General features: G+C 49.2%; 65 protein-coding genes and 1 tRNA gene (2 of these 66 only partly in view). 18 read left to right on the plus strand and 48 right to left on the minus strand.

Features of this window, described 5'->3' with window-relative positions:
* Positions 1-1,543 carry the 3' portion of an alpha-galactosidase gene (locus NQ495_RS00455; protein ID WP_009134964.1) on the plus strand. 620 nt of this gene lie to the left of the window's left edge, so only the last 1,543 of its 2,163 coding nucleotides appear in the window; the start codon falls outside the window, past its left edge; the stop codon is at positions 1,541-1,543.
* 228 nt (positions 1,544-1,771) lie between these two features.
* Here NQ495_RS00455 and NQ495_RS00460 read toward each other — a convergent pair whose 3' ends face one another.
* The 5 genes from NQ495_RS00460 to NQ495_RS00480 form a co-directional block, all read right to left on the minus strand.
* Positions 1,772-2,749, minus strand: a complete 978-nt coding sequence (locus NQ495_RS00460) for a D-alanine--D-alanine ligase (protein WP_009134963.1) — start codon at positions 2,747-2,749, stop codon at positions 1,772-1,774.
* Between the two features lie 96 nt (positions 2,750-2,845).
* Entirely contained in the window at positions 2,846-3,094 is a 249-nt protein-coding gene (locus NQ495_RS00465) for a tetratricopeptide repeat protein (RefSeq protein WP_009134962.1), read from the minus strand.
* Positions 3,081-3,704: a nicotinate (nicotinamide) nucleotide adenylyltransferase gene (gene nadD / locus NQ495_RS00470; protein ID WP_009134961.1), complete on the minus strand. Its 624-nt coding sequence runs from the start codon at positions 3,702-3,704 to the stop codon at positions 3,081-3,083. The genes NQ495_RS00465 and nadD overlap by 14 nt, the downstream gene beginning before the upstream one ends.
* 92 nt (positions 3,705-3,796) lie before the next feature.
* On the minus strand, positions 3,797-4,375 hold the full coding sequence (gene gmk / locus NQ495_RS00475) for a guanylate kinase (RefSeq protein WP_009134960.1): 579 nt from the start codon (positions 4,373-4,375) through the stop codon (positions 3,797-3,799).
* A gap of 112 nt (positions 4,376-4,487) precedes the next feature.
* Positions 4,488-5,372, minus strand: a complete 885-nt coding sequence (locus NQ495_RS00480; protein WP_009134959.1) for a YicC/YloC family endoribonuclease — start codon at positions 5,370-5,372, stop codon at positions 4,488-4,490.
* Between the two features lie 171 nt (positions 5,373-5,543).
* On the opposite strand from NQ495_RS00480, the gene serC reads away from it, so the two are divergent.
* From serC to NQ495_RS00515, 7 genes are all read left to right on the plus strand, one after another.
* Positions 5,544-6,617 carry a 3-phosphoserine/phosphohydroxythreonine transaminase gene (gene serC / locus NQ495_RS00485; protein WP_009134958.1) on the plus strand — a complete coding sequence of 358 codons (1,074 nt, stop codon included), beginning with the start codon at positions 5,544-5,546 and terminating at the stop codon, positions 6,615-6,617.
* 81 nt (positions 6,618-6,698) lie between these two features.
* Positions 6,699-7,619, plus strand: a complete 921-nt coding sequence (locus NQ495_RS00490; RefSeq protein WP_040294779.1) for a 3-phosphoglycerate dehydrogenase — start codon at positions 6,699-6,701, stop codon at positions 7,617-7,619.
* A 38-nt stretch (positions 7,620-7,657) separates the two neighbouring features.
* A complete protein-coding gene (locus tag NQ495_RS00495; RefSeq protein WP_009134956.1) occupies positions 7,658-8,899 on the plus strand; it encodes a DUF1015 domain-containing protein in 1,242 nt (413 codons plus the stop codon).
* A 323-nt stretch (positions 8,900-9,222) separates the two neighbouring features.
* The gene (locus NQ495_RS00500) at positions 9,223-9,453 is read left to right on the plus strand and encodes a 4Fe-4S dicluster domain-containing protein (protein WP_009134955.1); all 231 of its coding nucleotides are present in this window, start codon (positions 9,223-9,225) and stop codon (positions 9,451-9,453) included.
* A gap of 41 nt (positions 9,454-9,494) precedes the next feature.
* Positions 9,495-10,583 carry a 3-methyl-2-oxobutanoate dehydrogenase subunit VorB gene (locus NQ495_RS00505; RefSeq protein WP_009134954.1) on the plus strand — a complete coding sequence of 363 codons (1,089 nt, stop codon included), beginning with the start codon at positions 9,495-9,497 and terminating at the stop codon, positions 10,581-10,583.
* A gap of 3 nt (positions 10,584-10,586) precedes the next feature.
* Positions 10,587-11,348, plus strand: a complete 762-nt coding sequence (locus NQ495_RS00510; RefSeq protein ID WP_009134953.1) for a thiamine pyrophosphate-dependent enzyme — start codon at positions 10,587-10,589, stop codon at positions 11,346-11,348.
* 12 nt (positions 11,349-11,360) lie between these two features.
* Positions 11,361-11,909: a 2-oxoacid:acceptor oxidoreductase family protein gene (locus tag NQ495_RS00515; protein ID WP_009134952.1), complete on the plus strand. Its 549-nt coding sequence runs from the start codon at positions 11,361-11,363 to the stop codon at positions 11,907-11,909.
* Between the two features lie 110 nt (positions 11,910-12,019).
* Here the strand turns inward: NQ495_RS00515 and NQ495_RS00520 are convergent, their stop codons facing one another.
* The 6 genes from NQ495_RS00520 to NQ495_RS00545 form a co-directional block, all read right to left on the minus strand.
* Positions 12,020-12,679 (minus strand): trimeric intracellular cation channel family protein, encoded by a 660-nt coding sequence (locus NQ495_RS00520; protein ID WP_009134951.1) that lies wholly within the window; start codon positions 12,677-12,679, stop codon positions 12,020-12,022.
* A 135-nt stretch (positions 12,680-12,814) separates the two neighbouring features.
* Positions 12,815-13,777, minus strand: a complete 963-nt coding sequence (gene fmt, locus NQ495_RS00525; RefSeq protein ID WP_040294625.1) for a methionyl-tRNA formyltransferase — start codon at positions 13,775-13,777, stop codon at positions 12,815-12,817.
* A gap of 168 nt (positions 13,778-13,945) precedes the next feature.
* Positions 13,946-14,326, minus strand: coding sequence for a VOC family protein (locus NQ495_RS00530; RefSeq protein ID WP_009134949.1), 381 nt, complete (start codon positions 14,324-14,326; stop codon positions 13,946-13,948).
* Positions 14,327-14,337: 11 nt separating this feature from the next.
* Complete coding sequence (locus NQ495_RS00535; protein ID WP_009134948.1) at positions 14,338-15,561, minus strand: bifunctional 3,4-dihydroxy-2-butanone-4-phosphate synthase/GTP cyclohydrolase II; 1,224 nt, start codon at positions 15,559-15,561, stop codon at positions 14,338-14,340.
* Complete coding sequence (locus tag NQ495_RS00540) at positions 15,536-17,014, minus strand: LptF/LptG family permease (protein WP_009134947.1); 1,479 nt, start codon at positions 17,012-17,014, stop codon at positions 15,536-15,538. The genes NQ495_RS00535 and NQ495_RS00540 overlap by 26 nt, the downstream gene beginning before the upstream one ends.
* Complete coding sequence (locus tag NQ495_RS00545; protein ID WP_009134946.1) at positions 17,011-17,844, minus strand: metal ABC transporter permease; 834 nt, start codon at positions 17,842-17,844, stop codon at positions 17,011-17,013. The genes NQ495_RS00540 and NQ495_RS00545 overlap by 4 nt, the downstream gene beginning before the upstream one ends.
* Before the next feature lie 92 nt (positions 17,845-17,936).
* Between NQ495_RS00545 and mtaB the strand changes: the two genes are divergently transcribed.
* From mtaB to NQ495_RS00585, 8 genes are all read left to right on the plus strand, one after another.
* Complete coding sequence (mtaB, locus tag NQ495_RS00550; protein ID WP_040294778.1) at positions 17,937-19,241, plus strand: tRNA (N(6)-L-threonylcarbamoyladenosine(37)-C(2))-methylthiotransferase MtaB; 1,305 nt, start codon at positions 17,937-17,939, stop codon at positions 19,239-19,241.
* Positions 19,242-19,303: 62 nt separating this feature from the next.
* The gene (locus NQ495_RS00555; protein WP_009134944.1) at positions 19,304-20,062 is read left to right on the plus strand and encodes an MCP four helix bundle domain-containing protein; all 759 of its coding nucleotides are present in this window, start codon (positions 19,304-19,306) and stop codon (positions 20,060-20,062) included.
* A gap of 14 nt (positions 20,063-20,076) precedes the next feature.
* On the plus strand, positions 20,077-21,525 hold the full coding sequence (locus tag NQ495_RS00560) for a TrkH family potassium uptake protein (protein ID WP_009134943.1): 1,449 nt from the start codon (positions 20,077-20,079) through the stop codon (positions 21,523-21,525).
* An 8-nt stretch (positions 21,526-21,533) separates the two neighbouring features.
* Positions 21,534-23,108, plus strand: coding sequence for a hypothetical protein (locus tag NQ495_RS00565; protein ID WP_009134942.1), 1,575 nt, complete (start codon positions 21,534-21,536; stop codon positions 23,106-23,108).
* 60 nt (positions 23,109-23,168) lie between these two features.
* Positions 23,169-23,663: an NfeD family protein gene (locus NQ495_RS00570; RefSeq protein WP_009134941.1), complete on the plus strand. Its 495-nt coding sequence runs from the start codon at positions 23,169-23,171 to the stop codon at positions 23,661-23,663.
* Positions 23,664-23,675: 12 nt separating this feature from the next.
* Positions 23,676-24,647, plus strand: a complete 972-nt coding sequence (floA, locus tag NQ495_RS00575) for a flotillin-like protein FloA (protein ID WP_009134940.1) — start codon at positions 23,676-23,678, stop codon at positions 24,645-24,647.
* Positions 24,648-24,676: 29 nt separating this feature from the next.
* Entirely contained in the window at positions 24,677-26,287 is a 1,611-nt protein-coding gene (locus NQ495_RS00580; RefSeq protein ID WP_009134939.1) for a beta-N-acetylhexosaminidase, read from the plus strand.
* A gap of 154 nt (positions 26,288-26,441) precedes the next feature.
* Positions 26,442-26,527, plus strand: a tRNA-Leu gene (locus NQ495_RS00585).
* Between the two features lie 109 nt (positions 26,528-26,636).
* On the opposite strand, the gene NQ495_RS00590 is transcribed toward NQ495_RS00585, so the two are convergent.
* Entirely contained in the window at positions 26,637-27,107 is a 471-nt protein-coding gene (locus tag NQ495_RS00590; RefSeq protein ID WP_009134938.1) for a DUF6808 domain-containing protein, read from the minus strand.
* A 177-nt stretch (positions 27,108-27,284) separates the two neighbouring features.
* Between NQ495_RS00590 and NQ495_RS00595 the strand changes: the two genes are divergently transcribed.
* Positions 27,285-27,890: a hypothetical protein gene (locus tag NQ495_RS00595; RefSeq protein WP_009134937.1), complete on the plus strand. Its 606-nt coding sequence runs from the start codon at positions 27,285-27,287 to the stop codon at positions 27,888-27,890.
* Between the two features lie 61 nt (positions 27,891-27,951).
* Here the strand turns inward: NQ495_RS00595 and NQ495_RS00600 are convergent, their stop codons facing one another.
* The 16 genes from NQ495_RS00600 to NQ495_RS00675 all read right to left on the minus strand — a co-directional run bounded on the left by NQ495_RS00600 (position 27,952) and on the right by NQ495_RS00675 (position 42,707).
* On the minus strand, positions 27,952-28,368 hold the full coding sequence (locus tag NQ495_RS00600; RefSeq protein ID WP_009134936.1) for a hypothetical protein: 417 nt from the start codon (positions 28,366-28,368) through the stop codon (positions 27,952-27,954).
* Complete coding sequence (locus NQ495_RS00605) at positions 28,361-28,726, minus strand: hypothetical protein (protein WP_009134935.1); 366 nt, start codon at positions 28,724-28,726, stop codon at positions 28,361-28,363. The genes NQ495_RS00600 and NQ495_RS00605 overlap by 8 nt, the downstream gene beginning before the upstream one ends.
* A 53-nt stretch (positions 28,727-28,779) precedes the next feature.
* On the minus strand, positions 28,780-29,196 hold the full coding sequence (locus NQ495_RS00610) for a hypothetical protein (RefSeq protein WP_009134934.1): 417 nt from the start codon (positions 29,194-29,196) through the stop codon (positions 28,780-28,782).
* Positions 29,193-29,411 (minus strand): hypothetical protein, encoded by a 219-nt coding sequence (locus NQ495_RS00615; protein ID WP_009134933.1) that lies wholly within the window; start codon positions 29,409-29,411, stop codon positions 29,193-29,195. Before NQ495_RS00615 ends, NQ495_RS00610 begins: the two co-directional genes overlap by 4 nt.
* Positions 29,412-29,429: 18 nt before the next feature.
* Positions 29,430-29,756, minus strand: a complete 327-nt coding sequence (locus NQ495_RS00620; RefSeq protein WP_009134932.1) for a hypothetical protein — start codon at positions 29,754-29,756, stop codon at positions 29,430-29,432.
* 30 nt (positions 29,757-29,786) lie between these two features.
* A complete protein-coding gene (locus tag NQ495_RS00625; protein WP_009134931.1) occupies positions 29,787-30,974 on the minus strand; it encodes a hypothetical protein in 1,188 nt (395 codons plus the stop codon).
* 4 nt (positions 30,975-30,978) lie between these two features.
* Entirely contained in the window at positions 30,979-35,619 is a 4,641-nt protein-coding gene (locus NQ495_RS00630; RefSeq protein ID WP_009134930.1) for a pyocin knob domain-containing protein, read from the minus strand.
* A 2-nt stretch (positions 35,620-35,621) separates the two neighbouring features.
* A complete protein-coding gene (locus tag NQ495_RS00635; protein ID WP_009134929.1) occupies positions 35,622-37,628 on the minus strand; it encodes a hypothetical protein in 2,007 nt (668 codons plus the stop codon).
* Between the two features lie 316 nt (positions 37,629-37,944).
* On the minus strand, positions 37,945-38,253 hold the full coding sequence (locus NQ495_RS00640; RefSeq protein ID WP_259801577.1) for a hypothetical protein: 309 nt from the start codon (positions 38,251-38,253) through the stop codon (positions 37,945-37,947).
* A gap of 89 nt (positions 38,254-38,342) precedes the next feature.
* On the minus strand, positions 38,343-38,792 hold the full coding sequence (locus NQ495_RS00645) for a phage tail protein (protein ID WP_009134926.1): 450 nt from the start codon (positions 38,790-38,792) through the stop codon (positions 38,343-38,345).
* A 3-nt stretch (positions 38,793-38,795) separates the two neighbouring features.
* Positions 38,796-39,173: a hypothetical protein gene (locus NQ495_RS00650; protein WP_009134925.1), complete on the minus strand. Its 378-nt coding sequence runs from the start codon at positions 39,171-39,173 to the stop codon at positions 38,796-38,798.
* Positions 39,170-39,769 carry a hypothetical protein gene (locus tag NQ495_RS00655; protein ID WP_040294622.1) on the minus strand — a complete coding sequence of 200 codons (600 nt, stop codon included), beginning with the start codon at positions 39,767-39,769 and terminating at the stop codon, positions 39,170-39,172. Before NQ495_RS00655 ends, NQ495_RS00650 begins: the two co-directional genes overlap by 4 nt.
* Before the next feature lie 384 nt (positions 39,770-40,153).
* Positions 40,154-40,624, minus strand: coding sequence for a head-tail connector protein (locus NQ495_RS00660; protein WP_009134923.1), 471 nt, complete (start codon positions 40,622-40,624; stop codon positions 40,154-40,156).
* Positions 40,625-40,628: 4 nt separating this feature from the next.
* A complete protein-coding gene (locus NQ495_RS00665) occupies positions 40,629-40,841 on the minus strand; it encodes a hypothetical protein (protein WP_040294620.1) in 213 nt (70 codons plus the stop codon).
* Positions 40,842-40,843: 2 nt separating this feature from the next.
* Positions 40,844-42,130 (minus strand): phage major capsid protein, encoded by a 1,287-nt coding sequence (locus NQ495_RS00670; protein ID WP_009134922.1) that lies wholly within the window; start codon positions 42,128-42,130, stop codon positions 40,844-40,846.
* Between the two features lies 1 nt (position 42,131).
* Complete coding sequence (locus tag NQ495_RS00675; protein WP_009134921.1) at positions 42,132-42,707, minus strand: HK97 family phage prohead protease; 576 nt, start codon at positions 42,705-42,707, stop codon at positions 42,132-42,134.
* Between the two features lie 232 nt (positions 42,708-42,939).
* Here NQ495_RS00675 and NQ495_RS00680 point away from each other — a divergent pair, with 232 nt between their 5' ends.
* Complete coding sequence (locus NQ495_RS00680; RefSeq protein ID WP_009134920.1) at positions 42,940-43,161, plus strand: hypothetical protein; 222 nt, start codon at positions 42,940-42,942, stop codon at positions 43,159-43,161.
* On the opposite strand, the gene NQ495_RS00685 is transcribed toward NQ495_RS00680, so the two are convergent.
* The 20 genes from NQ495_RS00685 to NQ495_RS00775 form a co-directional block, all read right to left on the minus strand.
* Positions 43,158-43,304, minus strand: a complete 147-nt coding sequence (locus NQ495_RS00685; protein WP_009134919.1) for a hypothetical protein — start codon at positions 43,302-43,304, stop codon at positions 43,158-43,160. The genes NQ495_RS00680 and NQ495_RS00685 overlap by 4 nt on opposite strands.
* 384 nt (positions 43,305-43,688) lie before the next feature.
* Positions 43,689-43,892: a hypothetical protein gene (locus tag NQ495_RS00690; protein ID WP_009134917.1), complete on the minus strand. Its 204-nt coding sequence runs from the start codon at positions 43,890-43,892 to the stop codon at positions 43,689-43,691.
* Between the two features lie 4 nt (positions 43,893-43,896).
* The gene (locus NQ495_RS00695) at positions 43,897-44,064 is read right to left on the minus strand and encodes a hypothetical protein (RefSeq protein WP_009134916.1); all 168 of its coding nucleotides are present in this window, start codon (positions 44,062-44,064) and stop codon (positions 43,897-43,899) included.
* Between the two features lie 55 nt (positions 44,065-44,119).
* Positions 44,120-44,485: a DUF7841 family protein gene (locus tag NQ495_RS00700; protein ID WP_232208925.1), complete on the minus strand. Its 366-nt coding sequence runs from the start codon at positions 44,483-44,485 to the stop codon at positions 44,120-44,122.
* Between the two features lie 42 nt (positions 44,486-44,527).
* Complete coding sequence (locus NQ495_RS00705) at positions 44,528-44,803, minus strand: hypothetical protein (protein ID WP_009134914.1); 276 nt, start codon at positions 44,801-44,803, stop codon at positions 44,528-44,530.
* A 3-nt stretch (positions 44,804-44,806) separates the two neighbouring features.
* Complete coding sequence (locus NQ495_RS00710; RefSeq protein ID WP_009134913.1) at positions 44,807-45,313, minus strand: hypothetical protein; 507 nt, start codon at positions 45,311-45,313, stop codon at positions 44,807-44,809.
* A gap of 63 nt (positions 45,314-45,376) precedes the next feature.
* Positions 45,377-45,718, minus strand: a complete 342-nt coding sequence (locus NQ495_RS00715; protein ID WP_009134912.1) for a hypothetical protein — start codon at positions 45,716-45,718, stop codon at positions 45,377-45,379.
* An 18-nt stretch (positions 45,719-45,736) separates the two neighbouring features.
* A complete protein-coding gene (locus tag NQ495_RS00720) occupies positions 45,737-46,678 on the minus strand; it encodes a hypothetical protein (RefSeq protein WP_009134911.1) in 942 nt (313 codons plus the stop codon).
* A 148-nt stretch (positions 46,679-46,826) separates the two neighbouring features.
* Entirely contained in the window at positions 46,827-47,099 is a 273-nt protein-coding gene (locus tag NQ495_RS00725) for a hypothetical protein (protein WP_040294619.1), read from the minus strand.
* Entirely contained in the window at positions 47,099-47,866 is a 768-nt protein-coding gene (locus NQ495_RS00730; RefSeq protein ID WP_147513085.1) for a hypothetical protein, read from the minus strand. The genes NQ495_RS00725 and NQ495_RS00730 overlap by 1 nt, the downstream gene beginning before the upstream one ends.
* 18 nt (positions 47,867-47,884) lie before the next feature.
* On the minus strand, positions 47,885-49,207 hold the full coding sequence (locus NQ495_RS00735; RefSeq protein ID WP_187118333.1) for a phage portal protein: 1,323 nt from the start codon (positions 49,205-49,207) through the stop codon (positions 47,885-47,887).
* Positions 49,167-50,609 carry a PBSX family phage terminase large subunit gene (locus tag NQ495_RS00740; protein ID WP_009134908.1) on the minus strand — a complete coding sequence of 481 codons (1,443 nt, stop codon included), beginning with the start codon at positions 50,607-50,609 and terminating at the stop codon, positions 49,167-49,169. The genes NQ495_RS00735 and NQ495_RS00740 overlap by 41 nt, the downstream gene beginning before the upstream one ends.
* A 21-nt stretch (positions 50,610-50,630) precedes the next feature.
* Complete coding sequence (locus tag NQ495_RS00745; protein WP_009134907.1) at positions 50,631-51,158, minus strand: terminase small subunit; 528 nt, start codon at positions 51,156-51,158, stop codon at positions 50,631-50,633.
* Between the two features lies 1 nt (position 51,159).
* Positions 51,160-51,393: a helix-turn-helix domain-containing protein gene (locus tag NQ495_RS00750; RefSeq protein ID WP_009134906.1), complete on the minus strand. Its 234-nt coding sequence runs from the start codon at positions 51,391-51,393 to the stop codon at positions 51,160-51,162.
* A gap of 82 nt (positions 51,394-51,475) precedes the next feature.
* Positions 51,476-52,123: a fibrobacter succinogenes major paralogous domain-containing protein gene (locus NQ495_RS00755; RefSeq protein ID WP_009134905.1), complete on the minus strand. Its 648-nt coding sequence runs from the start codon at positions 52,121-52,123 to the stop codon at positions 51,476-51,478.
* 52 nt (positions 52,124-52,175) lie between these two features.
* A complete protein-coding gene (locus NQ495_RS11790) occupies positions 52,176-52,457 on the minus strand; it encodes a helix-turn-helix domain-containing protein (protein ID WP_040294618.1) in 282 nt (93 codons plus the stop codon).
* Positions 52,454-52,900 (minus strand): retropepsin-like aspartic protease, encoded by a 447-nt coding sequence (locus tag NQ495_RS00760; RefSeq protein ID WP_009134904.1) that lies wholly within the window; start codon positions 52,898-52,900, stop codon positions 52,454-52,456. The genes NQ495_RS11790 and NQ495_RS00760 overlap by 4 nt, the downstream gene beginning before the upstream one ends.
* Positions 52,901-52,993: 93 nt before the next feature.
* A complete protein-coding gene (locus tag NQ495_RS00765; RefSeq protein ID WP_009134903.1) occupies positions 52,994-53,380 on the minus strand; it encodes a hypothetical protein in 387 nt (128 codons plus the stop codon).
* 14 nt (positions 53,381-53,394) lie between these two features.
* Positions 53,395-53,544, minus strand: coding sequence for a hypothetical protein (locus tag NQ495_RS00770; RefSeq protein ID WP_009134902.1), 150 nt, complete (start codon positions 53,542-53,544; stop codon positions 53,395-53,397).
* A 6-nt stretch (positions 53,545-53,550) separates the two neighbouring features.
* Positions 53,551-53,640, minus strand: the end of a protein-coding gene (locus NQ495_RS00775; protein WP_009134901.1) for a hypothetical protein. It continues 135 nt past the right edge of the window; 90 of the gene's 225 nt are visible here — the last part of the coding sequence; its start codon lies off the right edge, out of view — the gene reads right to left on this strand; it ends in the stop codon at positions 53,551-53,553.

Here is a 53,640-nt window from a genome sequence, read left to right on the forward strand (position 1 = left end):
TATGCTCACCTCGCCGTTTTTCATTCTGGGGCTCGATGCCCCGGCTCGCGAGACCGAAGGGGAGGTGGTGCTCGGGACGCTGAACTGGACCGGTAATTTCCGTTTTACGTTCGATATCGATGCCAGTAACGATCTGCGTGTAGTTTCCGGGATCAATCCTTATGCGTCAGAGTACAACCTCCGTCCGGGCGAAGTGTTCCGTACGCCGGAGTTTGTCTTTACTTACAGCGATAAGGGTACGGGTGAGGCTTCGCGCAGTTTTCACGATTGGGCCCGCGACTACCAGCTCAAGGACGGTCACGGTCCTCGCCTGACGTTGCTGAATAACTGGGAGGCGACCGGTTTTGCTTTCGATGAAAAGAAACTGAGCCATTTTATGCGGGAGGCGGCGATCCTCGGTGTCGATATGTTCCTGCTCGATGACGGTTGGTTCGGTAATAAATATCCCCGCAGCAGCGACAAGTCGGGGCTTGGCGATTGGGAGCCGACCGCCTCCAAACTGCCGAATGGCGTCGGCGGATTGGTGCGTGCTGCCGACAGCGCCGGAGTAAAATTCGGTATCTGGATCGAACCCGAGATGGTCAATCCGAAAAGCGAACTGTATGAGAAACATCCCGACTGGGTAATTCACTATCCGAACCGCGAGCCCTATTATTACCGTAACCAGATGGCGCTCGATCTGTGCAATCCTCAGGTACAGGACTTCGTGTTCGGCGTCGTGGACAAGCTTCTGAGCGAGAATCCCGACCTGGCCTATTTCAAATGGGACTGCAACAGCATGCTGACTAACCCCTACTCCTTTTATTTGAAGGAGAATCAGTCTCACCTGTTCATCGAATATGTTCGGGGGCTGTATAAGGTGTTGGAGCGCATCCAAGAGAAATATCCCGATGTGCCGATGATGCTTTGTTCGGGCGGCGGCGGCCGGTGCGACTACGAAGCGCTCAAATATTTTACCGAATTCTGGGCCAGCGACAACACTGATCCGGTAAAACGCATCTTCATGCAATGGGGATATTCCTACTTTTTTCCCGCTAAAAGCATCAGTGCGCACGTCACTTCGATGGGCGACCAGAGTATCAAGTTCCGCACCGATGTGGCGATGATGGATAAGCTGGGTTTTGATATCAATATGGATAAGCTGACCGAAGCCGAACGGCAGTTCTGCCGCGAAGCGGTTCAAAATTACAAGCGGCTTGCCCCGATTATCCAGGAAGGCGACCAGTTCCGGCTCGTGTCGCCGTATAGCGGCAATCATGCGGCGGTGATGTATGTGACCCCCGGGCAGGATAAAGCGGTGCTGTTCGCTTATGATATTTATGCCCAGAAATATGTGGAGCGCTCCTATCCCATCCGGTTGCAGGGGCTCGATCCGCAGCGTAGTTACCGTGTCGTGGAGATCAACAAGATGGACAGCGTGCCTGCGCGTCCGTTCGTGGAGGACGGCAAAACCTTTTCCGGAGAGTACCTGATGAAGATCGGCCTGCAGGCTTTCTCCGATTTCAGGGAGAGCAGCCGTGTGATTGAAATCACGGCGCAATAGCTCACCGTAGTTAGATAAAATCAGGTTTGAAGCGGTTTTTCCGATTGCGAAATCCGGATTCGATATTTGTTTGTACGAAAGATCCGCTTCAAAGAATAGTAAAATAAAAAAGAGACCGGCGGAATCCCGGTCTCTTTTTTATTAGCTTTCGATTTCGAATACCCGTTATGAATACCCGGATCTATTTCGATAGCCGGTCATTGTGTGCTTAGAGGACCTGGGCAACGGTTATTTATTCGAGGTTTCGTCGATAATCAGGTTGAACAATTCCGTGAGGCTCATGCCCATTGTGGCTGCCTGTTGCGGAATGATGCTGTGCGAACTCATGCCAGGGATCGTGTTGATTTCAATCATGTAAGGGGTTTCGCCTTTGACTATGAAGTCGATGCGTACCACGCCGCGGCAGTTGAGACGTTTGTAGGCGATCAGTGTAAGCCGGTTCACCTCCTTGCGGATTGCTTCGGGCAGGTCGGCGGGGGTAATTTCGTTAGAAAATCCCTGGTACTTGGCTTTGTAGTCGAAAAATTCGCTTTGGCAGACCAGTTCGGTGATCGGGAAAATATACTCTTTGCCTCCGGCGATCATCACGCCGCAACTGATTTCGCGGCCTTCGATGAACTCTTCCATCAATACCTGGTCGCTCTCCTTGAACGCTTCGGTAATAGCCGGGAGCAGTTCATTTTGTTTCTTGACCTTGGTGACACCGAAACTGCTGCCGCTCGCATTCGGTTTGACAAACAGCGGCAAGCCCAATTCCGCGATGATGGCTGCGGGGTCTATTTCCGAAGTTTTGTTCAGCAGAATCTCTTTGGCCAGGTGGATACCGCTGCCGGCGACGGCCCGTTTGCAGGCCGCTTTGTCGAACGTCAGCACCGAGGATACGAATCCGCAGGACGAATACGGAATGCCCATCATGTCGAGATAGCCTTGCAGCCGGCCGTCTTCGCCGGGGGTGCCGTGAATGACGATCAGGGCATAGTCGAGTTTGATTTTCCGGCCGGCGACGGGCAGAGTAAAGTCGTTGCGGTCGAGTTCGCTTTTTGTTCCGTCCGGCGCTGTGTAGGTCCAGTGCCCGTTGCGCAGGACAATGGTGTAAGGGGTGTAACGGCTGCGGTCGAGGGCGTTTCCGATATTTTCGGCGCCTTGCAGCGCGATCTGCCATTCAGAGGAGTCCCCTCCGGTCAGCAGGGCTATGTTTCTTACCATGGAAATCGTTGTTATGTTCGGGTGCAAAAGTAGTGTTTTTGTAGTGACGGTGATTCGCGGCGATTACGGTTTTTTGTAAGAATCGCCCGATTGATTTTACGGGTTGTATTGGTCTGTGTAGGTGTAGGCGAAAATTTCGCGCAACAACAGGCTGTACTGTTGGGCTTCGGTGTTTTGCGGGTCGAGCTGCAGTACTTTGGTGAAATCGTTGAGAGACTTGTCGAATGTTCCCGTCCGGTGGAAAAGTTTACCGCGTTGCAGGTATAACGTCGCATCGTGGGGATGCAGTGCGATCCGGTCGCTTATCCGGTCGATTTCCTGTTGCAATGTATTATCGGCAGCCATAAAGTTTGTGCATTTTGATGTATTCCCAAACTCCTGCGGGCAATTCCCGTTCCACAAGAGCTTTCGTGTCCTTGCCGTTGTCGGCGATCAGGCCGCGGATGTCGGTTGCCGCTTGCGGCAGCAGCGGAACATCTTGTAAAAACGTGCACTTATCGGTTGTCGGCCCGGGCTGTACCGGATGGCCTTCGCGGGGATAGACCAATACCGGATAGCGCTCCAGAATCTCTTGATAAGCGATCCATTGATTGAAGCACGCGGCATTGTCGCTGCCGATCAGCAGGGAGAAACTGCGTTGTGGGTACCGGGCGGAAAGCGCTTGCAGGGTGTGGATCGTAGCCGACGGTTTGGGCAGCGAGAATTCGATGTCGCAGACCTGCATCCGTTCATGCAGGAGTGAGTGCCGTACGGCGATGCGGGCCATTTCCAACCGGTGCTGTTCGGGTGCGAGGTCCGTTTCGCTTTTCAGCGGATTTTGCGGCGAAACCACCAGCCACAACTCACTGCCGGGAAAAGCCTGCAATACCTGTTCGGCTACGGTCAAGTGTCCCCGGTGGATCGGATTGAACGATCCGCTGTAGAGGATGGTATCGGCGGTTCCGGTCTCCATCATGTCGGTGAGTCTGACGTAAGAAAAATAACCCCGGGAAAATTACATTATATCGGATATTCCCGGGAGATAACGGTTTCGTGCGTTTTACAGTCCTATTCGATAAAGCCGGCTACGGCCTTTTTGGCCTCTTCGACGGCCGTGGCCAGGCAGTCGTTCACAACGATACAATCGAATTGATTTGCGTAGGTCAGCTCTTCGGTGGCTTTGGCGACCCGTTTGGCGATCATTTCCGGCGAATCGGTCCCGCGGTCCACGAGGCGTTGGTGCAGCACCTCCACGGAAGGGGGCATGATGAATACCGATAAAGCCTGTTTCCCGAATATCTTTTTTAGGTTTACGCCACCTTTCACATCGACGTCGAAAACGATAACGTGGCCTTTGCTCCAAATCCGTTCCAACTCGCTGCGCAGCGTTCCGTAACAGGTGCCTGCATAGACTTCCTCCCATTCGACGAATTCGCCGTTACCGGCCCTTTTCAAAAAATCGTCATGGTCGAGGAAATAATACTCACAGCCGTGTACCTCCTTCCCCCGCGGTGCACGGCTCGTGGCCGAAATCGAAAATTCGAGTTGGGGAAAATCCCGGAGCAGGCGGCCGATGATCGTCGACTTGCCGGCGCCCGAAGGAGCCGAGAAGATGATTACTTTACCGGTTGCGGTGGGCTGCGTCATAACGGTTATGCGGTTTGTGCGGTTAAACGTAAAATTGATCCCGGAAGCCGGTGTGCGGTTCAATTCATCGAAGAATCCGGCAGGAGGGACTGTTTCCCTGCAGGAGTAGCTGTCAGAGGATATTGAGCAGCTGCTCTTTGATCTTCTCGAGCTCGTCTTTCATCTCAACGACCATTTTCTGCATGGTCGCTTCGTTGGCTTTCGATCCCAGCGTATTGATCTCGCGGCCGAGTTCCTGTGCGATGAAGCCGAGTTTACGCCCTACCCCTTCCTCGCTGCGGGCCACCTCGCGGAAATAGTTGCAGTGGTTTTGCAGGCGGACTTTCTCTTCGGTAATGTCGAGCTTTTCAATGTAATAGATCATCTCCTGCTCGAGCCGGTTGCTGTCCAGCGGGATGCCGATGGCTTCGATGTTTTCGCGAATGCGTGCCTTGATCGTTTCGGTGCGAGCCTTTTCGTAGGGTTCGACTCCATTTTTCAGGCTTTCGATTTTGTCGATGCGTTTCAGCAGGTCGGCGATCAGAATCGCCCCTTCTTGTTCCCGGAACGCTTCAATATGGTTCAGGGCCTCTTCGACGGCTTTCATCAGCGCATGGTTTTCCTCGTCGGAGAGTGTCGTGGTTTCAGTCTGCACCACGTCGGGCAGGCGCAGGATCACCTGCAGCAGGGCGGCATCGACCGCTTTGGTACCCCAGGCCATATTCTGTCCGTCGGCCAGTGCCATTAGCTGCGTGTAATATTCGTCGAAGGCCTGTTTGTTGAGCGTAACGGAATTCTGGCTCCCGGCCAACTCCACTGTAATATAGACGTCGATTTTACCCCTTTGCAGCCGTTTGGCCACTAGGTTGCGGATTTCATACTCCTGAGGACGGTACAACGCGGGTAGTTTTACCGCGAGATCGGTCTGTTTGCTGTTCAGCGAACGGATTTCGACGGTGATTTTTTTGTGTCCGAGCGCGGCTTCCGCTTTGCCGTATCCGGTCATCGATTTAATCATAACACACTCTTTTGATCGAACAAAAATAGGGAATTTTTGTTAAAAATGGGCCGGCCTCGCGAGTTGTTGTAGAAATTGGAAATTTTGTTGTGCAATTCCCGGATTTTTTAGATAAATTTGAAACTCCCCGTTTCGGAATAGAATCATTTAATATAATTACTGAGAAGCGTTATGAAAAAACACAATTTCAGCGCCGGGCCGTCCATCCTGCCCCGCGTAGCGATCGAGAATGCGGCCAAGGCCATCCTTGATTTTGACGGTATCGGTTTGTCCCTGCTTGAAATTTCGCATCGATCCGCTGATTTCGAAGCGGTCAACAACGAAGCGGAAGCGCTTTTCCGCGAATTGTTGCAGGTGCCCGACAACTATAAAATACTGTTTTTGGGCGGCGGCGCCAGTACCCAGTTTTTCCAGGTGCCTTATAACCTGCTTGAGAAAAAAGCCGGTTACGTGAATACGGGCGTATGGGCCAACAAGGCGATCAAAGAGGCGCGCCTGTTCGGCGAGACGGATGTGGTCGCCTCTTCCGAGGATAAGAATTTCAATTACATCCCGAAAAACTATACGATTCCGACCGATCTGGATTACCTGCATATCACTACGAACAACACGATTTACGGTACGGAATACAAGACCGACATCGATTCGCCCGTAACGCTGGTGGCCGACATGAGTTCGGACATTCTGAGCCGCCCGGTGGATGTGTCGAAGTACGGCCTGATTTACGGCGGTGCGCAGAAAAACATCGGGCCTGCCGGGGTGACGTTCGTCATCGTGCGCGAGGATATTCTGGGGAAGGTGAGCCGCAAACTCCCGTCGATGGTCGACTACCGTAACCATATCGCCAATCAGTCGATGTTTAACACGCCTCCCGTTTTCGCGATTTATGTCGTGCGCGAGACTCTTCGTTGGCTCAAGTCGATCGGCGGGGTACCCGCGATTCAGAAGCTCAACGAAGAGAAAGCCGCGCTGTTGTACGAAGAGATCGACCGCAACCCGTTGTTCGAGGGAACGGCCGTCAAAGAGGACCGTTCGCTGATGAACATCTGCTTTGTTATGACTGAGAAATATGCAGACCTGGCGCCGCAGTTCCTCGAGTTCGCGAAATCGAAAGGCATGGTCGGCATCAAAGGGCACCGTCTGGTGGGCGGTTTCCGCGCTTCGACCTACAATGCATTGCCGAAGGAGAGCGTACAGGCGCTGGTGGATTGCATGCGGGAGTTCGAAAAAATGCATGTGAAATAAAGTACGGGTCTCATGGGACTTATAACCACATTCCGGCCTTCCGAGCAAAAGAAGGCCGTTTTTTTCCAATCACTGATTACGATGAAAGTATTAGTCGCTACCGAGAAACCATTTGCCAAGGCTGCAGTGGACGGGATACGTGAAATTGTGCAAGGAGCGGGTTACCAGATGGCGCTGCTCGAGAAATACACCGATACGAACCAGCTGCTTACCGCAGTGCAGGATGCCGATGCGTTGATCGTCCGCAGCGACAAGGTGACCGCCGAGGTGGTCGCTGCCGCGCCTCAGCTTAAAATCGTGGTGCGCGCCGGAGCGGGATACGACAACGTCGATTTGGGTGCCTGCACATCGCGGGGCATCGTCGTGATGAATACGCCGGGCCAGAATTCGAATGCGGTGGCCGAGTTGGCTATCGGTATGATGATCTTCATGGCCCGCAACCAGTTTACGCCGGGCACCGGCACTGAAATTCGCGGTAAACGGCTGGGGATTCAGGCCTACGGTCATGTAGGGCGCCTGGTAGGACGTTACGGCAAGGCGATGGGTATGGAGGTGTCGGCCTACGATCCTTATGCAGATCCTTCGGTGTTCGAAGAAGACGGGGTGAGGGTCATGGACACGGTCGAAGCTTTGTACGAACAATCCGACTACCTCTCGCTGCATATTCCGGCGACGGAACAAACCAAAGCGTCGATCGGTTACAGTCTGCTGACCCGGATGCCCCAGGGCGCTACGTTGGTCAATACCGCCCGCAAGGAGGTGATCGACGAGGCCGGGTTGGTGAAGGCGCTCGAAGAGCGTACCGACCTGAAATACATTACCGATATTGCGGCTGGCAATCAGACAGCATTGACAGAAAAGTTCGGCAAGCGGGTTTTCGCGACCTCCAAAAAGATGGGGGCGGAAACGGCAGAGGCGAATATCAACGCCGGTTTGGCTGCCGCACGCCAGGTCGTCGGTTACCTGAAAGACGGGGATACCAAATTTCAGGTCAATAAATAGAGGATTGAGGAGAGTAACCGAATAGAGTAAGGATTACTATGGTCAGAATAAAACCTTTCCGGGGGATCCGTCCCCCTGCCGAGCATGCCGCCGAGGTGGCATCGCGTCCCTACGACGTGTTGAACTCGGCCGAAGCGCAGCAGGAGGCTACCGAAAAGTCGCTGCTGCATATTATCAAACCCGAAATCGACTTTTCGCCGATCGCGGACGAGCATTCCGACGAAGTGTATGCCCGTGCCGTGGAAAACTTCCGGGCGTGGCGCGAAAAAGGATGGCTCGTGCAGGACGATACGGAAAAATATTATGTTTATGCCCAGACGATGGACGGCCGGACGCAGTACGGACTGGTGGCGGCCTGTCATTTCGACGATTATCTGCAGGGTAAAATCAAAAAGCACGAACTGACACGCCCGGACAAGGAAGAGGACCGGATGGTGCATGTCCGCAATCAGAATGCGAATATCGAGCCGGTGTTTTTCTCCTACCCTGCCGTCCGGGAGATGGATCTGATTATCGAGGGCGTCGTGGCCGGGAATGAACCGGTGTACGATTTTGTGGCGTCCGATGGTTTCGGCCACAAGTTCTGGGTGATCGACGATCCCGAGGTGCAGCAGCGGATCACGAAGATTTTTGCCGGAATCCCGGCGCTTTATGTGGCGGACGGACACCATCGTACCGCCGCCGCTGCACGGGTCGGGCAGGAGAAAATGAAGCAAAACGCCACCCATACCGGCGATGAAGAGTACTGTTTCTTCCTGGCTGTTATTTTCCCCGATAACCAGTTGAAGATTATCGACTACAACCGGGTCGTTAAGGATCTGAACGGTCTCGCGTCTTCGCAGCTGATTGCAGCGCTCGGTGAGCATTTCACCGTCGAAAAGAAAGGCAGGGAGATTTACACTCCCGACCGGTTGCACAATTTCGCTATGTATCTTGACGGCGAATGGTACAGTTTGACCGCCAAGGAAGGTACGTATAACGACAACGATCCGATCGGCGTGCTCGATGTGACGATCCTGTCCGATTTGGTGCTCGATAGGCTTCTCGGCATCAAAGATCTGCGCACTGACAAGCGGATCGATTTTGTCGGGGGAATCCGGGGGCTGGGCGAATTGCAGCGTCGCGTGGACAGCGGAGAAATGCAGGTTGCCTTTGCTCTCTATCCCGTATCCATGAAACAATTGATCGACATCGCCGATTCGGGGAATATCATGCCTCCGAAGACCACATGGTTTGAACCGAAGTTGCGTTCGGGCCTCGTGATTCACAGTCTCGAATAAACCAGAGCATGAGATTCGCAGCGCAATGTACATTGCCGCTGCGAGGCTGGGCCTTCCGTGCATGGAGCGCAGAAAACAGCCGGACATATCGAAATCGAATCCCGCCCGTTCTTATGATAGGATGTGGCGGGGATTTTTTTGCGGGGAATCCGTCCGCCGGATAAAATGACGGAATTTGGAACGGTGTGGTTTTTATTTTGGCTTTAGCCTCATTTTCTGTGTAAAACGGGTTGATCGAAAAGGGTTAGGCATCGTAAAAATAGGTGAAATATGTAATCGTTTTTGGTCTATTCCGGTAAATTTGTAATCAAAATAGCGTAGTTATGGCTAAAATTAAAGGCACGGTCGTGATCGACAAAGAGCGATGCAAAGGATGCAATCTCTGCGTGGTGGCTTGTCCCGTGCAGGTGCTGGCGTTGGCCGGCGAGGTCAACGGCAAAGGGTACAACTATTCGCAGATGGTCCGTCCAGACGATTGTATCGGATGTGCGAGTTGTGCGATCGTATGTCCCGACAGCTGTATCGCCGTGTACCGCCAGAAATTCGAGGAGTAGCCGGCCGCCGTGGCGGCCTGAATGCCTAAATGAGAGTCAACATGGAAGAGATAAGATTAATGAAGGGAAATGAGGTGATCGCCGAAGCGGCCGTCCGGTGCGGTTGTGACGGCTATTTCGGCTACCCCATTACCCCGCAGTCGGAAATATTGGAGACGCTTACTGAAATGAGGCCCTGGGAAACAACCGGAATGGTCGTTCTGCAGGCCGAAAGCGAAACCGCTGCAATCAATATGGTGTATGGAGGAGCCGCCTGCGGCAAGCGGGTCATGACCTCCTCGTCGAGCCCCGGCATCAGCCTGATGTGTGAGGGACTGAGTTATCTGGCCGGAGCCGAATTGCCCTGCCTGTTGGTCAACGTATCGCGCGGTGGTCCGGGCCTCGGTACGATCCAGCCATCCCAGGCCGACTATTTTCAGGCGGTGAAGGGAGGCGGCCACGGTGATTACCACCTGATCGTACTGGCTCCCTATTCCGTGCAGGAGATGTATGATTTCGTGCCGCTCGGATTTGAACTGGCTTTCAAATACTGTAATCCGGTCATGATCCTGGCTGACGGTGTCATTGGGCAAATGATGGAAAAAGTTGTGCTTACCCCGCAGCAACCTCGTTGGACGGACGAATATATCGCAGAAAAGTATGATTGGGCCCTGACGGGAAAACCCTCCGGTCGCGTCCGCAATGTGGTGACTTCGCTCGAACTCGATCCGGCGCAACAGGAACGGGTCAATGAAAAACTCCAGCGCAAATATGCCGATGTGCGGCGCGATGAAGTGCGTTTTGAAGCGATCCGGTGTGAAGATGCGGACTACGTCTTGGTGGCTTATGGCTCATCGGCCCGTATTTGCTCGAAAGTGGTCGAAATGGGCCGTGAGGAGGGAATTAAAGTGGGCCTGTTGCGTCCGATTACGCTCTTTCCCTTCCCTACCGAGGCAATCGGCGAACTGTCCCGCAAGGTGAAAGGTTTCTTGTCGGTGGAGATGAGCGCGGGGCAGATGGTCGAGGATGTCCGGCTGGCCGTCGAGGGGCGTGCACCGGTTTGTCATTACGGCCGTATGGGTGGTATCGTACACTCGCCGGGCGAGGTGTTCGAGGCGCTGAAGTCCAATTTCCTCTCTAAAACGAAGTAAGCGATGGCAAATGTTGTTGAGATAAAACCCGAGAATCAGGTTTATGCCAAGTCGGGCCTGATTTTAGACAATACGATGCACTATTGTCCGGGATGCAGCCATGGGGTCGTGCACAAGCTGATCGCCGAAGTGCTCGAAGAATTGAATCTCGAACACGATGCGATCGGGGTGTCTCCGGTCGGCTGCTCGGTGTTCGCCTATAATTATATCGATATCGACTGGGCCGAGGCGGCGCACGGCCGTGCCGCAGCCGTAGCTTCGGCGATGAAGCGTTTGCGTCCCGACAAACTGGTCTTTACCTACCAGGGTGACGGTGACTTGGCCGCGATTGGTACGGGCGAGACGATGCATGCCTGCAACCGCGGAGAGAATATTACGATCATCTTCGTCAACAATGCGATTTATGGGATGACCGGCGGCCAGATGGCCCCGACGACACTGCTGGGTATGAAAACGGCTACGACGCCTGCCGGACGTGATCCGAAGCTGAACGGTTATCCTTACAAGATCGCCGATATGGTCAAACTGCTCGACGGCGTCCGTTACGTGACGCGCCAGAGCGTGCATACGCCAGCTTCGGTGCGTAAAGCGAAAAAAGCGATCAAAAAGGCGTTTTCGAATTCGATGGAAGAGAAAGGGTTATCGTTCGTCGAAATCGTGGCGACCTGCAGCTCGGGATGGAAAATGTCACCGGCCGAGGCGAATAACTGGATGAGCGAGCATATGTTCGAGGCCTATCCGCTCGGTGACTTGAAGGACCTTTAAGCGAGAAAATTTATGGCTAAAGAAGAGATAATTATAGCAGGTTTCGGTGGACAGGGCGTGCTCTCGATGGGCAAAATTCTGGCCTATTCGGGAGTGATGCAGGACATGGAAGTGAGCTGGATGCCTTCATACGGTCCTGAAATGCGTGGAGGAACGGCTAATGTAACGGTTATTCTCAGCGATAAACCGGTCAGTTCGCCTATTTCGCACGAGTACGATACGGCGATTATTCTCAATCAGCAGAGTCTGGATAAATTCGAGCCGTTGGTGAAACGGGGCGGCGTGCTGATTTACGATCCGAACGGTATTTCCCGGCATCCGGTACGCAAGGATATCGCCGTTTATGCGATCGATGCGACCGCCGAAGCGGCACGCATGGGAAATATGCGCGTGTTCAATACGATGATTCTGGGCGGTTATCTGAAGGTACGGCCGCAGGTATTGGTGGAAAATGTGATGAAAGGTTTGGCTAAGTCCTTGCCCGAAAGGCTTCACAAACTGTTGCCCGCAAATGAAGAGGCGATCCGTCACGGTATGGAGATCATTCGTAAGGTCGAGTAATTTACCGGGTGGAAAGTCGCAGGATCGGCTGTTTACCTTTGCGCCATAAAGAATTTAAGAATAGGGATAAAACGAATTCCGGCTTTCAAAAGCCGGAATTTTTGCAATGGTTACTGTCGGGAGTCTTCCCGGTCGCTGTTCTCCGATTCTTCTACCTCCTCATCTCCCCTCAGGCGAGGTAAACTGAGTTTGTATTTCACCGCGACGATCCGGGTGGCGATTACCGTGAGGGCGGCCAGAACTTGGGTCAGGTGCGGAGCGTAGTCGAGCCGGTAGCAGATCCAGTAGACGATCCCGCCGAATACACAGGCCATGGCATAAATTTCCTTGCGGAAAATCAGCGGCACTTCGTTGATCAGGATATCGCGCAGTACACCGCCGGCGGCACCGGTGATCGTACCCATGATAATTGCGATCCAGAAGGGAAAGTCTGCTGCGATCGTCTTTTGAATGCCGACGACGACGAATAGAGCCAGACCTATCGTGTCGAAAATGAAGAAAGTGTTGTTGAGCCGGATGAGGTAACGGCCGAAAATGATCACCAACAGCAACGCCACTGCCGTGACGGTAAGGTAGATGCTGTTCAGCATCCAGAATGCCGTGGTATCGAGCAGCAGGTCGCGGATCGTACCGCCTCCGATCGCCGTGATCAACCCGACCACATAAGCTCCGAACCAGTCGAAACGTTTGGCGGATGCCAGCCGGATACCGCTGATCGCAAAGGCCAACGTTCCGAGGATTTCGATGATGGATGGAAAGGTCAGTGCCATGACTGCATGCATGTGTGTGACATACTTCGACCGGACGGATGCGGAAGCCCGATTGTGAATGCCGATGATTTTTATCAGAAATTTATTTTGGAGGAAGTGCGTGCCGGAGTATTCCGTTCCCGTTTTATATCTTCCTTATTGGCAATAATAAGCGGCGATCTCCTTGAATCCCCGCAATAGTTCGTCGGCGTGCATCCGTTTTTTCCCCGCCAGTTGCAACTCTGTGATACGGATATAACCGTCGCCGCAGGCTACTTTGAATATTTGTTTATTGTCGGAACGGATGGTGCCCGGTTGTTCCTGGTGTGGAGAGGGTTCTGGTTCGACAGTATAGATTTTCAGTATTGAGGCCGATTCACCCCGTACCAGTTCGGTCCACGCTGCCGGATACGGACTCAGGCCCCGGATCAGGTTGTTGATTTCGTTACAGCCTTGTGTCCAATCGATACGGCAGGTCTCTTTGAAGATTTTGGGAGCTCCCTTCAATCCGGTCGTTTCAGTTTGAGGCTGGGGAATCGGAGCCGTGTCGCCGACGGCGATTTTTTCGACGGTTCGGACGACCAAGTCCGTACCTGTTTCCATCAGTTTATCGTGTAGTGAACCGACATTGTCTCCGGGCAGGATTTGCACCCGGCTTTGTCCTAAAATATCCCCTTTGTCTATCTCGTGGTTCAGCAGGAACGTTGTTACACCGGTCTCCTGCTCGCCGTTGATGATGGCCCAGTTGATCGGTGCGGCCCCACGGTATTGCGGCAACAGCGAAGCGTGCAGGTTGAAAGTGCCGAGCCGGGGCATTGCCCAGATAATCTCGGGCAGCATGCGGAAAGCGATGACGATCGCCAGGTCGGGATTCAGTGCGCGGAATGCCTCGACGAAATCCGGCGCTTTCAATTTCTCCGGCTGGAGGATCGGCAGACCGACTGAAGCGGCATAACGTTTCACGGCCGACTCCTGTACCTTGAGTCCGCGTCCGGCCGGTTTATCGGGGGTTGTGACTACCCCGACAATATTGTAGCCCTCCTCTACCAACCGTTGGAGCGGCATGACGGCGAAGTCGGGCGTGCCCATATAAACGATGCGAAGTTGTTTGCTTTCCATGATGCGTGTCGGGTCAATATTTTTGAAAATTGTACACAAATCGGCTCGGATGACGGCCTGTCCCGGTTTGATTGGGGGAACGTGGCCCGATTATCGTCCGCGTCGATATTCCCGGTTGTCTCGTCCCGGAAATTTACCGGGTTCCTATCCGGGTCGTGAGTTGCTGTGTCAGGCTACGATCTCCACCCGGTTGCCGTCCGGGTCTCCGATTACGCTTTCGAAAAAGCCGTCGCCTGTCGTGCGTGGCTCGCTGAAGACACGAAAACCGTCTTCCCGCAACCGCCGGGTTAGGCCGTGTACCGCTTCCACTGTTCCAGCGTTGAATGCGACGTGGCAAAAACCTGTACATTCTTTTGTAGCCGGCGAGGTAATATCCGTCCGGCTCATGATTTCGAGTGCGGCGCTGTGGCCGAAACGGATGAAATAGGATTCGAAACCTTTCCCCGGGTTGACATACTTTTCGCTGCTTTCGCCACCGAAGTAGGTCACGTAGAACGACCGCATCTGTTCGAGACGCGTTGTCCAAAGGGCTATGTGTGCGATTTGCATACCGTGTGTGTTTAATGCTTGAACAGGCCGAGTTTATGTCCCATCAGCGTTTCCTTGGTTTCGAGATACTTCTCGTTGTACTCGTTGGGCGGGATAACGATCGGTACGTTTTCGACGATCCGCAGACCGTAACCTTCCAATCCGGCCCGTTTCTGTGGGTTGTTCGTCAACAGTCGCATATTCGTCACGCCGATTTCGCGCAGGATGCTGGCTCCTACCCCGTAATCGCGTTCGTCGGCTTTGAAACCGAGTTTGAGGTTCGCCTCGACCGTGTCATAGCCCTCCTCCTGCAACTTGTATGCCTTCATTTTGTTCAGCAGGCCGATACCCCGGCCCTCCTGGATCAGGTACACGACTGCACCTTTGCCCTCTTTTTCGATCATGCGCATCGATTCGTGCAGCTGGTTGCCGCAATCGCAGCGGTATGATCCGAAAATGTCGCCGGTAACGCAGGACGAATGGACGCGTACCAGTATAGGCTCCCCTTCTTTCCATTCGCCCTTTATCATCGCTACGTGTTCCAGCCCGTTGCTTTTCTGGCGGAACGGAATCAGCCTGAAATGGCCCCACTGCGTGGGCATGTCGACCGTTTCCCCCCGTTCCACGATCGATTCGTTGCGCAGGCGGTAAGCGATGATATCGGCGATCGATATGATTTTCAGGTCGAATTTTTTTGCGATTTCCAGCAGGTCCGGCATACGTGCCATCGTGCCGTCCTCGTTCATGATCTCGATCAGTGCCCCGCCGGTTTGCAGTCCGGCCATGCGCGTCAGGTCGACGACCGCTTCGGTATGTCCTGGGCGGCGCAGCACTCCCCGGTTACGGGCCCGGAGCGGGAAAATATGTCCCGGACGCCCCAGGTCAGACGGCTTGGTCTTCGGATCGACCAATGCGCGGATCGTTGCGGCGCGGTCGTGCGCGCTGACTCCGGTCGTACATCCTTCGCCGAGCAGGTCGATCGAAACGGTGAACGGCGTGCCCAGCAGCGACGTATTGTCGGCCACCTGCATGTCCAGTTCCAACTCCTTGCAACGGTCTTCGGTCAGTGGTGCGCACATCACCCCGCGTCCGTTGTGCAGCATGAAGTTGACGATTTCGGGCGTGATCTTTTCCGCAGCGACGATGAAGTCGCCTTCGTTTTCACGGTCTTCGTCGTCGACGACGATTACGACTTTCCCTTGGCGGATATCCTCGAGTACCTCTTCGACACTATTGAGCACACTCTGTTTTGTCATGGTTTTTCCGTTTTATGGCGAATATGTGATTGAAAAATGCTTTTAGTTTTTTGTAGCGCTGCGTGTACCATTCGGCATTGAACAGGTTGGAGTCGTTGGTGGCCTTGTAGGTCAGGTAAACCGAAATGGGCAGCAGGATGAATGTGGCGATCCACATGCCTGCAAACGAGCCCCAGGTACCCTCTTTGGCCATTTTTTCACCTGTAATCGTAATGATGTAATAGATCACGAAGAACGATACCGAAACGACGATCGGCATACCCAGGCCACCTTTGCGGATAATCGCACCCAACGGTGCGCCGATCAGGAAGAAGATCATGATCGAAACGGGCAGCGAGAGTTTGCGGTGCCATTCGACTTTGTATTTGTAGAGCTGCGCCAGCGCGTCTTTCGAGGTGGTTTCGTCGAAAGAGAACGATCCCTGTGCGGAACGGGCCTGCGAAATAGCCCGTTCGTAGAGCTCTTTCCTTTGCTGTACGCTCATTTTTTGCATTGTGTCCAGGACGGCGAAAGCTTTTTGGTGGGTGGGCCGGGGAATGCTGTCCGAAAGAATCGTGTTGTCGTGCGTGAAGATTTGCGATTCGATCAGCGGCTTGAACGACGCGGCGGCCGTCTCTTTGCTGACCTGCTCTAACGAGTCGATCCCGATCATCAGTTCGCGCGTATTCTTGGTTTGGCTGCTGTTGAACAGCGACATGTCGCTGCGTTCGAAATCGAATCCGGCCAACGGAATCACGCCGTTCTGCACATCGAAAATATGGTGGCGCAACGTGCTGTTATCAAACCAGGTGTAGTTACGCGATTCTTCGTAAGTCTCACCGTTGTAGAGGGTGACGAGCAGGTATTTCTTGTCATCCGACAGGGTGATGTACCCCGAGTCGGCTACCGTAGTAGTCATGTCCCCGTCCGGATTGCGCGTATCATAGATCAGGATGTCGGTGAGCAGCTTGGTTTTGGGGTTCTGTTCGCCGACACGTATACTCATGTTGTCGATTCCGTTGAAAAAGATACCGTCCTTGAATTCGATCGACTGTTTCTGCTGGCGAATGTCATACAGCAACGCATAGATTTTCTTGGTCGCATGCGGCACCAGGTTGTTGGCGACGAAGAAACTGCCGATAGAGATCGCACCTACTACAATAATCAGCGGGCGGAGAATGCGCGGCAGCGAAATACCCGCTGATTTGAGCGCCAGCAGTTCGTAGTTTTCACCGAGATTTCCCAGCGTCATAATCGCGGCCAACAACGTGGCCAGCGGCAGTCCCATCGGGATCAGCGTCATGGCGGCCCAGAACATCAATTCGCCGATCACGCTCATGTCGAGACCCTTGCCCACCAATTCGTCGATGTAACGCCACATGAACTGCATGATCAGCACGAACATCACGATGAAGAACGTGAGGATCATCGGGCCCAGATACGATTTCAATACGAGTTTGTGGACGGTTTTCATCGGGTCTTCATTCTGCGCTTGAGACGAACAAAGGTAATCGTTTTTACGGCAATAAGCGTAACGGTCAGCACAAATATTGTGGATGCGCCCGAAGGTATGTTGGTCTGGTAACTGATATAGAGGCCGGCGAATGCGCTCAGTGCGGCGATAACCGATCCGTAGAGGAGTATCCGTCCGAACGATTTGGAAATCAGGTTGCCGATCACCGCAGGGATGGTCAATAGCGAGATCAGCAGGACGATCCCTACGACGCGGATCGAAATGACGATCGTGACGGCTACCAATGTGGCCATCAGGTAGCTGATCGTCCGTGTGGGGAAGTTCTGGCTCCGGGCGTATTCCCGGTCGAATGCGACGAACAGGATAGGATGGTACATCGTTCCGAATATCAGCAGTATGGCCAGGTCGACGACTCCCATCCAGAAGATGTCAGTCCCGGTGACGCTCAGGATATTGCCGAAAAGGAAACTCATCAGGTTCGGGGCATAGCCCGGTGTCAGGTAGATGAAGATAATGCCGATGGCCATACCCAGCGACCAGAGCAACCCGATAGCCGAATCTTCACGGATCTGTTTCCGGGCGGTGAACGTTTCGATGCCCAGTGCGGACAGAACGGCGAACAGCAACGCCCCCAGTAACGGGTTGGCCCCGAAGTAATAGGCCATACCAATCCCCCCGAACGATGCGTGCGTGATGCCACCGCTGAGGAATACGAGCCTCCGGCAGACCACATAGGTGCCGATCATGCCGCAGGCCACTCCGCAGAGCAAACAGGCCAACGCCGCATGGGTGAGGAATTTGTATTGGAAAATTTCTCCGATAAAGTCCATAGCCGGAATAAGAGTTACAAAACTACGGGTTTTTCGCGAAATAATAAGTGTATTTTTGTACATTTGTCGTCCGCTTCAAAAACGATTCCAAGATGTCTCCTGTGAAAAAAGTCGGGTTTTATACGCTCGGCTGCAAACTTAACTTCTCCGAAACCTCCACGATCGCCCGCGCTTTCGAACAGGGAGGATTCGTGCGTGCCGTCCGTGGCGAGAGGGCCGACATCTACGTGATTAACAGTTGCTCGGTAACGGAGCATGCCGATAAGAAGTGTCGGAATATCGTACGTCGTCTGATCAAAGAAAATCCCGGGGCGGTTGTCGTGGTAACGGGCTGTTATGCCCAACTCAAACCGCAGGAATTGGCCGCTATCGAAGGGGTAGATCTGGTGGTCGGCAACAACGATAAGGGAACTATTTTTGAACGTGTTGCTGCACTGGGTGCCAAACGGGGTGCTACCGTACATACTTGCGAGGCCGGGGAGTTGACCGGGTTTTTCGCTGCTTTTTCAACTGGCGACCGGACACGCTCGTTTCTCAAGGTGCAGGACGGCTGTGATTATCATTGCAGTTATTGTACGATTCCGTTGGCGCGCGGTGCGAGCCGCAACCTGCCGGTGGCCGATCTGGTGCGTGAGGCCGAAGCGATCGCAGCCAAAGGACAGCGCGAGATCGTGCTGACCGGGATTAACGTGGGTGATTTCGGCCGCACTACCGGGGAATCGTTCGTCGATCTGCTGCGTGCGCTGGACGCCGTCGGAGGAATCGACCGTTACCGGATTTCGTCGATCGAACCTAACCTGCTGACCGATGAAGTAATAGCCTTCACTGCCGGTTCGGATAAGTTCCAACCGCATTTTCATGTGCCGTTGCAAAGCGGGTGCGACCGGATTCTGGCATTGATGCGGCGGCGGTACAACACCGCACGGTTTGCCGAACGGATCGGGGCGGTCAGGGCGCAAATTCCCGGCGTTTTTTTCGGAATCGATGTGATTGTCGGCTTTCCCGGTGAAACGGATGAGGATTTTGAGGTCACCTGCCGGTTTCTCGAGGAGATTCGTCCGGCTTTCCTGCACGTATTCCCCTACTCTGTCCGCCCGAATACCCCGGCGGCGGAGATGGACGGGAAAGTGGCGCCGGATGTCGCGGCGCACCGGGTACAGCGCCTCGGCGAATTGTCATCGCGGCTTTATCGCAGTTTTTGTGCCGCGCAGCAGGGCCGTGAAGCCAAAGTGCTTTGGGAAAGCACCCGCCGCGGCGGGGATATGTTCGGCTTTACCGAGAATTATATCAAGGTGCGGACGCCTTTCGACCGCGAACGGATCAATACGATTACGCGTGTCCGGCTCGGGGCTTTGGATGCGGATGGCGTAGCGCAGGCAACTATTCTCAGTGAATGATGGCGAATCGTCGTCAAAAATTGTATATTTGTTCTAGCTGAATCAAACAAATTAAAGCGATTATGGGAATCAGGCAAAAAATTAGGCTTGGGTTTTTCGCGCTCGGACTGTTGCTTTTTTTCTCGGGGCTGATGTCCTATTTCGAACTGAATAAACTGAGCAATTCGACGCGTAACATGCTAGATGCCAGCCTGAAAAATATGGAGCTCTCGAAGGAGATGCTCGATGCCGTGCAGGATCAGAATACGGCGCTGCTGCAGATAATGGTAACGGGCAGTGCGGAGTATGATTCGTTGTTGTTCGCAGGACGTGCCAAGTTCGATGCGGCCATCCGCGAGGCCAAGATTTCCATCCGCGACCTGCGGGGGCTTGACTCGATCTATGCGGCCAACGTGCAGTATACCGGCGTAATCAATAATTTTTTCGACAACCGCGCGAAGACCGGGCGCAGCGATATGAATTGGTTTGTGGGCGTTTATAAAACATCCTATTATGACCTGACGGCTTCGATCAAAAACTTTATGGTGTCGTCGCAGAGCGTGATGGATGCCAAAACCGCCCAACTCGAAAGCAACGCTTACCGGGCGATTATGCCGGGAATTATAGCGTTGGCTATAGCGATCATCATTATCGTGATGTTCTCCTATTTCATCGATCTGTATTATGTAAGGCCTGTGCTGAAAATTACCGAAGGGCTGCACAATTACCTCAATTCCAAGATTCCGTTCAAGATCACGATGGAGGGACGCGATGAGGTGCATAAACTCAAAGAGTATATCGAGGCTCTGATCGGCCTGTTGAAAAACAAAAAAAGCGAATAACGCGGAGGCAGGTTATGCGGTTGAACGTAGTGCTGAGATATATGGGGTTGATGCTCCTGTTGAATGCGGGGTTCATGCTGTTGTCGGCGTGTATTTCGTTGTTCAACAATTTCGATACGGGTTTCTATCCGTTGCTGCTGAGTTTTCTGCTGACATCTGTGTTGGGTGTTTTCCCGCTGATTTTCGTACCGAAAGGCGAGCAGATCAGTACCAAGGAGGGTTATGGGATCGTGGTGGGATCGTGGTTGGCAGCCTGCATGGCCGGAATGATGCCTTATATGCTTTGGGGCGGTGAATTCAGCCTGATTAACGCCTGGTTCGAAAGCGTGTCGGGTTATACGACGACCGGTTCCACGATCCTGAACGATGTGGAAGCACTGCCCAACGGCATGATGTTCTGGCGTTCGGCTACACACTGGCTGGGCGGTGTGGGTGTCGTGATGTTCGCATTGGTCGTACTGCCGGCTTCGGGAGCACAGAACAAGATGAAACTTTCGCATATGGAGCTTTCATCGATGGCCAAGGATAATTACCGCTATAAGACCCAGAAGATTCTGCATATCCTGCTGGTCGTGTATGTCGGACTGACGTTCGTACAGACCGTGTTGTTGCGCATTGCCGGCATGGATTGGTTCGATGCGGTGAACAACTCCTTTTCGACGATCGCCACGGGCGGATTCAGTACGAAAAACCTCAGTATTGCCTACTATAACAACGTTTGGATCGAGATTATCATCACGCTTTTCATGGCAGTGTCCGGATTGCATTTCGGATTGATTTTCGCGACATTGACAGGGAAAGGAAATAATGTCTTCCGTTCGGAGGTGAGCCGTTATTACCTATTGTCATTGCTGGTAGGCGGGTTGGTGACGGCTTTTGCCCTGTGGGCCGATGATACCTACCCCACTTTCTTGATGTCATTGCGTTACGGATTGTTCCAGATCGTCTCGGTGGCGTCCACTACCGGGTTTGCAACGGCTGATTCTTCCGTCTGGCCCGGTTTGGCGATTATGATGATTATCCTGTTTTCGATGCAGTGCGCCTGTGCGGGTTCTACTGCGGGCGGGATCAAATGCGACCGCGTTTTATTGTCGTTTAAGGCGATCAAGGCGCAAATTTTGCAGCTCCAGCATCCCAATGCGATCATCCGGGTCAAAATGAACGGGATGATCCAGGACAACAATATTGTCAACCGGGCTGTTCTATTCATATTTTTTTATATCATGTTTGTGGTAGCCGGGGTAATTATCATTACTATGTTCGGGGTCGACCTGATGACCAGTTTCGGTGTTACAATTGCCAGTATGGGGAATGTCGGGCCGGGACTGGGTGAGGTCGGATCGCTGGATAATTACCATATGCTGCCCGCCGGGGTGAAATTTATTTGTACGGTACTGATGTTGCTGGGACGTCTGGAACTGTTCGGATTTATACAACTGTTTTTGATCAAATGGTGGAAATAACCTGGAATATGTCGAAGTGTAAACGAATTCTGCTGACCTTGGTTGTAGCCTTGCTCCCGATATGCGGTTGGGGGCAGGTATCGGCACGCGTAGCCGGGTTGGAGGGAAATTCTAAATATATGGCGTTGCTGTTGCAGGAAAAACAACTGCATCAGCGGGAGGATTCGGTGATGAACGTGATTTCCCAAACTCGTAAACTGTTCGCTGCGGCGACTGCCGAACGCGAGAAATACGGGCAGGAGATTTTGCGCCTGGAAGGAGAACTGTTCGATATTCGTAACCGGATCGGCGAAGTGGGCAACTCGATCAATGTCATCGAGCAAGAGTATGTGTTGGAGCATATGGATGCTCCGGCCCTTCCTGTGACGGCACCTCAGTCTCCTGCTGTGACTGTGGCGGAGGATAGCCTGAAAAAGCAGGTTCCGAATCTGGTTTTCAACGACTATTTCAAGGCGCATCTTTCCCCGAACGATTACAGTTCATTATGCCGCTCCCAGGAAAAAGAGGTCGTTCCGCCCGTGTTGATCAATACGTTCCTGGATAATTACCGGCAGATGGAGGAACTCGCGGCGACCTATTCGACCGCACCCCGCCCGGAAGCCGAAGAGGCTTATTCCAAGTTGCAGACAATCAAAGGAATCAATGACGTTCTGGCCGATTCGCTCGCTCATGTGTGGAACTATATCTATGACAACAAGGTATATGCTTACAATTATCTGTTGGATAAGATGAATAAGAGCGAATTGCTGGATGATTTCGAAAAGCAGTTCCGCGAAACGAACCAACGGATTGCTTCGGCCCGTGATCAGGTTGCTTCGGCTGTGGTATACGGTTATCCGTTGCGCAAGAAATTGGTGCTCTCTTACGAAATGGCGCTTGCCGGTATTTTAGGATATACCCAGGCCCGCGATTCGTTGGCGAAAGTTCTGAAAGAGGTGGATGTTTTGGATTACAACCTGCCTCCGGTCGATCCTACACCGCGCAATTTTATCGAATACGGTAATATCGAAGTGACGTCGCCGGCGAAATATAATTCTTCGCACCCGATTCCGCAAAATGAAGTGTTCAAATATGGGACGGTGTATAAGGTGCAGGTGGGTAATTTTATCCGGACGCAGCCCGTATCGATTTTCCGCAATGTTTCGCCGTTGTGTTATGAGAAGCAGGAGGATGGCAGGTACAGTTACTATGCCGGTGCGTTCCGGGAACTTCCCGAGGCACAGGCTGCCGTGGAGCAGTTGACGAAGCTGGGTTTCCGCAAACCGCAAATCGTCGTGTGGCGTGACGGGATTTTCGAGTCGTTGGGTGAAGAGGCAGCTTCGGCCTCAGCGGCTTCATCCGATCAGCAGGAGGTATTTTACCGTGTGGAGATCGGCGGCGAAGGCGAAGAGATGAGCGCAGGCGTGAAAGAGATTCTCTCATCGGTGGCGCAGGATAAGGAGGTTTCGCGTGCTTCTGCTCCGGACGGCGGATATATCTATACGGTCGGTTCGTTCGGTGATCGTGAATCGGCTGAACGGTTGGCGGAGTTACTTGGTGCGGTCGACGGCGTTACGGCGAAAGTACTGGAGTTGAAAAATTAGTTTTTACGCAGAAAATAGCTATCTTGTAATCGTTCCTGTATCCCGACGATCAATAAATTTATGTGGCTGATCCTGATTCTTGTTTTGATTGGCGTGCTGCTGTTGGTGGCCGAACTGGTGCTGTTGCCCGGTATCAGCGTAGCAGGGATCGGATCGTTGCTCGCATTCGGAGCTGCGATTTTCTATGCTTTCATTCAGTACGGGGTATTGATCGGTCTGGTGACGCTGACCGCAGCCGTATTGCTTTCGGTACTGGCAGTTTTTATTTCGCTGCGGGCGAATACCTGGCAACGCCTGTCGCTGAAAGCCACGATCGATTCCACGTCTACCCCCACCCCCCAGCAAAATAATATCCTGGTCGGCCAGACCGGTACCACGCTGACGCGCCTGGCACCGATGGGCAAAGTGCGTGTAGGAGAGGTCACGGCGGAGGCTAAAACGATCGATGGCTATATCAATCCCCGCCAAAGCGTGGAAGTGATCGGTTTCGAGAATACGGTCGTGATCGTCAGGGCTGTGCATCACAAACAGCAAGAATCTATCAACCAAATTTAAATAACGAATTTTATGAGCGGAGGTATCGGTTTATTGATCATTATCGCGTTTGTCGCGCTGATCTTATTGTGGTTTGTTTTCTATTTCATTCCTATCGGGCTGTGGTTCTCTGCATTGGTGTCCGGCGTACGGATCAGCCTGTTGCAACTGGTGCTGATGCGTTTCCGCAAGGTGCCTCCTTCGGTGATCGTGAATCAGTTGATCGCCGGGACGAAGGCCGGTTTGCATTTGCAGGCCAATGATCTCGAAGCCCACTTTCTCGCGGGCGGGAATGTGCCGAATGTGGTAACCGCGTTGATTTCGGCGCAGAAAGCCAATATCGCACTCGATTTCAAGATGGCTGCCGCTATCGATCTGGCCGGTCGTAATGTGGCCGAGGCTGTTCAAATGTCCGTTAATCCGAAAGTGATCAATACTCCCCCCGTGGCAGCCGTTGCCAAGGACGGGATTCAGCTTATTGCCAAGGCGCGTGTGACTGTGCGGGCCAATATCAAACAACTGGTCGGCGGAGCCGGTGAAGATACCGTGCTGGCACGCGTCGGCGAAGGTATCGTTTCGTCGATCGGTTCGTCCGCTTCGCACAAAACCGTGTTGGAAAACCCTGATTTTATTTCACGTGTCGTGTTGGAAAAAGGACTCGACGCGGGAACGGCGTTTGAAATCCTGTCGATCGACATCGCCGATATCGACGTAGGCAAGAATATCGGTGCCGTGTTGCAGATGGATCAGGCCAATGCCGACAAGAATATCGCGCAGGCCAAAGCCGAAGAGAAACGGGCGATGGCCGTAGCGATGGAGCAGGAGATGAAAGCGAAAGCCCAGGAGGCGCGTGCCAAGGTGATTCTGGCCGAAGCCGAGATTCCGATGGCTATTGCCGAAGCGTTCCGTTCGGGAAACCTCGGGATTATGGACTATTACAAATTGCAGAATATCCAGGCCGATACCCGTATGCGCGAAGGGATTGTCAAGACGGATAAAAAATAGCGCCTAACCCACTTCTAACCCTATTGCTTATGTTCAGAGTTACCTGCACGGTTGCAGGCCTGTTCTCGATATTTGCGGCTTTCGCCCTGTATGCGGCTGTTCCTTCGCAAAACGAGCCGGTTCTGCAAGAGGAGTTGCCCGTTTTCCCGACTCCGGGGAAGGTGGGTTTCGGCGAGGGCGTTTTCATGTGCACATCTGCTGTGCGGATCGAGACACAGGGAGTGAAAGACCCCGCTTTTGTATCCGAGATACGCAATGAATTGAAACAATTTCGGACCTCTGCGACTCGTAAAAAAGGCGCGATCGATCTGGTTCTTGATTCTACGGTATCGATTCCCCGTGAAGGATATACGCTCGTTGTGACACCGGATCGAATTACAGTGACGGCATCGGCGCTGCCGGGACTTTTTTACGGGAAACAGTCGTTGTTGCAATTGATTCGGTACAATCACGGCACTATCCCCGCATGCAGGATTGAAGATGCCCCCCGGATGGGATGGCGCGGGTTTATGCTGGACGAATCCCGTCATTTCTTCGGTAAACAGAAAGTGTTTCAGGTGCTTGACCGGATGGCCGAATTGAAATTGAACGTCTTTCATTGGCATCTGACCGACGAGCCGGGTTGGCGTATCGAGATCAAACGTTATCCGAAACTGACCACGGTCGGTGCACGGGGCGTATGGGAAGATTCGACCACTGCACCGCAATTCTATACGCAGGAGGAGATTCGTGAAGTGATCCGGTATGCTGCCGATCGCAACATCATGGTGGTTCCGGAAATCGACATGCCGGGACATGCCTGTGCGGCGGGTCGTGCGTATCCTGAAATCTCGTCCGGCGGTAAAGGGCGTTGGAAAGATTTTACGTTTAATCCCGCAAAGGAAGAGACTTACCAATTTCTCAGTAACATATTGACCGAAGTTGCAGCCTTGTTCCCTTCCCCTTATATCCATATCGGCGGGGATGAGGTGCACTACGGCAATCAGGTCTGGTTTACCGACCCGCAGATTCAGGCCTTCATCCGGGAAAAGGGCCTTGCCGACGAAGTGGAACTTGAGCACTATTTCATGCGTCGTATGGTCGATTCCATTGTTTCCAAAGGCAAAACGGTGATTGCATGGGATGAGATCGTCGATGCGGGAATCTCACCCGATAAGGCAGTTGTGATGTGGTGGCGTCACGACAAACCGGCCCAATTGCGTAAGGCGTTGGATGGCGGCTACCGGATTCTGCTTACTCCCCGCCTGCCTCTCTACTTTGATTTTGTTGAGCATCCGAAACATATCTACGGCCGTCACGATGCCTATACGACGTTGGAATCGGTTTTCCGGTTCACCGATACGCTTGCCCCGATGTGGAAAGGCCGGGAAGGACAGATTCTTGGCTTGCAGGCTAATATGTGGACGGAACGGATTGCAGACGAACGACGCCTCGATTACATGACTTTCCCCCGTTTGGTGGCTGCCGCCGAGGTGGCGTGGGCCGATCCGGATCAGAAAAACTATAACCGATTCCTGAAAAAATTACCGGTTTATCTGCACGATCTCGACCGATTGGGGATCTATTATTACGATCCTTTCGATCCGGCCCGCCGTCCCGAACCTTGGGGACCCGACCAGGGTGCGACTCCTCCGGAGTAGATCTCCGGGATGAGTTGGTGTCTGTCGGGTGAAAACCATAAAGAAGGAGTTTCACCTCTGTGAAATGAGGTTATTTTCGATGCAATTTGGCATAATCGCTGAATCCGACTATATTTGCACGTCCGTTCCGGTCAATAAGGAGCGGCATCAGGTTGCTCGGATGGTGGAATAGGTAGACACGAGGGACTTAAAATCCCTTGGGCAGTGATGTCCGTACGGGTTCGATTCCCGTTCCGAGTACAAATGTATTTTGATTATCAGCTCGTTGTGACTGTATGGGGAGTTGATTAGGGAGCAAAAAAGGGAATCGATATGATTCCCTTTTACTTTAACGTCTATGTATGATGCCCTAAAATACGATCAGATTATACTGCACCCCCACCCCCAAATACGGCTTCACTCCCTCTGGCGTTAAAGCTGCCCCTGCGCTCACGCCGATCCCCCAGCGTTTCGGCCTGCCGGGAACCCCGACCCGCTGGATAACGGTTTGTGTAACCGTCCGGGGATAGACTTCGATACTGTTTGCCTGCACATTGTAGCCCTCTACCTCCATACGATAGGTCGAATCGTCGGTAAACAGGTAACGACCGATCGGAATGGGAAGGTGAATAGGTTTCCCGTCTGCAGTATCGTGGATGGTGTCATACCGAACGATATGCACGTATTTCGGTACCGGCACCGTATCTCTGATCGTGTCGAGACGCACGACTGGCGGCAAAGTATCGTACTGTACGATCTTAACCGGGTCGAAATTCTTTGTTAACCGGCCAACGAGAAAAGAGGCTAAGATCAGGACTAAAACTATAATGGCGTTTTTCATGTTGTACTTTGTGTTTGGTAATACAATATTCCCTTTCTACGATCGTTATCCAATGGAATTTTTATGCGTTTTTCATACATTGTATAATAAAATTTACTATATTAGGATTAAATTAAAACTTGTGTTTTAAAGTTTAAAGCACGATATTTGTGAGCCAAACCTAAAATTCAATGCGTTATGTGGCAGCTTGTCAGAGAAGTACTCTCAACCCCAGTAGGTTCATTTGCATTTATTTTAAGTTTCATGATCTTGGCAGGATGGTTGATTCATTACATTACACGATTCATCACAAAATGGACTTGTAATATGGAAGGATCAAAATCAACTGTAGATAAAGTTGAATCAAATATCGATTCAATTCGGTCGGATATCAGTTATATCAAAGGAATGATAAACATTCTCCAGGCAAATGCAAACCCTCTCACTCAATCCCATAGCCCAATCGGATTAAGCGAGAAAGGGAAAAAAGTGGCTGAAGAAATGGGAGTTGCCGGTATGATAGCTGACAACTGGGAGCATATCAGTACCTATATTCAAGATAATACTAAGTCAAAGAACGCTTACGATATCCAGCAATTCTGCATAGAGACAGCATCGGTATCTATTGAGAAGTTTTTCAATCCGGAAGATGTTTCTAAGTTTAAAACCTTTGCATTTAACGCCGGGCATCCAATTGCTTATTATGGAAGTATGATCGGTGTTTTAGTGAGAGATAAGTATTTTCAAGAAAAAAATATTGCTGTGGAGGATGTGGATAAACATGATCCCACTCTACAGAAATAATAACTTATATAGTTTTCTTGGTTAACTTAGTTAGGTCCGAACCGGGAATTCCCGGTTCGGACTACTTTTTATACTTGATAAACAGTTCCCACGCCTGGTTATATTCTGCGGCAGAAACTGTCGTCCCTGTTTCGACTTTAATCATCGCGCGCACAATAGGCTCCATCACCGAACGATTGGTCGTCGTCAGGCGACTGGTGCGCGGCACTCCGGAAAAGTTCGACACCGTGGAAATGTAACTCTCCGTATCGTTCCCGTCTTCGGGAGGTGCCCACCGCCGGATCATCTTCTCGATAGTGTCACAACCGTACAGAAGGCGATAATTATTGAGCAGGTGGTAGATTGCACGAATGCCCCAGGCCATCGTTTCGAAGGTCTTGAAACTTTTATCCGGCCCGGCCACCTCTCCCCGCCACACCGATCCGTCTTTGCGGATATTGCCGGGATTGTTGTTGCGAATGCCTCTTGCGTTACTCATTTGAAATCAGTTTATCGTTACTTCCGAATGGAGGTTTGCGATCAAGGCAACTTGTATTATCGCATCTGAGTATTTTAGCAACAGCCTCAGATGTTCGGGTGTGATCCAAATCGTCCCGAACTCCTGACCGGTCTCGAATAACCTCTTCAATCTTTTTGTCTTTAGATTCCAAGTCGTCCTTGAGTTCTTTTACTCGTTGTTTACGCTCTTCGGCTATTTCTTGCCACTGATCGATCAACTTGGTTACGTTATCCAGAAAAGCCGCTGTTTTTTTCTCTTTAAGCGTAACTAAGGTAACCAATCCCCCGTTGCTGATTAGTACCGTAAGGACAGTTACGATAATTGTTGTCCAATCCATACCTGCGTTGTTGTTTTTTATTGGCCGGGCCCGTCAACGGGCCCGGCGCCCTGTTACTTTTTCGTTTTGGCCGCCGGTTTCTCCGGAGCTTCCGGCTCGGGCTGCTTCACCAGCTCATCGAGCATCATGCGCTCGGAGGTGGTGAGTTTGTTTTCCTCCCAGAGCGCATCGGCCCCGGCCTCCGAAAGAAACGGCTTGAGTTCGACATCCGACGTGTCCACCTTGTTCATATCGTCGAGGAATGAAGCGACAGCCGTCTTGTCGTTACCTTCGGCAATCCTTCCGGTGTTCGGGTCGATCTCGATTCCGTACTTCTTCATCGCCGTGCGCATCTTCTCATCGCGCATTTCGAGGTTGTATTTGGCAACCTTCATCACCTCGAGCAACCCTTTGCGCTCATCGTGAGAAATGCTGCCGGAACTGATTTTGCCCAAAAGCTGGGTCAGTGCCACAAGTTCGATCTTTTTCATTGCTGATTAATTTTTGGTTGCAGGATTGAAGTTGCCGGCGGAATAGGACGTGTGATCCATTCGGTAGTTTTGACGTTGTCAAACGCCTTAGTGTTCCCTGCGACACTCAACTCGCCATTGATTCTCAAGTTGGCCCCTGTTGCCAATGCGCGCTGTACACGTTTGAGGAACCGCGCGTCTCTTTTCTGTCGGAAGTAATTGATAATCTTTTTCATCTTTTTGAGTTTTTAGGGTTACGCTTCGATTACTGATTCAGGCTGTTCGGTCATCGTCAGCGCGATGGCGTCCATCTTCTGCATGAACGGAGTGAGGATCGCCTGCGCCTGCGAGAAGTACTCCACATCCGCGCTGATCTGCATCTTGCCGTCCGCGTACTGGTTGAACGACGCTTTGACTTCTCCGTTCTCGGTGATCTGGCCGCCCGTGTAGGAAGCGACCACGGCATTGGTCATCGTTACCTCCGCCGAAACTTCGGCCGAACCTACGCTTGCCTTGATAAGCCGCTGAATCGTTTGTGCGGTGATCTTGTTCTCGTTGATAATTGCATTTACTGTTGACATAATTGAAAGATTTTATTGGTTGATAACAAATTAGATGTTCCTTGCCTGTATCTGGAAGGTTCCGGTCTGGTCGAGCAGTTCGCCGAATCCGAGTTTGATGTATGAGTTCACGACGCCGGTCGGATAATTGTCCAACTGAAAGTCCCCGTTATGCCATGCGAATTGCTCGATTTCCAGCACATAGTCCCGGCTTTCCCCGGCAGCCAAAACAATCATCGAAACCCTGTTTCCTGTTGTGGCATCCAATACGAGGGGCGTCCCTTTTTCGACCGTCCCCCAGAATGATACTACCTCTACTTCTTGCAGCGTGGTGTATCTTACTTCGTGTTCTGCAATATTGGTGATCGTCACCTTGACATACGCATACTGAGTACCGTGGAACAGCAACGGAGAGGATGTAAAGTTGCTGAACGGATAGAAAGTGTATTTTGCACCGTCGGTATTTATCCCGGTCATCTTGGCTGAAATCAGGATCGAGTTGAAGATATTGAGCGGAACCGGATTTATGAACGTGCTGTTGTGGTACACCACCAGCGGTTCAGCGTTCAGATCGTTAATGTTGTCGGCCTCCCCGAATCCTCCCGTGGCTTTCACTTTGCTCAGCACGAAAAGCATGTATTTGTGGTGCGTTCCTGCTCCGATTTCGAAGAAGTCCACGGTAATACTATTGCCGCCCTCGCCGATGGTCTTGTCGCAAGTGATTAATTTACCCTCGGTAGCGGTCAATGAGGTAAGCAAGGCAAAACCCCAGTAATAGTATTGAATCCCTTTCATGTTCAGCGCCGAAACATTCGTCTTGCTGCTTGCTGGGATCTGCTCGAAGGTGAATGTGCGGGTGGTATAACCTACATCAGACATATTGACGCTGACGGTTCCCATGCAACCCGATGAAAGGCAGGGCCGTGCATTATGCTCGTACCCCCCGAAATCGGTCAACCTGTACGGACTGAGCCGTCCGCCGACGGGTTTGTCCCGCGTCCAGTTCAAAGCCGTATCCACGGGCAAAGTGAGTTCCGGGATGTTGATCCCGAAATTCTGCTTGATGTTGGAAGGCCAGTCCGTATTCGGATCGGTAGACTGAGCCTGCGAATCGATGGGTTTGTAGTAGGAGAACATGTTTACCTTATCCTCCAGGCAAAGCCCTCCTACGTCTGTTTTCGACGATCCGATCGTGCGGCGCACGAGGTCTATTGAAATATTCGTTTTTCCGAGTGCCATATTCTTATGCTGTTGCTAATGAGGTTACGCCGCCCGTAGCGACAAGGTTTCCGTTCACGCGCAGCGCGCCGTTGTATACGTCGATGGTTATTCCGCCAAGTACGAGCTTGGTGGCAGTGACGGTACCGGCAGCGGTAATGTTCTTCGCGGCCCAGTCAACGGTCGAAATGTTAGAATTGCTGGAATCGTAGATTCTATACGCACCTTTACCATCATTCCTATACACTGGGGTGTCGTTGGGAGTTACAATGCGGGTTTTCTTGGCACTATTTCCAACGACTACGCACACGCCGTCACCGGCTACATCAAGTAACCCAACAACGCTCCTACCGGCAGCATCCCTTACAGAAACTCCGTCTTTAAATTGGAAGTCTCCCGTAATCATTTTATTACCTGACAACGGCAGGTAATTGTCCGGATTGAAATTGCCGGAATCCCAAATTTGTCTCCAAGTTCCCCAATTCACACCATCTCTTCCTCTTGTCCACCACTTTTCACCTGCATAGCAAAACTGTTTTCTGAAATCAGTGTTATTGCCGTAAGCAATAGTAAACCCGTTAGACCAACTATTTTGGACAGGTGAGTTTGTAGCATTATAAGCTCCGACGAAAAAGGCATTGTTCGGGGCATTGTTCAAATCTGATAACTGATCGGCACTGAACCCGAACTTATCATCCGGATTGAAGTTGCCGGAATCCCAAACCGTCCTCCATGTTTTTGTAAGACTACCCCGATACATCATAGATTGCTTTCCGGCATAGTCCCGCAACTTGAGTTGCAAAATCGTACCTTGGTAATCCTTTCCCTGCCAGATACAGGAGTATTCAGCACCCGGGAAATGCGCCTGTATATTCCCGGTGAAATCTAAGTCCGTAATGTTGTTTACCCCGCCGCTGGGAAAGTTGTAACTTTTGATTTGGGCGAAAGACGAGGCATGCAAATTGTCCACCGTGTCGGCATTGCCTCCGTTAGCAGGAAGTGCCGTAGGTCGGTCGGTAATATCAGCCCACAGGTGAGTGTGCACTTTGTCCGCATAAGTATTCGCCAGCTTTCCAGTCAAATAAGTTTTGTCGATGGCTCCGAGAAACGAAGCGGAGATCGTGAACGGATAACCGTCCGGGGTGATCGCGCCGGTCAGGGCCTGTTTGAGCAGGTCGTAATCCAATCCGCCGCCACCGCCGCCCGAAGATGGGCCGGTAGCATAAGCGCTGATGCCTGCAACGCTGAGAAAGTCCAGCTTTGCCGAGATCACCCGCACACCGTTTACCGTTTTTAGCTCGAAGGCTTCATCCCAAACGGACTTATCCAGCTTGGACGAGGGATTGAAGTTGCTGGAATCGTAGATTCTATACTGCGTACTGCCATTATCCCGGTAAAGATCGACAGATGAATAAAGCACCATTCTTCTGTTTCCTGAACCGACGGCGGTAAAGAATGTCCCGTCACCCGTATTTAACAGGCCGATCACGTTGGAATGGCTTGCAGTGTTATCCCGGATTGCTAAACCTCCGCCGAGATAAACATCGCCTGCCAGAACACCCCCGCTCAAAGCCAGAGCCCCGACTTCGGCGGCGGTATAGGTCGGCTTGTTCGTTGACAATGCCCACGCGGGAATCAGATCATTGGTAAACTGTGACAACTTCGTCGGCCTCGACCCGATCTCTGACCACACATAGCTTGGCTTCGAGGCCGCTTTAGCCCACGGGTATACGTCAGAGGCCGGAAGAGATGTAGGTGCACCGGACACGTCCGCCCACCGGGTCGGGTAATACTCCGGTTTTCCGGTGATCTGATCCCACGACGAAGCCCCGGCGATGGACGAGACCGGCACGTTTACAAAATGCGTCCCGTTGTACTTGAGAATGTCCCCGGAGGCAAGATTAGTCACTGCTACGTCCACCAGATCGACCAACGCACCGGAGAACCCGCCGGAGAGGGAGCCGTCCGCATAGGCTGTGATTCCTTTGAGCCCGAGAATATCGTACTTGACTTTCAGCACTGGCGTGCCGTCCACCGTGACCACTTCGAATACGGCATCCCATGTTGGCTTAGGCAGATAGTTGCCCGCTACAACGTCATCGGTTAGATCGGAGAGTTTCGTTGGCCGGCCCGTCACTAATTCCCAACTCGTCGGGTAAACCGTAGGCTTGCCGGAAAGGTTGGCCCAGGTCAGATAACTTGAAATATCGCTTGCCTTGAGGTAGCTGTTTGCGGTCAGGTATTGTGCAAGGGCCGCAGTATCGAGACCGACCAGATCGGCGAGCGGCTTTGCAGACCAATGTGTAGCCCCGGCCAGTTGTACCATCACCCGGTCGGCGGCAGGTACCTCGTCGGCCCACTGCCCGACGTTGACCAACTCTCCGAGGGAACCGGATGCACCGCCCCCGGAGGTGGAACCCAGGCCGTAAGCGCTGATGCCTTTGTCGGAGACAATGGAATGTTTAGTACGAATAATCCAACTATCCTTGTCTGATTTGTCCTCTGTAGTGTCTAGTGATTTATCCCAATAGAATTTATCATCCAACATATCGGCGCTAATCCTTTTGGCTTCACTCCACTCGGGGTTGTCAATTAACAGATTAGAACCAGCCAAATCGTCCGAGGTGGCCACACCAAGCTCATTTACCCTCTTGGTATTCGCTGCATTATCGGTCCATAAAAGAGTATCCCTATTCCCTCCTGTACTGATATTGGACGATCCGCCTGAAACAGCACCTCCTGTTATTACGTAATCGTCGGTGGAATATGGTTCCACTTCGATAAATTCGCCTGTCAGGGTCTCTTTGGTTACATCGTATGTCCCACCGTTGATAACATACTTCTCATTATCGATAACGAGAATTTTGGAAAAATCCTGACCGTCAAAAAGAATTGTTCCGGTCATAATCTTCCGGGCTTTTTTGCCGTGATGGGCCAAACCACGTCCAACAAGCTCCAAAAGATTGTATTTGTTTTCCGGAAATGCAGACCTATACCAATCTGTTAACGGTGTGTGGTAATCGTCATTGTCATGAAGCCCTCCTGCAAAAGCAAGGTATCCCCCACTACTATCGGGAATTTGACCATATTTGAAATCGAATGATTGTTTTACGTTATTGGATTCGTTTATAGTTATTTTGGATTCCTGGCCGCTAATGTCTTCTTTCTCATCCTTAAAGTACATCTTGATATTGTCGATTCGCATAGCGAATGAACCAAGCAATGTCCCGGTGTATGACGTTCCCCACCTGTAGATAGTAAAAATAAGATCGCCATTTTCTGGAATGCTTTTAACGACTATATCCAACTGTGTTTTATCCTCTTGGAAAGATTCAGCCGTTAAGGGGTCAGGTGTCTCAGGTAAATTTAGCTCAATACGATAATCTTGATTGCTACTGTCATACGGCTCCCATGTGTTATTCTTGCATATTAAGGTTGATCCATCCTCTTTTTTTAGGAATATATTGCAATAAAAATTAAGATGATATGTGTTATAGTTAAATCCGTAATGGCGAGAAATGACATGCCCTATTCCTTCGTAATATTCTACTTCAAACAATTCGTTGAATGCATCTATGTTTATATGTAAGGGGGTACTTGACTTTTTACATATAAATGATGTACTTATGCTTGAATTAGGGTATTCCGTTTTATTATCGGAATTTATAAGCATAGACGTATTAGGAATCTTATCAAAAATATAAGTCCCTGTATCTTGATTAAATGATGTGTTGTAATATAATTCGTCTGGGTTATTAAATAGTATTCCATTGGATGCATTGGCTTCACTCTGATTCCATCCTTGAATAGTATATAGCCGTTCACCCGGACGAGAAAAATCCTTGTTGTTTAATTTGATAAATTCATATTTATCTTTATTCGGCATTTTATTGAAGAAATTATCTATCTTCAAATAATCCTGCTCCAACTGTTCTTCACGCCAAGCCGGGGAAAAATCAACCCGCTGTGACCTATCGATAAATGTGGGAGTGTAGTTCCCGCCTAATTCAACCTCATTCGCTATGTCGTGTAGCGTGTAGTTGTCATTGATGTATCTGAGCTGGAGCCCACAACCGGATAGCACTTCTTCAAGAACCTCAAACCAAGTTTTATCTTTAAGTCCTACGGTTTGAATATAGGCATCAGTTATTGGTTTGTTCCCTGAAAAAATATTTACTCGATTATCTAAGCTAAATTGAGCTTGGATTTTGTCGAAAGCCTTGGTTAATAGCTGTTCAATAGACACAAAGTCGTAATCAAACCAATCGTAGTCTATCTCTGAAAGGTATCCTATATTATCCCTGGCTACTAAGTTTATGGTAGAGCGGTATTGCAAATCCTGCCCGAAACTGTCCGGCGTAATGTAGCCGCTCCATAGGCGCACACCATTCCGTAAAAGGAAAACACGGAAACCGAAAGCGTCAGAAGTGAAAAATTGAGTATAATCGAATTGATCTTTATCAATAATATTAATACTCAGGTAACTTTTAATGATAGGGCGGTATATTTCATCCCCTTCCCCTTCCAGAGTAATGGAGAAAGGAGAGCTGCTAAACTCTTCAAGCTCCATAGCGGTTCCGGAGAAATCTTTTTTATAGATTTCAAGCCGGTAAACATGCTTCGTTCTTAAGGCGGTTATTTCCTTGTATGCAAATAAACCGTACATATTTATCGGGATTTGTTTTTCAGGTACTTGTCGCTTGCCAAAACAATATCTTGACCGGATATACGCCCGGTAACATTAACGTCAACAGATTGAGCCCTGTAGGACGCATAGCCATATTGACTTGATGCTCCGGAATAACTGCTGCCACCGGAGAAAGACGTATTAGGGGAATAGCTTGAACTTCCTGAATTGCCTCCTGATGATGCTATCGCAGACAGACCAGCTCGTGCAGCCACACCAATACCAACCAAGATAGCTCCAGCGGCTATAGCACTAATACCATTAAAACCAAATAATGACTTTTTTAAGCTCTCAATTGCTTCGCCTGTAGTCATAATAATTGTTCCGGCTGTAATAGCCGTATCTGCCAGAGGTTTAAGCAGGCTTGCTATTGCCTGTCCTGCGTCCATGTCAGATATTCCAGCCAATCCGTCAGCAAGAGCCTGAAAGCTGCTAACCATTGTGTTGGTTATTGTTTGATGGATAGAGTTAGCGACTTGATCCACTTCTGCGGCCTGTTCTTTGAATTGCTGTATCTTATCTTTATATAATGTTGGATCAAATGAATAAGACGCTAAATTTTTCTCCAGTTTGTTTTTTTCTTCTACTCTTTTTAACCAAAAAGACCCTCCCATTCCTTGGGTCGAATATCCGGATGCAATATCGCCTTTCAGAGCTTCATCCCTCTTTTGCTTATCTTTTTCGGTAATCTCAAGTAATGCTTTGGCGGCCTCTAATTCCTTTTTCTTAGCGGCGGCCATATCGCGAACAGACTGTATATTAGTAGAGTTATACAGTTTTTCCTGAGCTTCGATTTGTTGGTTGATGTAGTCGATGGAGCCTTTGACCACTGTATTGGTAGAGGTCATCAATTCCAATCTCTTTTTGAGGGATTCTATCTCACTTGTGTATGCCGCCCTTTTTGCAGGATTAGCCTCCTCTGCTCGTAATTCTTCAAGGGCTGCGATTTGAGCCTTAATGCTGTTTTCTGTTTGTTCCTGCGCTTTTTTTTCTTGTTCTTTGGATTTAATCCACTCCTTGATGGTATTAGCATAGGCCCTTACCTCATCAGCTGTTTTAAGTCCTCGCTCCGCCGGGATGATGGTCATTAAATACATTCGCGCCTCATCAGTAGATTGCATTCCCGCTAAATCGTGTTGCGCTTTCTCGATGGCGAATTTTATCCCTGACGCTGTTTGATCAATATTTGCTTGTGCTTCTCTCAGAACGTTATCAACAGCAAAAGGGTTGATGGCCCATAATTTTTTCCATCCAGATATATTTGATTTTAATATAGTGCTCCAACCTGTGAAAAAATCACTAAATAAATCAGATATAAAATTAAAAGTGTGTTTTATGGGGGCGGTATTGCCAACCGATACCATAAAATCTTTCCAAGCCGCTCCTAATTTCTGTGTTTTTACCGCCGAAGTTTCGATAGCATCCCCGCCTTTTTTCATTTCTTCTTCGATGATATTGCCTACGGCTTTAGCCATATCACCTGTTTTTGCAAGCTCTTCCCGCAGTCGTACCGTAGAAATGCTCAGGTTGTCTAAGATTAAAGGAGACTTTCGGCCAATTCCAAGAACAAGAGAGTTTACAAGATAATCAACACTCTCTCCCGTTTCAATTGCCCGGTTGGTAGCGAATTTTAGATACGTTGCGAGTTGATCGAGGGGGATTTTGAAATTGTTGGCCTGAACTGCCGTTTGCATCAATTTGAGCTCATCGGTAGTCCCTCGGGTGGCTTCTTTTAGGTCATTTAGCAGGCCCGGTCTATTGAGCCTTGAGAAAGCATTGTAAACCCCCTGAGCCTGCCCGGCCAGCTTGTACGCCTCTTTGGTGAATTGTACGATCTTATTGACTGCAAATGCCCCGGCAATAGCCCCGCCTATTTTCCCTACAACACCTTTGAAAGAGGATAATTGACCCTCGCTTTGCTTGATACCCTTGCTGAACTCATCCGATTTCAGTCCGAGGCGGACAAATATGCTACCTATGATGCTCATTTGATATGTCCTTCGTAAACGTTATATCCACAAGACCGGAAAAAATCGGCTTCATGCCGGGTCATCCTGGTCGGCTGAATGTTCTTTTTGATGTTAGCCTCATTTGGAAGAAGATACAGGTCTGTTTCTTTGCGGGGTTTGTGCTCTTTCTTGATGTACGGATTGCCTACAATCATGTGAAACAGCACCTTTCGCAGCATTCCCTGTTGTAGGCTGATTTCATCTATGTAAGCCTTGCGCCGTATTAAATACTCGCGATAAGTCACATAGTAAACCTGCGGATAGGTCATTTTACACTGGCCGATCAGGAAAGATTCTATTTCCCAAACATCCGGCTCAAAAGGCTCTTTTTTTTTACCTTTTCTACTTCGGCGGGCTCGTGATCGCTCTTAGAATTGCCATCCGTTAGCGTCTGAACGATATAAGGGATTAGCAGGTAAAACTCCTTTCTGTTTTCAGTGGCCCATAAATCCACATCCAGCAATGAGGGGGAGTAATCATCTTCCAGTCCACAAACTATGGCGTTTTTGAGGGCCGCATAAATGATCTTAACAAACTCGCAGAGTGCCGACATTTGCGACTGAAGGTCTTCACCTTCGGCATTCGTGCTTAGTTCGACCTTCATTCCTTCGTTTTCAAGGACACGCCATAAAAAAACGCTGAAAAGGGCTTTCCTGGGCCTACCGCATATTTCTATTTCACGGACCGGATTCATTACGCTGCGGCTGTTTTCTCGACAATCTCCAGTTCTCCGTCTCCGGTCAGAGACATGGAGCAAGTCATCAGCTCATTAGAGGCTGCTGAAATGTCAATTCCAGAAATCCGGACATACCCTTTAAAGGCAATGTCGCCCTCTTCACTGATCTTGCCGATGATCACCTGGGTTCGAGTATCCCCCGAAATAAGTTTTTGAACGAGCTTAAATCCGGGGTCTTCTTTGACCTGGGTGTAATGGAATTCCTCGGATGCCGTCCACCCTTTAACGCCATCGATGAATTGGGCCCAATTCACACGTTTGTCTGTAGAATCGATGCTCTCGTTGCTGATCGACAGGCTGACGTTGTTTTCGGTCGGGATCGGCGTGTTGGTGCTCTCTTCAATGAGGTAGAGCCGAAAATTGTTGCCGAGTATTTTGTTCTCTGAGGTAATAACAGGTGTTGGCATGATTTAATCTTTTTGAGTTAAATGGATTCTGAATCTTTGTAATTGTCTGTATATCGTTTCGGTGTCTGTTAGCTCAATAGCCTGCGTACATGTTTCAGGAATAAGTCCGTCTTTGTAGAAAAAGTCCACTTCCAGCTCGTCGAGTTTATTCCGGAGGTTTTCAAGTATATTTAGTGACAGCATGGGGGAATCGGACTTGGTAATAACATCCAGCAAAAAAGTGCAGTTGTAATCCCGGTCTCCCTTTTCGGCCCCTTCTTCCATTTCCACCCCCGACACTTCAACTCTCGGAAACATATCAAATCCATCCGTATCGTACCCTGCATCCTTGATTAGAGCAACCAATGCAATTTGAAGGTATTTAATGGGTAGCTTTTTCATTTTCCGTAAGACTGAATCGTTTTGTCGATTTCCTGTTTGACCAGTGAGAGTGTTTTGGTTTCATTCGACCGGAGAGCAGGGTGAAGAAATGGCTTGGCGGGTGTTCCTCTTTTACCAATACTTTTTGCAATCGCAATAGCTGCCGATGTAGCCTGTTTCCAGTAATTACTAACCTTGTGCGTTTTGCGTGTTTTCAAGCTTGTGTAAGCATACCTTGCTCCGCTCGACCGTTTCCGACCGCTTTTGGTGTATGTTGCAGCGATTCCCCTTTTGTGAACCCATTGAAGTATGGGTTCATAGGGAGGTATTTTTCCTGCTTTTCTTCCGAACTCAACAAAAAAAGCCTGGATGACATTGTATATCACGTCCACATACTGTCCAGACATACTGGATTTAGTCTTACCTGAGTTGATGAGCTGTGCCGTAGCAATAGAATCGTGTGCTTTGATGTTGCGTTGAGAATCCCCCAGCACATTCACCGCAGAAGATTTTATGCCGCGCATAGCTGCACCCCGAATCACCTTGTCGAATGACCTGATGCGTTTACGGCAGTCCTCATACGACCTCATGTCCAACTCTACAACAACGTCATTCATCTTTTCTGCCTCCAGTTATCACCACCTCATCCCCTACATTGGTAGCATCGTAGTTAATTCGGCTATGTATGGTGATTTCATTAAGTTTGTTGAGCATTGTATTGGATAATACCTGTCCGGGTGTAAAAGAATGTCCTTCCCGGTGGATAAACATCCGGTCGAAAGCAAAGCCAGGTTTTCGCATTCTAACCTCTACGCTGTTTATAATCCCTACCTGCTCATATTGCAACGCCCTATACCCACTCAAATCGTTAATAGAGCAAGGGATAGTACCCATAAATTCGAATGAGTTGACCTTCTTGCCGAATGGGTCTGCTCCCTGCTGCCTGCGAAATAGATCAGCCTTGCTGCTGTAACTTCTGGCTTGTATCTGATTGCTCCGTATCATAACATTCTATAAGGAAGATATCTGGACATTACGATATTGAAAGAGTTGTTATCGTCGTTTCCGTCAAACAAAAGTCCCGTATAGGCTAAAACAGCAGCCTTATACCTGTTTGCGTCTTCCGCTTCTCCTGTTTTGTAAGTACATATAAAAGAGGAAGCAGTATCTATATAGACGATATCCTGAAGCACTTTATACTGAAGCTGCAATCCATCATAATCATTGATGGAAACAACTTCAATTACAGGAGGGTAAAAAAGCTTTTGGTTGTCAGTAGCAAGGTCCTGAGACAGTTTCCACGTGGTTGGACGCAGAGAAATGTTGCAATAGTCCTCTACGGCGGCAATAGCGGCATCAAGCATGACTTGCAGCTCGTCGTCGCGTTCATTACCGATTAGGTGAATGTAGCTCTTTACCTCATCGATGGTAATTTTAGAATCTCCCGTCTCAATCCTTGCCACTGTAACCATAATGCTACTCGACTTTTTTGTAGTACCCTTTCTTTATCATCATTTGGGCAATTGCACAAGGTTTAAGGAACACTTCCCCGACCCGAATGCCACAATGCTCTTTGATGACTTCAACCCGAATATTTACAGGTGTTTTAGATTTTCTCCCTTCTGTAGCGGGACGAGCTCTCGTTTGGCGTCCTTGCTGGGATTTATTTTCATAAGGTGTCTTGTCCATAACTACGCTGCTTCTGAAGCTGTTTTTGTGATCGAAGCCAGGGCAGCGTCGATGTCGGCGACATAGATAAGACCTTTCTTGTTTTCGGTCTCGACGAGAACCTGCGCACGAAGGAACATCACCATCGTGTATTGATCCTTCGAGAGGTCGTCATCCTCCTGTCCGATTTTGATGATAGGGTTACGTTTGAAATAGACCTCCGCCAGACCGGATTCCATTGCGAACAATTCAGATGTTCCGATAGCAGGGGTTTCGATCACACGCATTCCGGCCATCAGCTTCGTCCCATCGGTCAGGGTGTTGATGATGTAATTTCCATCCGGACTTTTCGTGTGGGCGTATTTGTATGCCGTCACAGGATTCATGTAGATTACATTGAGGTCATAGCTGCCCTGATCGCTATTCGCTTTCGATGCGTCCACAATACTACCCTGTACGCGCATAGCATCGGCCAAATCTCCGATATTCGCACTATCTACAGCGTTTTTCAGGCCTGCCTTAGTGGCATCGAATGCCGTTGCAGCGCCTTTGAGGCCGTAAATGTGATTCGGGTTTGATGAATCGTCTCCATTGCCGGAAAAAATCTCCCGGTCCAGGAACAGCATGCCTTTGGTCATCATCTGGTTGCTGATGCGGGAGGCGATGTATGAAGCATCTTCAAACATTTCCTCCGTCACTTTGATGCGGGCGCTCGCTTTAGCCATCTCGCGGTAGCGTTCCACGGCACTTACCTCGTCCAGATTGGCGTTTTTTTGACCCTCTCCGACGTAGCCCACTTTCGATGTGTACGACCCTTCGATGTAGCCGATTCGGTTTTTGTCCTGCCCGACGCTCCCCTGCATGAGATTAGGAAGAAATGCAAGATTGCGGTCGCGCGGGAAGCTTACACCCGGCAACATCATAGTTCTCGTCACATCCACGGTGAGATCGGACGTAGAGGCTTTGATTTCGTAACTCTTGCCGCCCTTGGATTCGAAAGCCTTGTTCTTGAGGTCGGCTTTGAACTCTTCCGAGGCGATCAGATTCGCCACTGCCTGCACGATGGTCTGCTCTTTTGTTTCAGTTTTGATGCCGTCGATTTTCTTTGTCAGAACATTGAGCCCAGACTGCAACTTTTGAATGTTCGCATTGGCCTGCTCGACCGCTTCTTTGGCTGCTTTGATTTCCGCCTCTTTTGCCTCTGTTGATTTGATCAGCTCAGCGAGTTTGGTTTCTGAATTTTTTGCGGCTTCCTGCGCCGCTTTGATTTCCGCTTCGATTCGCGTAACTTTTTCTTCCGGTGTCTCCATGTTATAAGTGTTTGATAATTCGTGTGTAATATTCTTCTTTGGTTATAGCGTACAATTCGGACAAGTCTTTATCCGGCATCGCCTTGATGTTGTGTGCTGTAAATTCGGATTTCCGCTCAGACGATATTACTGAAGCTTGTGAGTTTGCAGCCCGACTAACAATAGAAATCTCTATTAGGTCCACCTCTTTCAGGTAGCGTATGCCGTTTATTTCGTCGCTTTCAAGGGTGATATACCCTATAGACAATTCGAACAACTCGCCATCTTCAATTTGAATAGCAAGGTCTTTCCCCTTGGTTGTGCGCGATGTGCGAAATTCGACAAACAACCCCTTGTCGTCCTCGGCGATGTCTATAATTTTACCGCGAACATCTTTTATATCGTGCTGGTAGCACAACTTCACCCTGCGACCGTTATCTCCCGATATAGAATTAATGAAAGCTCCTTTAACAACTATATCGTTGTAGCTGTCTTCATGTCCGAAAGTGGAAGCATAGGCTTTTACGTACAAATGCTCACCCTCTCGTCGTATGTCCTCGGCTTTAAATTCTAAGCTTTTATATTCAATATTGCCCATATTAAAGTCATAATGGGCTCATACGATTACTCGCACAAGCCCATCGATTTGTTGTTTGCGTTCATGGAATTTGGTTTGCATCTTTACAAACATTAGCTCTACCACAAAAATAGGATGCTATTGGGCCGATTTTACATGATTTTCACCCAATTATCGGGAGTTAATCAGAGGATTTGTGTATGACCCCACATTTGCACCCGATTTTGACTGTATTTTTGTCAAAACAAGATATATGAAAGCTAAAGCGTGGTTAATATTAAAAGCAGTCAAACTGTGGTTGGCTGTAGCTTTATTATGGTTGATTGCTGCAATATTGTTTGTAGCACACGTCGCCATAGGGATAATAAAGCTAATCTTCATAATCACTCTATTCCCCCTGACATGGGTAGTATATGTGCTGGACCGGAATATTTACAACAGGATAAAAATCCAGTTAGAAGAGCTTCTGCCTTAATTCAGCAATCCTATTAACTCTTCTTTCACCTTTTCAAATATGGGCTGCGGTAGCTCCATTTCAAGGTCTTTCAATAGTTCCTTGATCTTCTTTTCCCGTTCCAATGCCTTGCATGTCGGGCACTTTTCTCTACAATCACACATAATCAATGGTTTTTGCATTTGCAATCACAGCAAATGAATTTGTGTATATCCTTCCATAGGGTAGAATTCATATCACCTGTCAAATAGGCGACTTCCTCCCCTCCCATGTTAAGACCGAAGGTCTCCGCAATATCGTCTACCATGTGCCGCATTTCGTGCTCGAAAGAGTTTAAAAACTGAGCCTGGGAAGAGTGCAGCCCGATAACCATTACCGTGCACTTTAGCCTCTTATTGGAGTAAGTGAACCCGGTATCCATGTCGCATTTCACAAGGTTGCTATAAACCCTGTCCCGGATGTCGTCGGGGCACTCCACATCTGCGAGACTATCCATAATCTCGTCCACATGGTAGCAAGTCACCGCGAAGAAAATATCCAACCTCCAGTCATACTTTTTTATGTGAATGGCGCTCCTTTCCATAGGTATCGTTCCACTTTCTTTCGATCATCCTTCTCTGCTTTCTTGGAATACCGGACTTATCGAGATTCGACACGAACCCGGCAACTTTATTAAAGTCCCTTTCCGGCATATCGCTTAATACCTGCATCGGATTTTGCCCGGCAAGCATCTTGAGTACATATTTGAACATAACTTTAGGCTTTTTTATCCGGAAAAATCAGGATACACAAAACATCTCTTTCCTGTGATCCGTTTTCCAGGAATTCCAATACCTTATTGGCGGTATTCATCAATTCCACACCATCGTTGGTTGTGGTTTGCGCTACTTCTATAGCGAATTTTCTGAGTTCTATACTGTCCATAGCAAATAGTATTTTAAGGAAAAGGGGCGCTTCACTTCCAAAGCGCCCCCGCCGGTTACAGAAACTCCTCCCACATCAAAGGTTCACCTTTGGCGATACAGTCGGCATAGTACCTTGTAAGGGCAATGCCATCCTCCCCGTCCGGGTCGTCAATGTACGCCTTGATATATTGAAGGATTTGCGCCTCCGTGGAAAGGGGTTTAGGGTAGAAATCCGAATAGGCCATATTGGCCACGTACATACAGTCATGTCCCTTAGCTTTCTCAATGGTTACCCCATTGCGCTCCAAGAGCTCCTTGACCTGTTCGTGCGTCCAATGATGCGACGTACCATCCGCATTCTTCATGCGTTTGGGATTGGTCGCATACTCTGCGAGCTTCGGAGAAAAATGCCACCCGTAATGCGACAAATACTCCCTCATTCCTTCCGGAATGCGCTCATAAGTATCCAGCCTGTCCATAGCCTACCTGCGTCTGTACCGGGAATACGGACCCGTTCCGCGGACACCGCGACGTTCGCCGTAATCATCGTCGTCGTCATCGTCTTCTTTCCACGGTTCACGCATGCCGTAACCTCCGCGACCCGATCCGGAATAACCGCCACGTTCACCGTAACGGCCTCCTTCCATCTCTTCGCGCATGTCTTTACGACCTTTGCGATATGCTTTTTCAAGCATCTCGTCCATCTGCTCGTCGTCCCCACTGAAACCCCGAGCGATGCCAATTGCATTCCATCCCATAGTTTATTTGGTTTTTGTTGTTTCAGGTTTGAGAAGGCTCTTTATGTCGTTCAGACTAGGAACAGCCTTCATTAAGTTTTTGATCTCTGTCAACTCGCTGTTCAGCCTCTTGATTTCCTCGTCCTGCTCCCTCGTTTTTGCATAGGACGGATCGAGGTCTTTGAGTATTTGATCGTAAGCCGACAAATTGGCCTTGTGCCGGTCGAAAGAATTGATTATATCCGAGCTCTCCTTCTGACCCGCTGTGATGGCTGGCATAAGCCCCTCGCGCGTCATGGAAACCGTAAGACCTCCTTTGGATTCTACGTCCATGTTGGCTCTTACACCCCACGATTCGTTGTTATCGAGCACAATATTGATATATTGTTGCTGGAATGGGGTTAGCTGGCCCGGAGTTGGCTGCGGATAGTAAGGCATTCCCACCTCTTTGACCGTGGCCACATAAAACTTCGGCGTTTCCCTCGTATCGAGAACATATACGGAGCTTCCTTTTCTCAAATTCTGAAACATGGTTTTTGATTTTTGGGAAAGCGCAGGGGGATTGCTCCCCCATTGCTTTCTGTTTGTTATTGTTTAGACGATTCCGGTCATAATCTGCAACGTGTTGGTCGCCCGATCAAACCAGAATTCGTAAACGCCCGTTCCGGGCAAGTCGGCAACTGTCAGGGCTTCACCATTGAATTTGGTTACAGCTTGAGTTGCTCCGTTCGTCGAGAAAACAATAGGCAGAGTGCCGGTCGTTCCCGTCGGAATGGATTGCGCGATATTTACGAATACGGTTCCACGGTACCACGAATTCACGAAAGCATGATTCTGGAATGAAAACACCACATTGTCGGTGTTCACTGTCACGGACACCGACTCAATAGCGGCCGATCCGCGACGATTCACAAGGGTGAAAGGATATACTGCCATAGCAACCTCCTTTCTCTTTTAACCCCAGAATCCGTTGCCGAAACCGTTCAGGCCGAAACCTAAGCCATACTGTGCAGCCACGCACGTAGGCACACCGACGATGGGGCTGTAGGGTACTGTGGCCGTCTCCGGCAATTTGCATTTGATTCCGTTGACATCGTTTTGCAGGTTGTTGACAGCAGCAACAATCGGAGTGGTAGCCTGACCGATCATCTGACTGAAGGCAGCCGTCTGATGCTCCTGAGACAGTTGGTTGAGCAGCGTTGAATTGCGTTCGCGCAGTGCGTCGATTTTGTCCTGAAGCGCCTGATTCTGCATCTGGTCGAGTTTGCCGATGATGGCGTTAGTGTTGGCCGTTCCTGCATCGCGCAAAGCGAGGGCGTTCTGATTCGCCGTGTTGACCAGCGTGTTGGTTTGGTTGCAGGTAGCCAACTGACTCTCGTATCCCTGCTGCTGGATCATCGTGCGGACATTGCAGCAGCATTCTGCGATCTGGGCTGAAAGCTGACAGTTGCCGGCCTGAATGGCATTGATAACCTGCTGGCCTGTCATGCCGATCTGCCCGGCCACCTTGTCGATCGATCCCTGAAGATTGCAGATTGCACCCTGAAGCTGGGTTGTCGAGCAGTTCAGCGAAGATGCGAGCTGGTTAATGGCGGTACCGTTGCCCTGAATGGCATTCATCAGAAGTTCACGCCCGGCATCGCCGTTAAGCTGTGCGGGGAGACCGTTTGCGTTGTTACCGAAGCCGTTGCCACCGAAACCACCCCAGCAGAAGAACAGCAGAATGATCCAAATCCACCAGCAACCGTCGCCGCCCCAGGCTCCCTTATTGTTGTTGCCGTTCATCAGCGCGGCTACGAGGTTCGGGTCCATTCCCTTGTTCTGCATCAGGGCCGGAAGCATAGAGGCAATGCTGGAATTGCCACTGTCACCGAACATGAAAATATCTTTGTCCATAAACTTTGAAATTGATTGGTTGACACCCACTAACGTAGAGTGCTTCACGATAAGCTTATGGAACAAAACTAACAAGGTGCCTCCCCACGGGAAAACACCTTGCAAATACTTTGTAATATTAAGAATTACAGATTTTTACATGTAAGGATTAAATGGTGCCATTGCCAATTTTAACTGCTTCAGAGTATTTGATTGTTCGCCTTAAAAGCTTGGGCTTTATTACACTTCTCGAAATTTTACTCCAAATACTTTGTTTTGATTTTCCTGCTATTTTCGCTGCCTGGTCATAGGTAACATCCACATCCAATAGCGCCATTAATACCCTCTTCGCTCCGTCTAAGTCATCCTCTGACAGATGCTCGAAGCAACCGTCATCTATCATGTCGGCTAGCTGTCTAAGTATGTCTGACGTTTTACCCATCACACAACATTATAAACTACTGAACACATACAATTGATTAGATTTCCCGCAGAGGCTCCAAAGCGTATATCTCTCGGATATTCCATTTTCTCACCTTCCGGATAAAAATATTCTTGTTGACCAACGGTAACGCCATCCATAACCTGATGTCCGGGACGGGTGTTGTGACCGCTTATCATCCACGTCTTAGTGTATTCAACACCTAATGAATCTATGGATAATTGTCTGGCCACGGATGAGCAGGCCAATGATTCGAATTGCACAATCCTGCGAACTTGCCACAATTCAGCCGTATTCCATTTTTTTACAACAACATCCCTCATATTGCGTGTCACGGTTTCGATGCTTTGCCCCTCATGCTGCATCAGGGTAACATACTCTTGTACCTGCTTAACAATCCACTCCTTTAAAGTGCCTGACACCATACTTATTTTCGTCCCGGAATATTGTTCTATAAAATCATATAGTCCTCTCTCCCATCCAATACTCCGATCATTTTTCTGGCCGATCTTTTCCCGAAATTCATCATCTGCCACTTGAGGCCCAATGTTTAAATATAGCTTGCGAAAGAACGAAGCAAGGTACTGTTCTCTAACTTGAATCAGATCAGGAACAAGGTTCACAGGCAGTCCCAACAAAGCACCCATAACCTTTTTAACCTCCTTCGATCTTTCTGCTGCCAGAATTTTTTCATACGGACCCGACATTCGAATAACCTTGATTATTCGGTTTAATCCTTGTTGTCGTTTGGCAGGAGTTATTTTCATATATACACCTTATTCAGGTTATTGCTTAGGCGGTATATGCTCCATACTTCCGGATACGGTACTATTGTCGTCGCCAGACAAATATTGTTCTGAAACTAAACTTTCCGTAGGTTTCCCTGGCATCACATTTATAGGGAAAATAGGCTCATTGGCCCATGATTCATCAATTGTATCGAGCTCTAAAAGCTTAGCCCGGTCATTATATGATCGGTATGATTTGTCATAGGCGTTCAGCATCTCTGTAACGTCCTTTTTTAGCTCGTCAATTTTATCCGTATTAATAATCCAATGTTCGCCATTCTCAAAGCGACAAAACTTGGTATACTTCTCCAAAAAGTCCTCCGCATAAGGAATTCCAATGTTTTCGATGAGAATTTTTTTTGCGGCAGCCTGGTTGTCATAAGTAGTCTCGCTCTTATATAGGGCATAAGGATACCCGTACACAAAGCACAGTGCAGATACAGCAGAATCGGAGCTATCCAGTAATGCCAGATTTACAGGCGTGTCACCCAACAGATGAACATCTATAGGAGACCTCATATAAGAGATGTGCCGACCGTCCCTGCGTTGGTTCAAATCTTCTTCTGTGTTTTGTTTGGCAATTTCAGTGGGACCGCCATGGGTGATATCTTCTTTGGGGGTAACAATGGCAGACACCCCACCTTGTTGGATGGTTGTATTCTGCCTTTTCAGGCCGTTATCGATAATGTAAGTTAACTTGGCTGCTGATACCAGAGGGGATAGTCCGTAATTGGTAGTAACATCGGGATTGTAATCCCGGCTAAACATTACATTTTTAGGGGTAAGCTCTGAATTGAGGGTTAAATTTGATGATAGCGTAAACCCGCTTATGGGAGTAAATGGACCGCCTCTCACAATGAATACTTCTTGGGATGGCATTATATACTGACTGATGAATTGACCTGATTTGAGACCAACCCCCTCCATGCCGTAAACAAAAGCATCCCCCAAAACAAGCTTGTTGATTGCCCATGCTTTTATGAATTCCTTTTGGCTTTCTAGGTCATTGGGGTTTCTCAGAAGATCAATAGACCAATGCGAATCAATAACATTGTTGTCTTTATCATTTAGCTCTGCATACCTGACAGCCTTTGCAATAGCATCTGCGCACCTGTTAACAATCGAGAAAACAGCATAGTTTTGTTCGTAAATTCGAACCAATGAATGCCTGTCAACCTTTGGGAAGTCAATAAGGCGTGAATTCATGTAAATACTCTCGTTAAGCTGTCGGAAGTATTCATTGTCTTTGTTTGTTTTATCAGGAAAGTACCCCTTTCGCTCAACCTGCTTTTTTCGCCCCCAAAACTTTATCATACTCATATCCATTTCGTGTTAAGTGTGTAAAAATCCCATAGCGAGCCCCATCCATAGCATGATTGAAGGCATCCATAGGCTCGTTATACAATGTGCCGTCTTTTTTTACCAGCCATTTGTAGTTCTTCTGCTCATTATGAATGTTAGATGATTCCGATGTGTAATAGATGTTGAAATACTGGACAAATTGAATCTGATTAACCACCGATCCTGCACCCTTGATAGCTGGATAAGCAGATATCCCGTATTGCCGCAATTCCGCAATAGACTTCTGCTCTGCGGAATCACAATACACCTCTGTTAGACAATGATCTATTGAATTTATTTGTTTTAACAGGGATTGGTAGTATGGGGAAAGGCCGATAGCTTTTAATACCACGGATAACTCATCTCTGTTTACTTCCGATCCATCGATATAGATACGCTCATGATGATAAGCAATAGAATGCGAGCCATCATTAAATAATTCTGTTTTTTTATTGCGATAATCCTGCTTTATTAAATTGGCGATATCGGCATTTTGGAGCCCTTTTAGATAGGCAACTTCATGCAAATAAATACTGTTGCTCCTTTTGTCGAAACATATACGAATAATGGCCGTTGGATCATTCACAAATCCAAAATCAACCCCATACCAAGTGTATAGATCGGAAGGATAGGATGTGATTCTGCACCAATTTTTATAGATTACGCCCTCTGCCATCTTCAAGGGCATTCCCATAAAAATATGCTCGTATTTTTCCGGGTCTTTTTCTTTAACGCCTTCGGCTACACGTAAAAATGATTCGTCAAGATTTTCGATGTTATCCAGGTAGGTAGTGTGAATGTAGGTGCAATCATCATGCACCCCATTAAAGTTAAATGGAACCCCCCTGTCTATAAAGAACCTACGAATAATAAAATGCTCTTCGTCAGGAGCATTTAAGATAACTATAACATGAATGTCTGCATTTTTCTTTCGAATCGAAAGGTCGATCTTATCGAAAATAGTCTCATCGGTTAATTCTTCCGCCTCATCCAGTACCCATCGGGTTACTCCGGATATGGATTTTAATGATGCCGTTTGGTTACCGGAAGATGTTCTGATTCCACGAAACAATATACCGCTACCAGTTTGCTTGTTTACGACTGAAGCTTTCGTTTTATAAAAAATAGGCGCATAATTCATTAATTCGACCTTTTCCCAGAACTCTGGAATAATCGATATTTCCGCGCTCGTCATCGTGTAACGAGTGAATAATGTAAGCTGGTCAGGATTGAAAGTATTGCAAACCTCGTTCGTTGATTCGGCATGTGATTTAGCAGACCCTCGCCCACCCATGACGATACAGTACCTTGTTGTCAGATTAAACAAGGGTGCGTATTTGCGACTGTACGTTATTTCCGTTACGGGATTACTGTGCATCATCACACAGAAGGTTTAACCAGCCTACTTAAAATTGATCTGAGGCGGCTGGATGTTTATATTCATATTTTGTGTAACCGAAGATTTTTGATCGTATCCAAGCATTTCTGAGATGCTGTCCAACGACTTCTGCTTATCGTAAAGACGAATCTTGACCCACTCTTCTTCGATGGGCTCCCCCTCTTTAGTATACCTTGTTGTTTTTTTTGTTTCAACACTCTGGATGCACGCTTTCTCTTCGTCGGATAGCTCCTGAAAGTCTTTTAACTCCATCCATCCGTTCCGAAGTCGGGAAAAGTTTGAAAAGGCGATCTTTTGATGCTCCCGTATTATTCTGAGGGCTGATATGCCTGCGGCTTCAGCCAAATGAGCCTTGAGGTAGTCTATCCTTGCCCTAACCTTGCCGTCAGAAAGAAGCTTGGATGCTTTTTCCCAAACAGTCTTATCGCTCATTTTAGAGCAGTCATAGGCAAAGCGGTAAGCCTCGGATGCATTGCCGCATTCGAGGTATTTCAGGACGAATTTTTCTTGCTTTATCGTTAATTTAGGCATGTCACATGAAAAATATATTACCGCCTAAAACCTTAATCACCCTAGATAAAACATCGATCTTCACGGTCTTTCCATTTTCTATATTTTTGACGGTAGACCAATCAACACCACTCTGTTTGGCAAGTTCGTATGTAGACAAGCCCTTTTCACGCCTCTTTTTTGAGACGTATTGAGAAACTTTTGACTTGGTGTCGATCACACTTTTTGTTAGTTCATGCTCCGTCACAATTCCCATATAGTGTGTTTTTACAAAAATAGTTTGTTTATAAGGGCATTTTACCTGTTTTGAGGGCAACTATCGGAATTTCACCCGATAATTACTTTGCAATATCACGTACACAGCGAACAGGAAATCGGCGGCTGACGTCGTCATGGTACACATTAGAATCATCGGGATCAAAGCTCAAGATGTCAGTTTGCGAACCGCCGTACGTCACCAACCAGATCGAAGAGGACCAGTAGAAACCGCAACGGTCCATATATGCACCCCCCTCGTCATAATGACCGCAGGCCGGAAGGAAAATAGACCCCTTGTGATCCGTGTTATGATTCCCACCGAACCACCTGCCTTTTAGTTTCTCATCCCATGTTGAACCAAGATCACATAAATCCTCCCATTCGTCTGCGGTCGGTAAGCGCTTACCCTGTTTTTGGGCGGCTTCCATTGCCTCTGTCCAAGTGAAATAATGATGACCATCCTTTTCAGTACCACCTACCGAGATATTATCTTTATCCCAAAGCAAACCGCAAAGCTCAATCGAATCATTATCCTGTGAGGTGAAAACGGGCGGATCTACTTCGATCACGATAGTATGCGAATCCCCATCTTTGGAGTTGTAGAGCATCTTATGAATCTGGTCTAATTCAAACTCTAAAGGGCTGCTGTCATAGACGCGCTTTAGATTTCCATTGGTGACAATAAAGCCGTTCGATACTTTTTCTATTGAGATAATCTTTTTCATCATTCTACTTTTAGTCCAATTTCAACCGCATTTATTACTGTTTTCCCTATAGGGTTTATCTACCTTTAGAACAATTTGCCATCTTGCGAAATACGGGATCGGCATCGTATTTATCCCTATAGGCTGTAAGATAATGCGTCAATGTTGAATGATTCCTGTTTATCGCGTTAGCTATTTCGATATACGTCAGGTTCCACCGCCTTAATTCGTATGCGAGAATAACCCTGGCCCGAACGAGCGGACAGTACCTGCTTTTACTCCTAATCTCTTCGAGGGAAAATCCGGTTACCGCTTCAACCTTTCGGGCAACTTCATTAATGATAGTCTCAGTAATCATCTCAACTCACATGTTTTAAAATCCACCGTCAACCGATAAAATCCCAGCACATCCGAGCCGATCAATCCTCTTACGTTCTTTCCGGTAGCCCGCCGTAGACTGGTCATGTCCTGTACCGCGAAGCTGGCCGAATACGGGATGCTGTCGAGCGTGAACGGGATTCTTCCGGTGGTCTTTAGAGGGATATAGGTTCCGTCTACGCCGATTACCTCTAAGCCGGTAGCCATGTAGTAGATTTTCGCTTCGTCACAGAGCTTTTTATCCAGCATAGATGTAGACGCTCCGGTATCTATTAAGAATAGCTCCCGTTGGCCGTTTATCGTGGCATAGACGAAGGGAACACGGTCGAAGATGATCTTGCCCGGCTTGGTCTTGTTGAGCTCACAGGCGGCAAGAATCACGGCTATAAAGGCAAGAAGAAAATAAAGTAATGTTCTTTTCATATTTCAGGTTTTTGTTATTTTTGCATTACCAAATTTCATATTGGCTTTGGGTTTGGGTGATAGTAGGAGGGTGAGGCGGACACCCTCCGTTTTTCAGAACTCTGACCGCTTTTCTTCGATCAGTTTACGTAACTCTTCCTTCATTTTTTCTATCTCGTGGCTCCGCTCCATGAGTTCCCGCCTCTCTTCGTCACTCATTCGCGGACATCCCCTCAGCCAGCTATCGAAGTTTGGGGAAGGTATATCGAGAGTTCCGCAGTCCATACAGTAGTCATACCACTTGACAAAATCTTCTCTCGGGACATTCTGATCCACTGCGGTGCGGATGGTATTTATATTCACGAAGTAGTCACCCAGCTCGATAACACCTCCGACTTCATCACCTATCCAGAAATCCGGATAATAATCGAAGCCGTACATCTCGCAAAAGGCCTTCAGATAGGCGTTGCAGGCGTTTATATAGTCTGATTTAAGGCTCATATGATTTTTATTGTTTATGCCTGCGGCGTGATATTTTCAATGTGTTCTTTTGTCGTCTTTTGATTCTGTTCGGAGATATACTCACCGAAATACTCGTCTACAGCACTCTCAAGCTCCTCCAGGCTGTTGTATCCATTGTAGGGACCTTTCGTTTCTTCGGTCATCCTCTCTTATTTTTCGCCTTGCGGCAGTGGGTATTTTCGTCTCTCGTTGTCAACATAAAACTGCTGGCACTCATTTAGAAATTCAAAGAAATCTCC

The sequence above is a fragment of the Alistipes indistinctus YIT 12060 genome (genome assembly GCF_025144995.1).
Taxonomy (GTDB): Bacteria; Bacteroidota; Bacteroidia; order Bacteroidales; family Rikenellaceae; genus Alistipes_A; species Alistipes_A indistinctus.

Excerpts from the sequence above, each read along its gene's own strand:
- NQ495_RS00750 (WP_009134906.1), bottom strand. The coding sequence starts at position 51,393 with ATGGGAATTGTGACGGAGCATGAACTAACAAAAAGTGTGATCGACACC.
- NQ495_RS00505 (WP_009134954.1), top strand. The coding sequence starts at position 9,495 with ATGGAAGAGATAAGATTAATGAAGGGAAATGAGGTGATCGCCGAAGCG.
- NQ495_RS00520 (WP_009134951.1), bottom strand. The coding sequence starts at position 12,679 with ATGGCACTGACCTTTCCATCCATCATCGAAATCCTCGGAACGTTGGCC.
- NQ495_RS00595 (WP_009134937.1), top strand. The coding sequence starts at position 27,285 with ATGTGGCAGCTTGTCAGAGAAGTACTCTCAACCCCAGTAGGTTCATTT.
- serC (WP_009134958.1), top strand. The coding sequence starts at position 5,544 with ATGAAAAAACACAATTTCAGCGCCGGGCCGTCCATCCTGCCCCGCGTA.
- NQ495_RS00540 (WP_009134947.1), bottom strand. The coding sequence starts at position 17,014 with ATGAAAACCGTCCACAAACTCGTATTGAAATCGTATCTGGGCCCGATG.
- NQ495_RS00530 (WP_009134949.1), bottom strand. The coding sequence starts at position 14,326 with ATGCAAATCGCACACATAGCCCTTTGGACAACGCGTCTCGAACAGATG.
- NQ495_RS00740 (WP_009134908.1), bottom strand. The coding sequence starts at position 50,609 with ATGATGCACAGTAATCCCGTAACGGAAATAACGTACAGTCGCAAATAC.
- NQ495_RS00700 (WP_232208925.1), bottom strand. The coding sequence starts at position 44,485 with ATGAGGGAGTATTTGTCGCATTACGGGTGGCATTTTTCTCCGAAGCTC.
- NQ495_RS00670 (WP_009134922.1), bottom strand. The coding sequence starts at position 42,130 with ATGGAGACACCGGAAGAAAAAGTTACGCGAATCGAAGCGGAAATCAAA.
- NQ495_RS00620 (WP_009134932.1), bottom strand. The coding sequence starts at position 29,756 with ATGTCAACAGTAAATGCAATTATCAACGAGAACAAGATCACCGCACAA.
- NQ495_RS00515 (WP_009134952.1), top strand. The coding sequence starts at position 11,361 with ATGGCTAAAGAAGAGATAATTATAGCAGGTTTCGGTGGACAGGGCGTG.
- NQ495_RS00495 (WP_009134956.1), top strand. The coding sequence starts at position 7,658 with ATGGTCAGAATAAAACCTTTCCGGGGGATCCGTCCCCCTGCCGAGCAT.
- NQ495_RS00720 (WP_009134911.1), bottom strand. The coding sequence starts at position 46,678 with ATGGACAAAGATATTTTCATGTTCGGTGACAGTGGCAATTCCAGCATT.
- floA (WP_009134940.1), top strand. The coding sequence starts at position 23,676 with ATGAGCGGAGGTATCGGTTTATTGATCATTATCGCGTTTGTCGCGCTG.
- NQ495_RS00460 (WP_009134963.1), bottom strand. The coding sequence starts at position 2,749 with ATGGTAAGAAACATAGCCCTGCTGACCGGAGGGGACTCCTCTGAATGG.
- NQ495_RS00570 (WP_009134941.1), top strand. The coding sequence starts at position 23,169 with ATGTGGCTGATCCTGATTCTTGTTTTGATTGGCGTGCTGCTGTTGGTG.
- NQ495_RS00630 (WP_009134930.1), bottom strand. The coding sequence starts at position 35,619 with ATGTACGGTTTATTTGCATACAAGGAAATAACCGCCTTAAGAACGAAG.
- NQ495_RS00710 (WP_009134913.1), bottom strand. The coding sequence starts at position 45,313 with ATGTTTCAGAATTTGAGAAAAGGAAGCTCCGTATATGTTCTCGATACG.
- NQ495_RS00490 (WP_040294779.1), top strand. The coding sequence starts at position 6,699 with ATGAAAGTATTAGTCGCTACCGAGAAACCATTTGCCAAGGCTGCAGTG.
- NQ495_RS00555 (WP_009134944.1), top strand. The coding sequence starts at position 19,304 with ATGGGAATCAGGCAAAAAATTAGGCTTGGGTTTTTCGCGCTCGGACTG.
- NQ495_RS11790 (WP_040294618.1), bottom strand. The coding sequence starts at position 52,457 with ATGATTACTGAGACTATCATTAATGAAGTTGCCCGAAAGGTTGAAGCG.
- NQ495_RS00590 (WP_009134938.1), bottom strand. The coding sequence starts at position 27,107 with ATGAAAAACGCCATTATAGTTTTAGTCCTGATCTTAGCCTCTTTTCTC.
- NQ495_RS00635 (WP_009134929.1), bottom strand. The coding sequence starts at position 37,628 with ATGAGCATCATAGGTAGCATATTTGTCCGCCTCGGACTGAAATCGGAT.
- NQ495_RS00665 (WP_040294620.1), bottom strand. The coding sequence starts at position 40,841 with ATGGACAAGACACCTTATGAAAATAAATCCCAGCAAGGACGCCAAACG.
- NQ495_RS00770 (WP_009134902.1), bottom strand. The coding sequence starts at position 53,544 with ATGACCGAAGAAACGAAAGGTCCCTACAATGGATACAACAGCCTGGAG.
- nadD (WP_009134961.1), bottom strand. The coding sequence starts at position 3,704 with ATGATGGAGACCGGAACCGCCGATACCATCCTCTACAGCGGATCGTTC.
- NQ495_RS00695 (WP_009134916.1), bottom strand. The coding sequence starts at position 44,064 with ATGGACAGTATAGAACTCAGAAAATTCGCTATAGAAGTAGCGCAAACC.
- NQ495_RS00605 (WP_009134935.1), bottom strand. The coding sequence starts at position 28,726 with ATGGATTGGACAACAATTATCGTAACTGTCCTTACGGTACTAATCAGC.
- NQ495_RS00565 (WP_009134942.1), top strand. The coding sequence starts at position 21,534 with ATGTCGAAGTGTAAACGAATTCTGCTGACCTTGGTTGTAGCCTTGCTC.
- NQ495_RS00465 (WP_009134962.1), bottom strand. The coding sequence starts at position 3,094 with ATGGCTGCCGATAATACATTGCAACAGGAAATCGACCGGATAAGCGAC.
- NQ495_RS00715 (WP_009134912.1), bottom strand. The coding sequence starts at position 45,718 with ATGGCAGTATATCCTTTCACCCTTGTGAATCGTCGCGGATCGGCCGCT.
- NQ495_RS00765 (WP_009134903.1), bottom strand. The coding sequence starts at position 53,380 with ATGAGCCTTAAATCAGACTATATAAACGCCTGCAACGCCTATCTGAAG.
- NQ495_RS00730 (WP_147513085.1), bottom strand. The coding sequence starts at position 47,866 with ATGAAAATAACTCCTGCCAAACGACAACAAGGATTAAACCGAATAATC.
- NQ495_RS00545 (WP_009134946.1), bottom strand. The coding sequence starts at position 17,844 with ATGGACTTTATCGGAGAAATTTTCCAATACAAATTCCTCACCCATGCG.
- mtaB (WP_040294778.1), top strand. The coding sequence starts at position 17,937 with ATGTCTCCTGTGAAAAAAGTCGGGTTTTATACGCTCGGCTGCAAACTT.
- gmk (WP_009134960.1), bottom strand. The coding sequence starts at position 4,375 with ATGACGCAGCCCACCGCAACCGGTAAAGTAATCATCTTCTCGGCTCCT.
- NQ495_RS00735 (WP_187118333.1), bottom strand. The coding sequence starts at position 49,207 with ATGAGTATGATAAAGTTTTGGGGGCGAAAAAAGCAGGTTGAGCGAAAG.
- NQ495_RS00500 (WP_009134955.1), top strand. The coding sequence starts at position 9,223 with ATGGCTAAAATTAAAGGCACGGTCGTGATCGACAAAGAGCGATGCAAA.
- NQ495_RS00745 (WP_009134907.1), bottom strand. The coding sequence starts at position 51,158 with ATGCCTAAATTAACGATAAAGCAAGAAAAATTCGTCCTGAAATACCTC.
- NQ495_RS00480 (WP_009134959.1), bottom strand. The coding sequence starts at position 5,372 with ATGATTAAATCGATGACCGGATACGGCAAAGCGGAAGCCGCGCTCGGA.
- NQ495_RS00600 (WP_009134936.1), bottom strand. The coding sequence starts at position 28,368 with ATGAGTAACGCAAGAGGCATTCGCAACAACAATCCCGGCAATATCCGC.
- NQ495_RS00705 (WP_009134914.1), bottom strand. The coding sequence starts at position 44,803 with ATGGGATGGAATGCAATTGGCATCGCTCGGGGTTTCAGTGGGGACGAC.
- NQ495_RS00560 (WP_009134943.1), top strand. The coding sequence starts at position 20,077 with ATGCGGTTGAACGTAGTGCTGAGATATATGGGGTTGATGCTCCTGTTG.
- NQ495_RS00580 (WP_009134939.1), top strand. The coding sequence starts at position 24,677 with ATGTTCAGAGTTACCTGCACGGTTGCAGGCCTGTTCTCGATATTTGCG.
- NQ495_RS00755 (WP_009134905.1), bottom strand. The coding sequence starts at position 52,123 with ATGATGAAAAAGATTATCTCAATAGAAAAAGTATCGAACGGCTTTATT.
- NQ495_RS00510 (WP_009134953.1), top strand. The coding sequence starts at position 10,587 with ATGGCAAATGTTGTTGAGATAAAACCCGAGAATCAGGTTTATGCCAAG.
- NQ495_RS00640 (WP_259801577.1), bottom strand. The coding sequence starts at position 38,253 with ATGAAGGTCGAACTAAGCACGAATGCCGAAGGTGAAGACCTTCAGTCG.
- NQ495_RS00615 (WP_009134933.1), bottom strand. The coding sequence starts at position 29,411 with ATGAAAAAGATTATCAATTACTTCCGACAGAAAAGAGACGCGCGGTTC.
- NQ495_RS00725 (WP_040294619.1), bottom strand. The coding sequence starts at position 47,099 with ATGGGTAAAACGTCAGACATACTTAGACAGCTAGCCGACATGATAGAT.
- NQ495_RS00655 (WP_040294622.1), bottom strand. The coding sequence starts at position 39,769 with ATGAATGACGTTGTTGTAGAGTTGGACATGAGGTCGTATGAGGACTGC.
- NQ495_RS00660 (WP_009134923.1), bottom strand. The coding sequence starts at position 40,624 with ATGGTTACAGTGGCAAGGATTGAGACGGGAGATTCTAAAATTACCATC.
- NQ495_RS00680 (WP_009134920.1), top strand. The coding sequence starts at position 42,940 with ATGAAAGCTAAAGCGTGGTTAATATTAAAAGCAGTCAAACTGTGGTTG.
- NQ495_RS00625 (WP_009134931.1), bottom strand. The coding sequence starts at position 30,974 with ATGGCACTCGGAAAAACGAATATTTCAATAGACCTCGTGCGCCGCACG.
- NQ495_RS00685 (WP_009134919.1), bottom strand. The coding sequence starts at position 43,304 with ATGTGTGATTGTAGAGAAAAGTGCCCGACATGCAAGGCATTGGAACGG.
- NQ495_RS00535 (WP_009134948.1), bottom strand. The coding sequence starts at position 15,561 with ATGACAAAACAGAGTGTGCTCAATAGTGTCGAAGAGGTACTCGAGGAT.
- fmt (WP_040294625.1), bottom strand. The coding sequence starts at position 13,777 with ATGGAAAGCAAACAACTTCGCATCGTTTATATGGGCACGCCCGACTTC.
- NQ495_RS00645 (WP_009134926.1), bottom strand. The coding sequence starts at position 38,792 with ATGCCAACACCTGTTATTACCTCAGAGAACAAAATACTCGGCAACAAT.
- NQ495_RS00650 (WP_009134925.1), bottom strand. The coding sequence starts at position 39,173 with ATGAAAAAGCTACCCATTAAATACCTTCAAATTGCATTGGTTGCTCTA.
- NQ495_RS00690 (WP_009134917.1), bottom strand. The coding sequence starts at position 43,892 with ATGTTCAAATATGTACTCAAGATGCTTGCCGGGCAAAATCCGATGCAG.
- NQ495_RS00675 (WP_009134921.1), bottom strand. The coding sequence starts at position 42,707 with ATGGGCAATATTGAATATAAAAGCTTAGAATTTAAAGCCGAGGACATA.
- NQ495_RS00760 (WP_009134904.1), bottom strand. The coding sequence starts at position 52,900 with ATGAAAAGAACATTACTTTATTTTCTTCTTGCCTTTATAGCCGTGATT.
- NQ495_RS00610 (WP_009134934.1), bottom strand. The coding sequence starts at position 29,196 with ATGAAAAAGATCGAACTTGTGGCACTGACCCAGCTTTTGGGCAAAATC.